The organism is Microcoleus sp. BR0-C5 (assembly GCF_036705045.1).
In the GTDB taxonomy this organism is placed as follows: domain Bacteria; phylum Cyanobacteriota; class Cyanobacteriia; order Cyanobacteriales; family Microcoleaceae; genus Microcoleus.
This window is the reverse complement of the sequence record NZ_JAUBTR010000060.1, coordinates 1-44,463: the sequence shown is the minus strand read 5'-3', so window position 1 is coordinate 44,463 and position 44,463 is coordinate 1. Positions and strand designations below refer to the sequence as shown.

The following is a 44,463-nucleotide window of genomic DNA, read 5'->3' as shown; positions in this document are numbered from 1 at the left end:
ACTGGTTCGCGGATGCCGTCGATGTCCACTGGTGGGGCTGCGATGAAGGCGATGATGTAGCAGATGGTGGCGCTGAGTAAGGTAGGAATCATCAAGACTCCGAACCAACCGATGTAAATCCGGTTGTCGGTGCTTGTGACCCACTCACAAAAGCGTTCCCAGACGTTGGCGCTTTCGCGCTGCTGTAAGGTTGTTGTCATTTGTTTATGATTGCTTTATTTGGTTTTCAATGTTCGTGACGGCTTTGTGTTCCGCCATGTAAATAAACATAAACCTTTTATTTCAGTTTGTAAAGGCCTTTTAAGCACAGTTTTTCTTATAGGTGTCATAAAATATGCTTGTTAAAAGCCAGAAGGCTTGCTGTATAGGGAGTTGAAAAGCAGAATGCGGAATTTGTGGACGATCGCCCACAAATGAACAATACTCATAATCTACCTGGGCAACGAGATTCCGGACTTGCGTCAGTGTTAAGATAGATGAAGGGTTGCGATCGCCAACCCCAAAACTCGCACTGCACAGATATATGTTGTTGCGTAAGTCCGATCGATAAAAATCCCAAGGAATGTCCCGCACCGTCACCTACAGCCCTGCTTATACCCTGGTTCCCACTTACGAGTGTTTTAACCGCTGCACCTATTGCAATTTTCGGGCAGAACCGCTGCAAAGTCCTTGGCTGACACTCGCAGAAGCCGAGAAACAGCTCAACTTGCTGCAAACTCAAGGTGTAATTGAAATTCTCATCCTCAGCGGCGAGGTACATCCCCAGAGTCAACGGCGAAAAGCTTGGTTGCAGCGGATTTACGATTTGTGCGAACTGGCACTTGCTCTGGGATTTTTGCCCCATACTAATGTGGGGCCGCTCAGCTTGGAGGAGATGGCACAGTTAAAAGAGGTGAATGTATCGATGGGGCTGATGGTAGAACAGCTTGCCCCACATTTGTTACAAACTGTTCATCGGCACGCACCGAGTAAAGTGCCGGCGTTGCGGCTGCAACAGTTAGAATGGGCTGGGGAATTAAAGATTCCGTTTACAACTGGTTTGCTGCTGGGAATTGGGGAAAGTGAGGCAGATTGGATTGAGACATTAGAGGCGATCGCCCGCATTCATTCGCGTTACAATCACATTCAAGAAGTTATCCTCCAGCCACACAGTCCGGGAAATCAGCAAAGTTGGGACGGTGAAGTTTTTGATGCTACAAAAATGCCCGAAGTAATTGCGATCGCCCGCAGCATTTTACCTGATGAAATCAGGCTGCAAATTCCGCCGAATTTAGTTGCACAGCCCGACATATTACTTGCTTGTTTAGAAGCAGGTGCTAGAGATTTAGGAGGAATCGGGCCGCGGGATGAAGTTAATCCCGATTATCCTCATCTGCAACACCTAACTTTAACAGAAATTTTAGCAGCAGCGGGATGGCAACTCGTGCAGCGTTTGCCTGTTTATCCTCAGTACGATAAGTGGCTACCGCAGACATTGCAAACTGCTGTTAAACAATGGAGAGTTAGTCATTAGAAATTCTTATTTCTTAGTCCGCGCAGGCGGACTTCGTTTGACAAGAAGCGGTTTCAACCGCCGAGTGATAAAAATAAACTATTGAGATGTTAAATCAAAGAACCGCCACCATCAATCCAGACTTCAGTACCTGTGATGAAGCTGGAGGAATGTGATACCAGAAATAACACTAATTGGGCGACTTCTTCGCTAGAACCTGCCGTATTATCCGTCAAAGGAATCATGTCTTGAATGGAATCAGGCGCGACTGGAATGCGATCGAGATGGCGCTTAACTGTGCTTTCCTCAATGGCAGTCAGCACCCCGCCCGGACAGATCACATTGACTCGGATTTGGCAGGCTGCGAGTTCTAGCGCCAGCATTTTTGCAAAGGCTACTTGGGCCGCTTTTGAACAAGCGTAGGCCGTGGCACCAACTTTCCTGAAGCTTCTGGTACCATTAATCGATGATGTAATTACAATTGAACCTCCTTGTTTTTTCAGATGAGGAACAGCATACTTAACAGCCAAAAATGTTCCTCTGAGGTTGGTGTTAATTGTCCGATCCCACTCATCGGGTTCTATCTCCTCTATCGGCGACCATACACCATTAATACCCGCATTTGCAAACACAATATCAATTCTTTGATATTCGTCAAAAATTGTTTGAAACGCTTTTTGCATTTGCCCAGAATCTCCAACATCTGCGGCAATAGCCAGCCCGCAGCCTCCTTCATTGACCAACTGGCGGACGGTTTCTTGCCCCGTTTCCAAAATGTGATCGATAATAGCAACTTTTGCGCCTTCCTTGGCCATTAAAATTGCTGCTGCATGACCAATTCCCGACCCACCGCCGGTAATAACTGCAACTTTTTCTGAAAGTTTCATATTTTTTTAGATAAATATTTTTTTTGGCGATCGCATAGTATAAAAATAATACTAGAGAGAGGACTTGAGTCCTCACTACAAACAACTTTCCGTCATCAAAATCATGAAAGTAAAAAGTGGTTTAATTTACTAATTATAGCGGTAAGGTGTGCAGTGCACACCCTACTTTAGGCAGAGGAGTACCTCAATTTTAATGCTGTTCTTACGGCTGTGGCACCCAGACCGAAACAGAACCGGCGTTACACCGAAAATCAGCCCAACCATCATCATTAGTTGTGATTGGTTCTTGGATGTGTTCGGTGATGTCAATATAAGTTCGATTCGGTTGTCCGACTTCCATAAACTTGGTGCCATCGCCTCCGTTACTGAGTACCACAGCCATGCCGCCCGGATGTTCTTCATCTCCAAGTCGCGTCCAGCCAATAGTGTTGGCGTGGTCGAAGTAATCGTACTGATTGCCGTAGGAATAGGTTTGGCGCGCTAACAAGAATTTATCGAGAATAAACTGATGTTTGTCTAACCAAATCTCGTATTCGTTGCCATCGTTTGCTGTATCCTTATAGTTAGCGCCGTAATAGTCCGGGTAAAAAATGCACGGATATCCTTCGCGCCGCAGCAGAATTAAAGCGTAGGCAAGGGGTTTAAACCAAGCCTCGACAACTGATTCTAGGGATTGTAATGGTTGAGAATCATGGTTGTCAACCAAGGTAACGGCGAGGGCTGGTTGCTGTTGGACGAGGGTGTTATCAAAAATTGTTCGTAAGTCGTAGTTATTGCCGGCTTTGCTAGCAGCGTAGAAGTTGTAGTGGAGGGGGGCGTCAAATAAGGAGACTTTACCGTCCGTTGCTTGGATGAAGTAGTGCAAAGCTTCCACTTCGTAAGACCAATATTCGCCGACTGCAAATAAGTCGCGTTTGACATAGTTACGAACGTGTTCCAACCATTCTTGGAAAAATTCTGCTTTAACGTGTTTGACGGCATCGAAGCGAAAGCCGTCAACGTTTGTTGTATCGACATACCACTCACCCCAGTATTTTAACTCCCCGCTGACTTCTGGGTTGTCCATATCTAAATCGCAACCCATCAGGTAGTCAAAATTACCTTTTTCTAAGTCTACTCCTTGATCAAATTCTTTGCCTTTTAGCAGGTAAACGGCATGGGTTTCTGTGTTGTAAACGTTGTAATCAATGGCGTCAAAATGCCACCAATGCCACTCCAGACTAGAATATTTTTTGTCGCGTCCGGGGAAGGTAAAATGCGTCCAAGCTTTGATTTTTTGATATTCGCCTACGGTGTCATTCCGGTTGTCGGGATGGAAGGGTGTTGCTTCGGCTTCTTCTTCGGCATCTGCACCTAATTTGTGGTTGAAGACAACATCAGCATAAATCCGAATTCCAGCATCTTGTGCAGCTTTAATCGCGGCCAAATACTCATCTTTTGTGCCGTATTTCGTGCGTACCGACCCTTTTTGGTCGAACTCGCCTAAATCGAATAAGTCGTAGACGCCGTAACCCACATCCATACCGCCGCCCGTTCCTTTATAGGCTGGCGGCAACCACAGCGATGTAACGCCTATTTTGGCTAAATCTTTTGCAGATTTCGCTAGCTGATTCCACAGGCTGCCGTCGTCGGGGCTGTACCAGTGGAAATACTGCATCATGACGCCATTGAGTTCAGACATATATTTAGTTTTTGCTATTTTGTAATGTTGCCAGATAGATTTTTGTTCGTAGCTTGCTAGTTTACGTAGGTCTGCTATCTATCGTTAATAAATATCATAATAGATGGGGCTGCTAAAAACAATCTATCTGTTGATGTATTGACAACAAAATGTAAATTTGATAGTAATTGTTTTAGACCTACTAAAAAATATTAAGTTAGTGGCGATTTTGCAGCAACTCGCTCAACTCTGGTGTTCCAAGTACCGTCGATCGCCAATTCAAGCAATCTAAATCCCGGCGGGATTTTGTCAACTATAATCGGATGGCTTTTGGGTAAAAGTTGGAGGCAGGTGCTGGGTGTCCCCAAGTAGGTAACGGAGCCCCGCTGTTGTTGAAATTCTTGGTGAATGTGGCCACAAAGAACGATTTTAATTTGAGGGTATCGATCGACAATTGCGAAAAATTCATCGGCATTGTGCAGCATCATTCCATCCATTATTTCAGAGTCGATCGGCAAAGGATGATGGTGCAAGGCAATCATAACAGGTCGATCGCCCGTTTGTTGCAGTTGAGAGTCGAGCCAATGCAAGCTTTCTGGGGAAAGCCGCCCGCCGTCGCATCCCGCTTCCACACTCGAAAGTAATAGAAATTGCCAATTTCCTAGCATCCATGATTTTTCTGGGGAAAGGGGCGACAGATTTAAGATTTCTGCCATGACTGGGATGTTGTCGTGGTTCCCAGGTATCCAGTAGGCGGGAATTCCGAGGGGGGCGATGAGGGAGACTAGGCGCTGGTAGGATTCGGGTGTTTCGTCTTGGGATAAGTCGCCTGTGAGTAGGAGTAAGTCGGGCGGCGGCTGTATCTGTTGCAAGCGATCGAGAACTGCTTGGAGGGTGCGGGTTGTTGAGAGGCCTTTCCATTCTCGATCGATCTCTGCAAACAAGTGAGTGTCGGTGATTTGGGCGACGAGTAGGGGAGAAACTGGTGTCATGGCTGGTGTTGCGGGCGATCGATGTAGTTCTAGAATAGCCTCGGATGGGTTTTGGAGGTGTGGGAAAAAAGGGCGATTCCCTACGGGATAGCTGCGCTTCACGAAATTTTTGACAGGTATGTTAAAATTTTCGAGATTTGGTGTACTATAAGAAAACGTCAAATTTCAGACGTGACGGCGGCATAGCCAAGTGGTAAGGCAGAGGTCTGCAAAACCTCCACCCCCAGTTCAAATCTGGGTGCCGCCTTTTTTAATTTCTGTTAGATGTGGCTAAAATGCCGTTTGGGCGATCGAGAAGGTTAACAGGATATAGCGAGAGTGCTCAACTCCACTGCGAAAATCTTCTTGAGTTCTAGCTTTATAACAGCAAACAAAGATGAGCCAAGAATCTGAGTCTAAAACCAGAAAACAGAGAATTAATACTAAGCTGAAGTCGCTCAATTGGCAGATTGTCAAATATCGAAATGGGTTGGATACTTCCGCGCTGCAATTCCATGCAGTTGAGGAATATCCTACAGCCAAGGGCCCGGCTGATTATGCCTTGTTTGTCAAAGGACGGCTTTTGGGTGTTGTTGAAGCCAAAAAAGTAGCGGTTGGCGCACAAAATGTATTGGAACAAGCAAAGCGCTACTCGCGGGGGGTGTTTAATGGAATTGGGAATTGGCGAGGCTACCGAGTGCCTTTTCTCTACTCTACGAATGGCGAAAATATTTATTTTCTGGATGTTAGAGGCGAACTGAATATCTTTCGGGAAATTGCCAGTTTTCATACAGCGGATGCCTTAACGGAAATGTTTGAGCATGACCAAGCTGCCAGCTATACTCGGTTGCAGAATAGTCCGATTAAGCAAATTGAGAGGCTTCGCCCCTACCAGGAAAATGCGATCGCGGCCACAGAATCAGCGATCGTCAAAGGCAAACGAGCGATGCTGGTGGCTATGGCAACGGGAACTGGCAAAACCTTTCTCACAGTTGCTCAAATTTATCGGTTGCTAGAGGCGAAGGTAGCCAAGCGGATTCTGTTTTTAGTCGATCGCAGGGCATTAGCAGCACAGGCGGTGAGGACGTTTGCTTCGTTCAATACGCCGAGGGGAAATAAATTTAATCAAGAATATGAGGTCTATAGTCAGCGATTTCAGAAAGAGGATTTTGGCGAGGACGAACAGTTTGACCCCCAAGTTTTGCCAAGTTCCTATCTAACAACACCCCAAGCTAGTCATACCTTTGTTTATGTTTCTACTATCCAAAGGATGAGTATTAATTTGTTTGGAAAAGGCAGCGTTGATGTCGGAACCGATGGTGATATTGATGACGAAAGCGATGCCGAAAAATTCGATATTCCCCTTCATGCTTTTGATTTAATTATTGCCGATGAGTGCCATCGGGGATATACCACTAAAGAGACAAGTGTTTGGCGCAATACTCTCGACTATTTTGATGGGCTCAAGATTGGCTTGACGGCGACTCCGGCGGTGAATACTCTATCCTTATTTAAAGAGGTAGTTTATCGTTATACCACTGAAGAGGCGATCGCAGATGGTTGGTTGGTCGATTATGAGCCAGTTTATATTTATTCAGATATTCGGATCAATGGCGCTTTTTTGCAAGAAGGCGAAGAAGTTGGCGTAATTGATACGGAGACAGGAGAGGAGATTTACGACGAGTTAGAAGATGAGCGGGAGTTTTCGACTGCGGATATTGAACGCAAAATAACTGTCCCCGATAGCAACCGCAAAATCATCGAACAAATTGCCGAATATGCCGAGAAACATCAGGAAGAAACCGGGCGTTTTCCCAGAATTCTGATTTTTGCGGTGAATGATTTGCCTCATCGCTCCCATGCCGATCAAATTGTCGGTATCTGCAAGGAAGTGTTTGGGCGGGGTGATGATTTTGTGCAGAAAATTACAGGTAGTCCTAGTGTAGATCGACCGCTGCAAAAGATTCGGGAGTTTCGCAATCGTCCTCAACCAAAAGTAGCGGTGACTGTGGATATGCTGACTACGGGGGTAGATATTCCCAGTCTAGAATTTATCGTGTTTATGCGTCCGGTGAAATCTCGGATTCTCTGGGTGCAGATGTTAGGTAGGGGGACTCGTCTTTGCGATGAAATTAACAAAACTCACTTTAAGATATTTGATTGTTTTGGGGGTTCTTTAATTGAATATTTTGCTAATACAACTGATTTAAAGATCGACCCACCTGCTAAAGATCCTGTACCAGTTGGGCAGGTTATTCAGAAAATTTATCAAAATATCGATCGAGATTATCATCTTAAATCTTTGGTGAAGCGGTTGCACCGGATTGACAGGGGGATGAATCACGAAGCCAGGGCGCGGTTTGCTGATTATATCCCCGATGGCGATATGGGTAGGTTTGCGGGGGAATTGACAGAAAGGATTGAGCGGGATTTTACGAATACGCTGAATTTGCTGCAAGATGCCGGCTTCCAAGATTTGTTGGAAAACTACCCTAGGGCTAAACAGACTTTTATCATCGCTTACCAGCAGGAAGATACTGTCTCCTCTGAGGTGATGATTAAGGGGCAAAAAGCCGAGGATTATTTAGATAGTTTTTGCCGCTTTGTACGAGACAATCCCGAGCAGATAGAGGCGATCGCCATTTTACTCCAACGCCCGCGAGATTGGAAGACTGCGGCACTCAACGAACTTCGGGAAAAGTTGGGACAAAATCAGTTTCGAGAAGCGGAACTGCAAAGGGCGACTCAGTTGGTGCATAATAAGGCTCTGGCTGATATTATCTCGATCGTCAAACGTGCTGCCCGTGCTGATGAGCCAATTTATACGGCCGTGGAGCGCATCGAAAGAGCGATCGCATCTGTGATGGTTGGTAAGTCGTTTAACGAGGAGCAGCTAAAATGGCTTGGTTACATCCAAGAGCATTTAGTGCAGAATCTCACTATTGAGATGGATGATTTTGAGTATGCGCCGATTTTTGAACGAGTCGGCGGTAAGGGTAAGGCGAAAAAAGTCTTTTCAGGTGGACTAGAAGCGCTGATTGATGAGATTAATGCTGCAATTGCAGCTTAGCTGCTGTGTCATCCTGAGCCAAGCGAAGGATCTCGGAGATTCTTCACTGCGCTACGCTGCGTTCAGAATGACAATTAGTTGATTTGTCATCCTGAGCGAAGCGAAGGATCTCGGAGATACTGAGGGTAGCGAAGCATTTCCCAAATAACCTTTTTACTATGAATACAAGACAATATTACGTGTACATAATGACAAATAAATCGCGAACTCTTTACACGGGTGTTACAAATGATCTGCAACGTAGGGTATACGAACACAAACATAAACTTGTACCGGGATTTACGTCTAAGTACAATATAAATAAGCTGATTTATTTGGAAGAAACTTCACAGGTAACGGATGCGATCGCTCGTGAGAAACAAATAAAAGGCTGGACAAGAGCAAAGAAGATTGCTTTAATAGATTCACAAAATCCAGAGTGGCGCGATCTAAGTGCTGAATGGTTTGGGGAATGACAATGAGGCTGTCATGCTGAGCGTAGCATCTCGAAGATTCTTCACTACGTTCAGAATGACAATTATTTGATTTGTCATGCTGAGGCAACGAAGCATCTCGGAGATTCTTCACTGAGTTCAGAATGACAATGGGGCTGTCATGCTGAGGCAACGAAGCATCTCGGAGTTTCTTCAGTGCGTTCAGAATGACAAGGAGGCTGTCACAATGACACTTAGGCTGTCACAATGACAATCAGGCTTTAGCCGAGCGAAGTATCTCAGAATCACATCTTGAAGCACAGCAATTATGTCTGACGTTGTAAACAAACTCTGGGGCTTTTGCCACACTCTGCGCCATGACGGGATCGATTATGGCGACTACATTGAGCAATTAACTTATCTGCTGTTTCTGAAAATGGCTGATGAAAGGGGTGTTGATGTTCCATTGGGGTGTGAGTGGGAGAGTTTAAAAAAACGATCGGGCACTGATTTAACAGATCATTATCTGGATGTACTTCGCTCACTTCGCGAATCTCCGGGCTTGCTGGGTGATATTTTTGCTCAGTCGATGCCTCGTTTCAATAATCCCGTCAATCTCAAGCGGATCATCGCGATGATTGATGAGGAAGACTGGACAGAAATGGGTGTGGATGTCAAGGCGGCGGCGTTTGAAGGGTTGTTGGAAAAAGCGGCTAGTGAAGGCAAGAAGGGTGCAGGGCAATATTTTACACCCAGGGTGCTGATTAAATCGATCGTCCAAGTGATGAAGCCGAATCCTTTGAGTAGCCCTAATTTTAAGATTTGCGATCCAGCTTGCGGCACCGGGGGTTTTTTGGTAAGTGCTTATCAGTGGTTATTAGACATCACTGGCGGCGCATTCGATCGCCAAGATATCAAGCGGATTAAAACTAAAACTTATTATGGCGAAGATTTAGTCCCGCGCCCTCGCAGACTGGCGCTGATGAATCTGTTTTTGCAAGGGCTGGAACCGACGATTTATCTGGGGGATGCGATTTATGAGGCTGATTCGGGCGATCGCTATGACTGCATTTTAACTAATCCGCCGTTTGGCACGAGGGGCGCGAATCAAGCACCGGATCGGGATGATTTTACTATTGAGACGAGTAACAAGCAATTAAATTTTGTGCAGCACGTGATGAGTATCCTCAAGCCTGGGGGAAGGGCGGCGCTGGTTTTGCCGGATAATTGCTTGTTTGAGGATAAGGCGGGGGAAGTGTTCAAAATCTTGATGCAAGATTGCAATTTACACACGGTTTTGAGGTTGCCTAGAGGCACGTTTACTCCTTATTCTCAAGGGGTAAAGGCAAATGTGGTGTTTTTACAGAAGGGTTTACCTACGGAAAATGTCTGGATTTTTGATGCTCGTTCTAATGTGCCTGGTGTGACTAAAAAGGATCGTCCGTTAACGTCTTTGCATTTTGCGGAGTTTGAGCAATGTTACGGGGATGATCCAAATGGGCAGAGTATCAGAACTGATTTAGGGCTTGAGGGACGGTTTAGAAAGTTCTCGATTAGTGAGGTTAAGCAGCGGGATTATAAGCTTGATATTACTTGGCTGAAAGATGAAAGTTTGGAGGATGGGGACAGTTTACCTGAGCCGCAATTTTTGGCGAGTGAGGCGATTACTGAGTTAGAAGCGGTGGTTGATGATTTAAAAGATATTCTTCAGTTGATTGAGGTTACTGAGGATGAGTAATATGCCGATAAATATAGATACTAGGAACTTACCATCAGGGTGGATTCAGGTAAAATTACCTGTTGTTGCTGACCTCGTAATGGGTCAATCACCTCCCTCATCAACCTACAACCGTCAAGGAAACGGCTTACCTTTTTTTCAAGGAAAAACAGAGTTTGGAAAAGTTTTCCCCTCTCCAGTTAAATACTGTAGTATTCCAAATAAAGTTGCTGAATGTAATGATATTTTAATTTCAGTACGCGCTCCGGTTGGTCCTACTAATCTTTGTAAGGAGCGTTCAGCTATTGGAAGGGGTCTAGCGGCTATTCGCCCATCGGGTAATATTCCATCGCTTTATCTTTTGTTTTATTTGCGAAGTATTGAAGAATGGTTATCTAAACAAGGTACTGGCTCAACATTTACAGCAATTAGTAAATCAGATATTGAAGATATAAATATACTTATTCCACCCCTCAACGAACAACGCCGCATTGTTGCCAAGCTGGAAAAACTACTAGCTAAAGTCGATACCTGCAAAGAGCGACTAGACAAAATCCCCGGCATCCTCAAGCGTTTCCGTCAATCCGTCCTGTCTGCTGCTTGTTCCGGTCGCCTCACCGCCGATTGGCGAGAAAATAATCCTGATGTAGAGCCGGCTGAGGAACTTTTAAAACGGATTCAGGAAAAGCGCCTCTCAAATAGTAAACATCCCTTACTACCATCTACAGAATCCTTATCAGAGATGCCTAAAAACTGGTGTTCAGTAACACTAGATCAATTGAGTATTCTGGTAACGAGTGGCTCGCGTGGATGGGCGCAATATTATGCAGAGAAGGGAGCTATCTTTATTCGCGCACAAGATATTAATACTGACCATTTAAAACTTGAAGAAGTGGCTTATGTGAATCTTCCAGAAGATGTTGAAGGTACTAGATCGAGAGTAAAGTTGGGTGATTTATTAATTACAGCTACAGGAGCTAATGTTGCGAAAACAGCATTAGTTGATAGGGAATTACCAGAAGCTTATGTAAGTCAGCACGTTGCTTTAGTTAGGTTAGTAAGTCTTGAATACTGTCAATTTATTTATCTGTGGGTTATCAGTTACTCTCATGGGCGTTCCCAACTTTTGGATTCTGCTTATGGCGCTGGAAAACCAGGACTTAATTTAGATAATATTCGGGAATTAGTAATTGCTTTGCCTCCTCTTCCCGAACAACAAGAAATCGTCAACCGCGTCCAAACCCTCTTCAAAACCGCTGACCAAATCGAACAACGCTACCAAAAAGCCAGAACCTACATTGACCAACTAACCCAATCCATCCTCGCCAAAGCCTTCCGGGGTGAACTGGTTCCCCAAGACCCCAACGACGAGCCAGCATCCGTGTTATTAGAACGGATTCGCGCCGAAAGGGAAAACAGAGAAAACGTTGCCAAAACTGCTAAAAAGCCTGCGGCTAACAAAAAACAACGCAGCAAGAAAGCGCAACCGCAATTAGAACCAACACCGCAATTAGAACCAACACCGCAATTAGAACCAATTCAGCTAGAATTGCCGCTGTTTGACTAGACATTTCCAACAAATAATCTCAACTTATCATCCTGACAGCCCCTGTTGTCATCCTGACAGCCCCTGTTGTCATCCTGACAGCCTCTGTTGTCATCCTGAGCGTAGCGAAGGATCTCCGAGATTCTTCGCTACGCTCAGAATGACAAACTATGGCTACGCTCAGAATGACAAACGATGGCTACGCTCAGAATGATAGATGTCTATTGACTACGATCGCAAATCGTCGATTTATCATCCTGACAGCCCCTCTTGTCATCCTGAGCGTAGCGAAGGATCTCGGAGATTCTTCGCTACGCTCAGAATGACAAACGATGGCTACGCTCAGAATGATAGATGTCTATTGACTACGATCGCAAATCCTCGATCAGTTTTTCTATAGCCATACTTTTTGTGTTTTCATCCGCTAGAGAATTAAACACTTTCTGCAAAAGTTCTATAGACGCATTTTTAATAAACCAATCTTCACCCGGATTATCCCCAAGATTAAAAAAATACTTTAAACGTTCCTCTATAGCTTCCTTATCTGCTTTATCCAGTTGTCCAACTCGCTTAAGCCAATCCCCTTGCGAATCTTTAAAACAGTTAGCATCAACAGTACATATCTGATGCACTAGAGCGAAGGAATTATAAGAAAGACCATTTGTGCTTGTAGAATTAATCGGATATACAGTTGGCAAACCTTTATAGGTTTCTTGTGAAGTCAACGGAATCAGCGTCAAAGTTTGGATGTATTTAGAGTCATCTTGAAATTGGTCATTTGTCCAAACGATATAAGGATGCTCTCCCCGAAAAACCCGACTCGAATTCATTACCTGAGTGCAAGAAATTGTCTTGCACTCAATCTCCCCTGGTTGATTTATCTCATAAATATGATGATGACCGAGTTTGCAACGAAGAGATACTCTATAGGGATTGATAAAATAAATCCAACCTTGACGCGGTTTTTGTCCAGCCACTCGCTCACCCCAATTCACTCATTAACTTTTCTCTTTCTTTGTACAGATTAAGTCTCACCTGTTCCTCTGGTTCGTGGCTATATTTAACCTCAAGCATGGGAGCAGTGCTATAGACATATTCTAGTAACTGATTCAGTTTATCCTCTCCTGCACCCGCCCATTCTCTCCTGATGTTGTCAAGCATGAGCTTCAGACCTAAAGGTAACTTTAAATCATCCACATTACCAGCTCCCTCACCAAGTCTGATGAATATACTCTCTCCCTGAGATTCTTGAACAATCTCTTTACCATTCATTTGATTTAAAACAGCCTCTATGCCTTCATTCCAAGGCCCATAGTAATAATAACGCCAATCTAAATCAGTAAGCTGCTTGTCTGTCCATTTGACCGCATAAAGATCGGCCAAATACAAAAACTTGATTAACTGCGTTTTTGTAATATAGCCTTTGGTTGCGTAAACAAAGTATTTGATCAGGTTTTCTAGCATGGCTTTCCTTCTTTTTATTTCAAAAAGCTCCCTAATTAATCTTATAACTTGTTCGCTCAATTTAACTTGAGTCTATTATATCATCCAAAGCAAAGCTTGACTATTAAAGCAGATAAAAAATAGCTAAGGGTAACAAATAGAGTGTGTGCGTCCAGGACTATACTCTTCAAAAGTTTAATTGCAGTCTAAGAAATATTTAGCGGGATTGCCGCTCGCTTTAATATTTGTTGAACAACTCCATAATAGTTAGGATTTTCTAACCCTTCTAATTCATGTTCGATATCTTCCCAATCCCCTAGCTTGCTTTTCCACTTACCATCCTCTTCTTGTCGGGCTGCGTGCTGTGGCTGGCCGTTATAGGTGTATATTACTATTTTTTGAAACCCCGGTTCAAGGTCACGATTCTCGCAAGGTTCATATCCAATAGTTTGATAAGCTTGGATAAAAGCTTCCAGCGTTAACTCTCTTAAAACACCATCCGGCCAGTACCCATCTGGGTCTACCGGGTCCCATCTGCATTCCTCTTCTCCAGCAGCAAAAGCAAAACAATTATAATCTACTGTTTCTTCACTTGTTACTTGATATTCAGTAAGCTCTAAGTTAGGAAATCTCAATATTTTTCGGTACTCTAGCTTACCACTCATAACCGTGTTCTTTTCCCCATTGTATCCACGCTTGGGCCATTTGCTTCATCCGGCCGCGCTGTTCGGGTTTTACCGGATTGTCACCAGTAATTGCCCTCAACGCCCAAAACCAATGGTCTGGCTTTTGTTCGAGGTCACGCAAAATCAAGGGGATAACTGGCTGTCCCATGCCGATAATTCTCTGATAAGCCTGGTGCATTGATTTCTGTGTAACTAATGATAGCATCCCCGTCTCGATACGCCATTCTTCGGCGAACTTCTTAAACTCTGCTTCTAGTTCTACCTTGCTTTTAATCGGGAAGTCATCAGCAGGAATTCCTGAAGGCAACAAATATACTTTTAAAAAATTTTTGGCTTTTGATGCCGATTCTAAAAAGCTATTCGGCATCAACAAGTCCTTAAGCTTTTGACAAAATCGCTTTTTTTCTTCTGTTGATAAGTTAGAGACTTCTTCAAATTCATCAACAGCCGCAATAAGCTCATCTGCTAGTTCTTCCACTGTCCAAGCATAAGTTTTCTTTAAAGCGTATATAGGAATAATACTCTCTAGTATATTGACTAAATCATCATGGTTCGTGTTTTCTACCTCTGACTCTACGTTTCTGACTAAATCATCAAGAGGCAACGCAGGGACTGTTTTTCTCAACGCAGTCAAAATAGCCTCAAACACTGAGTTGTCCAAGGCTATAATTTTTTCGATGCCGGATTGATATTGGGGATGTATTTTTAAAGAAGGCATATTAGTTTTCTTGTCTTTCCTAAGAGAAGTTGAATTAAGACTAATTGGCTTACTTATACGTTCATTATAACACCATTTTGAGCATAAATGTGTAGGGACACGGCAGTGCCGTGTCCCTACCCAATAGCTCTACTTCTTACCCAAATCCTCACATTTTGCTGATAATTCTTTGCAGGATTTCCACGCCTGATACTGCTTGCCAGCCAAACAGCCCCAACAGCACAATATTCAGAAAGATGTGAGTGTTTCTCGCCAAATCATTGCCTTTTTGCATCAAAGGAGTCAGCGAGGCTGCGATCGCAATTATTGCCGTCATTCCCAACCCTGCTAGCAAGTGGGGCCCCACAAATAGCTTGCCGTTGTTGATGTAGGTGACTGCCATTCCGCCCACTGCACCCGTTACCATCAACGCTAGCAGCAAAGAACCCATCTGGTGGTGCTTGATGTTGAATTTTCCCTTAATTAACTCTTTTTTGACTTCGCCTTCTGCGCTTCTGGTACGTCGGATTTGCAGGCCGAGATACAAAGCATAAAATGAGATAGCCAGCAATACCCACATTAAAACTGGGTGGAAGAATTGGCTCCAAACTTTCACTGACTGAGGAATTTCGAGATTCATAGTGTTCTGAGGATTAGCAAACATACTTCATAAAACTTAGCATACCAGTCAGGCCGTCTCATGTGATGGTAAAAATATACGGTATGAGAGACTATTATGCCTGCCACTAAACAAGACGCTGTATTGATTCAAGCCGCCAAGACTGGCAACATTATTCACGTCCAAGCTTTACTCGCTAAGAATGTTAACGCTAACGCCAAAGACTCTGAGGGGACGACGGCTTTGATGTTTGCTGCCCAAAAGGGCTATACAGAAATCGTGCGTATTCTACTAAACAATGACGCTAATGTCAACCAGGTGAGCAGGCGTTTTGGGCTGACGGCTTTGATGCTGGCGGCGGCTCACAAACAGGCTGACTCTGTGCGGCTGTTGCTGGCTGCTGGCGCTGATGTTAATGCTAAAAATGATGATGGTAGTACAGCTTTGATGGCGGCTTCTCTCAAAGGAGATATCAATGTTGTGCGGATGTTACTTGATGGTAATGCTGATGTAAATGTCCGAGATAAAGATGGGGATTCTGCTCTGAAAATAGCTGCTTTATCGGGTCACGAAGCGGTTGTGAAAGCTTTGGCAGATGCAGGTGCTGTTGCTGACAATTCTATGTTGTTTTTAGCTGCCCGTCAAGGTAGCGCTGAAATTGTGCGAATTTTGCTCAATTGTGGGGCCGATGCTAATGTTAAAAATCTAGAGAGCAAAACTGCTTTGATGCTGGCTGCGACGGCGGGAAATTTGGCTGTTGTCGAGGCGCTGTTGGCTGCTGGTGCTAATGTCGAAATTCCCGACAAAAACGGAGAAACTGCTTTAACTTTGGCTGCGGATTCCGGCAATACTGATGTGGTGCAAACTTTGCTTGGTGCGGGTGCTAATGCGAATGTGAAAAATGGAGATGGGGGCACGGCTTTGATGGCCGCTGCTGCTGGCGGAAATGCGCCGATCGCCCATATCTTACTCGATGCTGGCGCGGATATCAACGCTAAGGATAAAGATGATGAAACTGCTTTGAATTTTGCGGTGGTTGAAGGCTGCGAAGATGTGGTGGAATTGCTCTTAAACCGAGGTGCTAGTGTCGGTTCTAGAAATCGGTTGGGTGATACGCCTTTACTGGTGGCGGCTGTTCACGGTCATAGCGCGATTATATCAGCTTTGCTGCAAAAAGTAAACTCAAATCGGGCTGAGTTTCTGAATGCTAAAAACTTTGGGGAGACGGCTTTGACGCTGGCTGCGTTTCACGGACATACCGAGACGGTGAAGGCTTTGCTTGACGGCGGTGCTGATCCGAATGTCCCGGCGGATTTGGGGAAAACGGCTTTAATGAAGGCGTGCGATCGGGGTTATATTGCGATCGTCCAATTATTAATCGAAAAAGGTGCCGATGTCAACTTGCTGGATGATTCGGGCGCAACAGCTTTAATGTGGGCAGCACATCGGGGTTATCCTGATGCAGTAAAGATTTTAATTGATGCTGGTTCAGAACTAAACCACAAAAATCCGGGAAATTATACAGCTTTAATGTTGGCTGAGTTTAAGGGTTATTCCAGTGTGGTAAAATTGCTCAAAAGTGCTGGAGCACTGGAGTAAGAATGAAATAGTTTTGAGTAACGTAATTCTGTCATTCTGAGGGTAGGCTTTGGGAAGTGAAGAATCTCAGATATCGGGACTTACGCATTGTAAGGGTGTGGCAATAGTTTGAGATTCTTCGCTTCACTCAGAATGACAAAATTAGGTGAATAGTGCGTCCAGGACGATGAATTATATCAATTTCGGCTGCGCCGCAAGGATATCAAATGCGCGCTTCATCGTCGGGCGTAAAGTCGAATCAAGCTGCCAACAAAAAAATCGCGCAATTTTCATTTTTTGGACTCACAGTCAACAGTCAACAGTCAACAGTCAACCAGCATTCCGGTGCAACCGGAATCGATATTAACCTCAATTTGCTTTGCGTACCCAGCCGTTAATAGTAAACCGGCTATCAGCAAAAGCTTTCGAGGGACAGCTAACTCGCAAAACTTCGTGCATATAGCGACTCAGAAAAAATACGATGCTGTTATTGCGAGGTTCAACGGTTCTGAATGTCTTGTCTGCAACATAAAAATTGTTCTCAATTTTGCTGTCATAAATCTGCAACTCGCCACCTGAAAAAGCCTTGGGTTCTCGATAGAAATAGTAAACGTAAGTAAAAAATCTGCTGGCGGTATCTGGCGAGCCACTGTCGTTGTGAAGTTTGTAAAAGTTGTTGTCATTGTGCATGGTTAACTGAGCTTCTATCTCACCAAGCGGAAATGAGGGAATATTTAATTTTTGCAGCACGTCGGGGAGAATTGCTTTGATGCGATTAACCATCAGTTCGGAAAATTCGGGGAACGAGTGGAGTACCATCGAACGGCGGTAATCTTCGGCATTGGTTGAGGTGCTGGTACTCACAAATTCTGATTCTTTTGCTAAGACATATTTAATGAGTTTGTTCTTTTCGGCAGGGGTCAAAAAGTTGTCTATTTGGGCGTAGCGAGATATTAAGTCGTCATTTACCGGCGGCGCAGGGGCGGGAATTTCTGCGGGAATTTCTACAGGAGTTGCAGGCTGCTGCGGTTGCAGTTGCTGCAAGTAAATTGGGGGTTCTGTGACTAATCCGACTAGGTGTTCGCCGGGAAAAAAAAGGGTGGAACGCCCGTCGTCTATGGGGATTTGAAATAAGGGCGAAAAACCCAGTGTTTGTTGGGTGCGATCGACTAATGTTTTGATCAGGCTGTGCAATAATGGTGTATCAGATTTAAGGGTGACGGTGCACTGATGTCCGCCGGTGAGCAGGATTTTAACTTTTACGTCTTGGGGTTTAATTTGCGGTTGAGTGTAAGTCATAATTTTTGAAGGACGCAAGTAGGAACTTGGTAAGGACATAACAGTGTTGATTCGTGTCAAAAAGCACGTTAAACCGACAGTCCGCCAGGGGTTAAAACCCCTGTCTAATAGCTCAAGTCCTCTAAAGAGGACTGATAATTTCTTTAGTCCTCTTCAGAGGACTTCAGCTTTGAGGCAGGGACTTAAGTCCCTGGCGGACTGAGGTTTTAACGCGCTTTTTGACACCAACAAACACTATTGTATCCCTACAATATGGTACACACTGCAGCATTGGTCGAGGTATTATTCCTAATGCAAAAAGTGCCGAATATCAGTGAAAACCATTGTGATTCCGAGTTGGTTGGCGGCTTGAATGGAATCTTGATCGCGCATACTTCCGCCCGGTTGGACGATCGCAATTATGCCCGCCTCAGCCGCAGTTTTGACTGAATCGTCGAAGGGAAAGAAACCGTCGCTGGCCAAAATCGCTCCTTTGCTCTTTTCTCCTGCTTGTTCCAATGCTAGTTTAACCGAGCCCACGCGATTCATTTGTCCGGCGCCGACACCGATTGTAGTGCGATCGCGCGTCACAACGATCGCATTTGATTTGACGTGTTTCGCGACTTTCCAAGCAAACAGCAATTCTTCCAACTCTGCAGCCGTCGGTTGTTTTTCGGTAACAATCCGCCAGTTGCTAGTTTCTTCTACTATATTATCTGAGTCTTGCACCAGCAAACCGCCTGCAATTACTTTAACAGTTTGTGCAGGTCCTTGAGTCAAATCTGGCAAAATTAACACTCGAACTTTCGCCTTTTTCTTGATGATTTCTTCTGCTTCTGGTTCGCACCCCGGCGCGACGATACATTCTAAAAATGTTTGAGTTAAGGCCGTTGCGGTAGCAGCATCAATCGGGCGGTTGAGGGCAACAATTCCGCCGAAAGCTGAGACTGAATCGGTGTCGAAGGCTTTTTGATACGCTTCAGAAATAGTTGTTCCCAAGGCTGTGCCGCAAGGATTTGTATGCTTCAGAATAGCGGCGGCGGGTGTGTCGGGGAATTCTACGATTAGTCGCCTTGCTGCTTCTAAATCTACTAAATTATTGTAGCTCAATTCTTTGCCTTGCAGGATAGTGCTAGTTGTCCAGCCTGTCGGTGTACTTCCGCTTTGATACCAGGTGGCGGCTTGATGGGGATTTTCGCCGTAGCGGAGAGTTTGCAACTCTTTTCCTGATAAATTAAACTGGTCTGGTAGCGCAGATTCTTCAGCAGCGGATTGGCTGCTGAGATAAGTTGCGATCGCGCGATCGTAGTTGGCTGTATGTTTGAAGGTTTCTAGCGCACACCTTTGCCGAAATTCTAATGATGCTTCTCCGCCATTCTCCCGCAGTTCTTTTAAATAAGTATTGTACTGTTCTGGGTCGCACAAAACTGTCAAATGAGCGTGGTTTTTGGCGGAAGCTCTCAGCATTGCCGGCCCGCCGATATCTATCTGCTCAATTGCGTCTGCTAGAGTAACTCCTGCTTTAGAAATTGTCTCTTCAAATGGATACAGATTCACTACAACTAGATCGATCGCCCGAATTTGATTTGCTGTTAAATCTGCGAGGTCTTCCGGTACATCGCGCCGTGCTAAAATGCCACCGTGGATTCGTGGGTGAAGTGTTTTGACTCGCCCTCCCAAAATTTCTGGAGAACCAGTATATTCCGCAACTTTGGTGACTGGGATGCCTGCTTCTTTGAGGGCCGTTGCTGTCCCGCCACTACTAATTATGTCAAATTCAAATTCTTCTACTAGACTGCGCGCTAAGTCGATTAGTCCGGTTTTATTGGATGTGCTCAGAAGTGCTAGACGTGCCATTGGTTTGAAGTTGCGATCGCAAAAATAGACAGGTTATATTCTATACCAAATCTGGTGGCAGGGAGATGATTTGGTAATGGCTAATTATGATTATTTTTAATATTTTAAAGATGAGTCTGCTTAGCTTGAACCATATTTTTTGTCAAACTTATATAATATTTTATACTGACCAGTGGCTTCTAAATATGTAGAACTTGCGCGTGGAACTGGTTATTTTGTGAGTGCGAGGGGGATTGAAGCCATATCAATACTGCACAATTCGTGTCGCTACGTAAGTATCAGTGTTGTTGAAAATACTTAATAAAACTTAATAGATAATTATAGGGCGATCGCTCTTGAATTTTAACGATCTTTTATGATGAATTATAAAATTCATGTGCTAGCATCGGGTGTAAATTGCGGTCTCCCTAAATTTCCCGGAAAATAGGGCGATCGCAACACTTTAATCTAAACAAGAACTTGGTAGGGTAGAAATATGTTTTTTCAAGAAGCCGATCCAGAAAATAAGCTCAGTAATATGAGCAGGAACCGTAAAAAAACTGCTCAAAGTATGACCAATAGAACAGACTACCAAGAGATGCCCAAAAAAAGAGCCGAGAATTGGGCACAGGCCAACATTTCCGAAGCTTATAGTCTTAGTCTGTGCGAATTGCAGCAGATGGAACGAGCAATGGAACAGCTAAAGCAGGATTTGAAAGCTAGCGAATCTCGGTTTCGGAATGTGATCGAAAAAAATGCCGACGGCATCGCAATCGTTAACAAGCGAGGACTTGTCTGTTTTGCCAACCAGTCAGCAGAAGCGCTATTTAACTGCACGGCAGAAGAACTACTAGGTCAAGCATTTTTTGGCAATTTAGTAGTAGAAGTTTCAGCTTGCGACCTTGAGATGGCGACGGATATTATTCCCCAAGTTGGAAAAACGGAAGCACCAGGAACTCGCGTCGTGCAAACAGAAGTTGAAGCTATTCGCAAGCAAAAAGAAAATGCTGTAGTAGAAATGCGGGTTGTGGAAACGGAATGGGATGGAGAAATGGCTTATTTAGCTACGCTGCGGGATATTACCGATCGCAAGCGCGCAGAAGAAATGCTTTGGTTGTACGATCGAGCTATAGCGGCTACTAGCACCGGCGTTACAATTTCTGACGCCACTGACCCCGAAAATCCAATTATTTATTGCAATCCCGCATTTGAAAGCATGACAGGTTATCGGCGGCAGGAAATTATCGGGAAAAACGGCCGATTTTTGCACGGAAGCGATACCGATCCGGCGGCAGTAGAAATAATTCGCCAAGCCTTGCAAACAGAAAGCGAATGCAAGGTAATATTAAAGAATTACCGCAAAGACGGAACCGCTTTCTGGAATTGTTTCTCCATATCTCCCGTGCGCGATCGCATGGGCAAATTAACTCATTTTATTGGCGTACAGAGAGACATCACAGAGCGCAAACAAGCCGAAGAAGCATTGCATAATTCCGAAGCACAAAGCAGACAACAAGCCGCTCAACTAGCAGCCACACTTGAGCAACTCAAAGCCACTAATTCCCAATTAGTTCAAAGCGAAAAAATGTCTAGTTTGGGATTGCTACTTGCTGGCGTCGCTCACGAAATTAACAACCCAGTCAGCTTTATTTACGGCAATCTCGCTCATCTCACAAATTATACTCAAGACTTGTTTCACCACCTCGAACTTTATCAACAGCACTATCCTAATCCAGTTGCCGAAATTCAAGAGGAAAGAGAAAAAAATGATCTCGATTTTTTAGCTGAAGATTTACCTAAAATACTCTCTTCAATGAGCGTTGGTGTCGAGCGGATTTGCCAGATTGTGCAGTCGCTGCGGAACTTTTCGCGGCATGACGATTCACAGATGAAACCCATTAACATCCACGAAGGTATTGACAGCACGCTGTTAATTCTCAATCACCGTTTGAAAGGGAACGGAGAAAAGCCGCCAATTCAAATTGTAAAACAATACGGAGAATTGCCGACTGTTGAGTGTTTTGCTGGGCCGATCAATCAAGTTTTTATGAATATTCTTAGCAATGCGATCGATGCTTTAGAAGATGCGAACACTAGGCGAACTTGTGAAGAAATGCGAGATAATCCCAGCCAAATTAGGATTTGCACAGAAGTAGGCAGCAATTTTGTAGAAATTAAAATTGCCGACAACGGCCCGGGAATAACTGAGGAAGTCAAACAGCGCATATTCGATACATTTTTTACTACCAAGCCCATTGGCAAAGGCACGGGAATGGGTTTGTCAATTAGCTATCAAATTATTGTAGAAAGACACAAAGGCGAATTATATTGTACTTCGGAATTGGGCAAGGGCACGGAATTTACTATCAAAATGCCGATCGCACCTTAGTGCCGAATGTGCAATCTGCACCTTACCAACTTGATATATAGGCAAACAAGCGAGCGGGACGCTCGCACTCCTAAAAAACGAGAAAAATCGTTTTTTCTCGTTCCCAGACTCTGGCTGGGAACGCATACTTAGAGGCTTTGCCTCCCCATTGTAGAGACAATTATCAGGTGCTTTTCGGCTCACCTTACCCGCATAAATAGCGAATTAAAAAACCTCTGCACCCTCCAACTTCTTAAAAGTTTCAACCTTAGCCCTCGCCGCTTCCCCGCAAGTCTTCGGCGTCGGAAACATTTTCCCAGGATTCGCCAAACCTTTCGGATTAAACACCTGACGAACCCACTGCATCGTCTCCAAATCTACCTCCGAAAACATATCCGGCATAAAACACTTCTTGTCAGCACCTATGCCGTGTTCCCCCGAAAGACTTCCCCCAACTTTCACGCAAAGCCTGAGAATTTCTCCGCCCAATTCTTCCACCTTTTCCAGCGCACCTTTTACCGAGTTATCGTACAGAATCAGCGGGTGCAAATTACCGTCTCCCGCGTGAAATACATTGGCAATTCGATAACCATATTTCTCGCTCAAACCCTCAATTTCTTTCAAAACATAAGCCATTTGCGTTCGCGGAATTACGCCGTCTTGCACGTAATAATCCGGGCTGAGATGACCCGCCGCCGCAAAAGCAGCTTTCCGCCCTTTCCAAATTTTTAGGCGCGTTTCCGGGTCATGAGCCGTTGTGATATTTCGCGCTCCATTCTGCTTGCAAATATCAGCAATCCGCTGTTTGTTTGTGGCAACTTCCACTTCTAAACCGTCGATTTCTACGAGCAGAATTGCCGCCGCATCGCGGGGATAACATCCAGTGGCCACCACATCTTCCACAGCATTGATGCTGATGTTATCCATGATTTCCATGCCGCCGGGAATAATGCCAGCGCTGATAATATCGGAAACTGATTCGCCCGCTGCTTCTATACTGGAAAAATCCGCTAGGAGAACGCAAATCGATTCCGGCGCTTTGAGAATTCGCAAAGTAACTTCTGTGGCGATTCCTAAAGTGCCTTCAGAACCGACAAATACACCAGTTAAATCGTAACCGGGCATTTCGGGAATTTCACCGCCGACATCGACAATTGAACCGTCGGGAAGTACCAATTTTAATCCTAAAACGTGATTCGTTGTGACTCCGTATTTGAGGCAGTGAACCCCGCCCGAATTTTCGGCAACGTTGCCGCCAATCGAACAAACAATTTGACTGGAAGGATCGGGCGCGTAGTAGAAACCGGCGCCGCTAACTGCTTGCGTTACCCAGTTATTAATTACTCCCGGCTGCACGACTACTTGCTGATTTTCTAAGTCTACTTTCAGGATTTTTCGCATCAGGGCAGTGACAATTAGCACGCAGTTTTCTACAGGCAAAGCGCCGCCGGAAAGGCCGGTTCCTGCGCCTCTAGCCACCCAGGGAATTGAGTTGCGATCGCATATTTTGACCAGTTGCGCCACTTCCTCCGTAGTTCGAGGCAATACCACCACGGCGGGGCGCTGGCGGTAGCTGGCGAGTCCGTCACACTCGTAGACAATCAATTCTTCGCGGCGCTGCACCACCCCATTTTTGCCAACTACAGCCTCGAATTCTTTAATAACGGGTTTCCAGTTGCGTTCTGTTTCTACGGCTATCATTAGTGATTTTTATTAGGGAACTATCAATAATATTGTTGCAAATTTTACTAAGTTTAGCCAATTATTTTTCTAAGGGTTGCAATATTGACACAGAGAAGGATCGGCAGTCTCTCGACCGTCGGGAAATAGTTTTTCTTTAGTATAACCGCAGTTTTTGCATTTATAGATTGCCGATCGCGCTAGCTGAGTCGGAAAATAGCAAAGTTCGCAGGGCAATCCGATTTTCGTCTCAGCAATATCGAATCCCGGCCAACCGCACTCCGGGCAGAATTGCTTGAATTTTTTAACTAAATCGAGAGTTGCATTTTCGATGTTTTTCATCCGAGTGGGATTGTACATCGCCCGCATATCTGTTTCGATGTGAACTCGGCCGGTTGACGATTTTTTTAAGCCTGCTGTAACAGCGTCCAAAAATTGTTTTTCTGTCCTAATGCCCTTGACAATTTCGCCGTTACCGAGTGCAGCATCGCCAACTATAACCACCAGTGCGTGATCGGGAAATCCAGCTTTTTTAGCAAAATCATCTGCTTCTTCTATACTGGAAACTAACTGGTGACTGTAGTTAGTTTCAACGGAGAAAGAGTCGCCGATTAGTTCTAGATTGTTGGCTCGATCTAATAAAATTACGATTTCTCGGTTAGCTGGCAGATAGGGCATCATTGGGTGAGGGCCGAAAAAACCTTCGCTGGCAAAGGCCAGAGTTTCGCCCGCAATTTCTAGGGCTTTTTGTGCTTTATGGCGAGCCGCTTCTATTTGTGTTCCTAAGCGTTTAACTTCTCTGGTGAAGGTGCCGAATGCGTCAGTGTCAAGCGCCGCAGGTACTAGGATATTTACACCCAATTCTCGTTCCAAAATGGGAGCCATCACCCGTTCTTTTTGGTGCATGGTAGCAATAACTGCGGTGCGAGCGCTCAATAATTGATTGGGATTCACAGGCTCAGAAATATTAGACATACAGCAGCATCATTTTAGGAAAAAAACTCACATACACCCTTTTCACCGCCCCACAACCGATAGAAACCCTGACTTAACTTCCGAGTAAAAATTTTAGACCACAGTTAAATATTCATGATATTCACCTGTGGACTTAATTTAAAATTATTCAATCTTCAATCGTCAATCTAAAATCTAAAATCTAAAATCGTATTAGTTGCCTCCACTCACTCCCCCAGCTTGACCTCTGAGTACAAAAATTACTCCTGTCATAATTAGCCCCACGCCTACCAACCGCAGCGGCGGCAAAGGCTCGTGAAATATAAGTTTGCCGCCTAAAACAGTAAACAGGTAACTAATTGACAGTAAAGGCGAGACTATGCTAAGGTTTGCCCGCGACAAAACTACAATAAAGCCGATCGAAGAAATTGCATACAAAGAAAGACCGCCTACTATCAACGGCTGAGTAGCCATTGCTAGAATTTTTTCTATTAAATTAGCAGCGCCAATGGGCCCTAATATTTTAGCTCCTGCCTTCAGGCTGAATTGACCTGCGACGCCGCACAAGATTGCAGCAAGCAATAACATAAAAACGCTTCTATTCATTAGTTCACCAACTTATACTACAGCGCGAAAGTGGCCGATACAAAAACTACCATTAACAATGGTAATTAAGTTTTATTGAGTTTTGTTCTAGATCAATATTTTAAACATACATACTGGAAATGCAACTATTGTCGATCGCCAGCAACAGTAGAACAAAGATATGGCAGAGCAGACTAACACCAACAGGGAATACACTCTCGAACTCTCGATACTCATGCCCTGCCTCAACGAGGCAGAAACTTTAGGAATCTGCATCGAGAAGGCACAGAAGTCTCTGCGCGAACTTGATATTGCCGGCGAGGTCATCATAGCAGACAACGGCAGCACTGACGGTTCTCAAGATATCGCCACCAGAATGGGGGCCCGAGTCGTACCGGTAGTGGCCAAAGGCTATGGCAGCGCCCTCATGGGAGGCATCCTCGCAGCGCGCGGAGTTTATATTATCATGGGCGACGCTGACGACAGCTACGACTTTTCCAACCTCGGCGCCTTTGTCGAAAAATTGCGGGGAGGCTGCGATTTAGCGATGGGAAACCGCTTTCAAGGCGGCATCAAACCGGGGGCGATGCCACCGCTGCACAAATATTTAGGAAATCCGGTGCTGACATGGGTTGGGCGGCTATTCTTTGCAAGTCCCGTCGGCGATTTTCACTGCGGACTCAGGGGTTTTAGGAGAGACTCAATTTTGAAACTCGACTTGCAAACAACGGGGATGGAATTTGCTAGCGAAATGGTGGTGAAAGCTTCTCTGTACAAGTTGCGGATTGCTGAAGTCCCAACGGTACTTTCTCCCGACGGCCGCTCGCGCCCGCCGCACTTGCGAACTTGGCGAGATGGCTGGCGGCACCTGCGATTTTTGCTGCTTTACAGTCCCCGGTGGCTGTTTCTGTATCCCGGTACTGCGCTGATGATTTTGGGTGTAATTATCGTGGTTTGGCTGTTACCGGGCAGCAGAAAGGTGGGAAGTATCAACTTTGATGTGCACACGCTGCTGTATGGTGCGATCGCAATTATCATCGGTTTTCAAGCAGTAACTTTCGCTTTTTTCACCAAGATTTTTGCCATCAGCGAGAAACTCCTGCCCGAAGACCCCAAAGTCAACAAAATATTTCGCTATGTCACGTTAGAGACAGGATTGATTGTCGGAGTCACGCTGATTTTAATCGGAATAGTTGGCTCGTTCTTGTCATTAACTATCTGGAGCGAAACGGCTTTCGGTACTCTCGACCCTTCTAAAACTCTGCGTTTGGTTATTCCCTCGCTCACTTGCCTGACTGTTGGTTTGCAGATGGTTTTGTCGAGCTTTTTTCTCAGCGTGCTGGGGTTGAAGCGTAGGTGATAACATCAAAGTTACTGCCAATATTCCTCAAAACTAAATCGCAATGCAGGGGAAGCTCAGGGCGATCGCATTTCCCTAGTTCCTAAATTGCTATAATGACAATCGGCCCAAAAATCTCAACATAAAGCCTATGTCTACTTATAGCGAGGTACTGAGTCAGGCTCAAAATATTACTCCTGAAGAGCAACAGCAGCTTTTAGAAGTATTGTCAGCTTTGATGCGCGATCGGGTAACAACCCAGACTCCGGATAGCAGTCAAAGATTGCCCAGGACAAATTTAAAGAGATGGGGAGGTTTTTTGTCTAAACGAGTAGATGCTTTGGAATTACAGTTGCAACTTAGAGCAGAATGGGATGAGTAAGATAGGGAAGAAAAGGGCGAGCCAATAATCCAAGGGCTATAATAGTAAAAATAGATAATACTGGATATTAGCTATGCAACGAATATTCGAGGCTATATTGAAGGGAAACCTTTTAGAATGGGCTAATGAGGTTCCAAGACAAGGCGATCGCCTTGTCAGAGTTTACGTTACTTTACAAGAAGAGCGATCGACTTTAAGTGCGGAGTTTCGCCGTCAGAGAATAGTTGAAATATTGGAAAAAATTGCAGCAAATAATGTCTTTGCTGATATTAGCGATCCAGTGGAATGGCAGCGAGATTTGCGTGAAGACCGTCCACTTCCAGGTAGGGATGAATAATGAATGCTGCTAGACAGTGATATTATTATCTACGCTTCCCAGCCAGAAAACTCGCAGATTAGGCATTTTATTGGCGAAAATGACATAGTTGTATCGGCAATAAGTTACCTTGAAGTCTTGGGTTATCATCGGCTAACTGAAGAGTATAGATTGTACTTGGAGGAATTCTTTGCTGTGGTGGAGATTGTACCAATTTCTAACGCTGTACTCGATCGCGCAGTGCTGTTGCGAGAGATAAGGAGCATGACACTTGGGGATGCTATTATTGCGGCAACAGCTTTGGTATATGACAGAACTTTAGTAACAAGAAATATAGGGGATTTTCAGTGGATTGCTGAACTCACACTGATTAACCCGTTTGAGGCTTAATAAAGACGGGCGATCGTACTTTGGGAAAATAAGGGCGATCGCACTTTGGGAAGAAAAGGGCTATCGTACATTTATTCACTGCTTTTTACATGATGTTCAACATAAGAGCGCAGCACAGCGTTCATTAGAGATTGATAACCTTTTCCTTGGCTTTTAAACCAATCTAATACATCGCTATCCACTCTTAAAGAAATAGCTTGTTTTGTCAGTGGTGTTACGAGTTTTGCTTTTTCCCAAAAATTTGCATCTAATTCAGGAATATCAGAGGTATCGATCGCAGATTCTGGAATATTTTCTAATTCTTCAAGTCGTTTGCGCGAGATAGTCATAGTAGGTGTTTTTTTCTTGACGAGTGGCTTTTCTTGCAGAGATGATGCGGATAGCTCCATTTCTTTCAGTATGCGCTACGGTAACGATAACGACACCTTGTATGGCACCAATACTGATTTCTCGGATTTCTCCGTAGTCGAAACGCTCATCAATGGCATTAAAAACGATTCCGTCAAAGATTTCTTGAGCTTCTTCAAAGCTAATGCCATGTTTTTTGAGGTTTTGGGCGTTTTTATTTTCATCCCATTCAAACTGCATGATAGTGTATATACAAAACGTATCTACTTATAATATAGCATAAAGGTCGATCGCACTTGGGGAAGAAAAGGGCGATCGCACTTCCTTCGAGCCTAAATTGCTATAATGACAATCAGCCAAAAAATTTCCACATAAGGCCTATGTCTACTTACAGCGCGGTACTGACTCAGGTTCTAAGACTTGCACCAGATGAGCAACTGCGACTCATTTCTGAATTATTAGTATATGTTCGTCACCGGGTTCAGGCTAAACCTAGGCGGAGTATTTTAGAATTAGAAGGGTTGGGTGAGGAAATTAGGAATGGGATTGATGCTCAAGAATATGTGAATCAGGAACGAGATTCATGGAATGGATAGCTCAGTTACAGATACAACCGTACTAAAGAAAGTTGCTATTATTTATTGATAATCCCACAGACGAGGAGATTAAGATGCAAGTCAAAGACATGACAGTTGAGCAATTGCGGGACTTAATTCGGCATACCGTGGAACAGTGTTTAGAAGAATATTTGGGCGATCCTGATGCAGGTTTAGAAGTTAAGGAAGAAGTCAAGCAGAAATTGTTAGAGTCAAGGAGGCGCAAACAAGCAGGAGAAAGTAGCGTCGAACCTGGGGAAGTTTATAAAAAACTCGGTCTAAAATCGTAATGAGCTATTCGGTTGAGTTGACAGCAGAAGCTCTGGTTAACCAAGAAAGATTGACTCAGGCTGTGCAGGAGCGTATAGGTAATAAAATCAATTGGTTGGCTGAAAATTTTGAACAAATTACTCCTATGCCGTTGTCGGCTAATCTGGCAGGTTTCTTTAAGTTAAGAGTGGGTGATTATCGGGTAATTTATTCTTTTGATGAGGATTTAAAGGTGATTACTATTCACCAGATTGGACACCGGAGAGAAATTTATGATTAACTGAAGTGCGATCGCACGTTGGGAAAATAAGGGCGATCGTACTTTGGGAATAAAAGGGCGATCGCACTTGGGGAAAATAAGGGCGATCGCATTTTAGGAAAGAAAAGGGCGATCGTACTTTGGGAAGATAAGGGCGATCGTACTTTGGGGAAGAAAAAGGCGATTCCCTACGGGATAGTTGCGATCGCCCGTACTTCTCTAGGTCCTAAATTGCTATAATGACGATAGGCCAAACAATCTTAATGCAGAGTCTATGTTTACTTATAGCAAGGTACTGAATCAAGTTAAAAGCCTCACGCTTGCAGACCAACTGCGGTTATTAGAAGACTTGAAAAAAATGATTCAGTTACGGGAAGAAGTCGCAGAAGATGATGAAGTAATTTCAGCAGAAGAAATAGCAGAGAGTGAAGCTGCTTGGCAAGATTACCAGGCCGGTCGCGATCGGGGGATATCCTCCCAAGAACTCAAAGTGAAGCTATTTGGAGAAAAACATTGACTGACTACATTCTCCTGAAAGCAGCAGAACGCTATTTGTCGCGACTGCAACCGGATGACTAAGTACGAATTGTCAAGGCTTTAGATACTTTAGTAAGTGACGATAGAGGGCTTGACATTAAGCAACTTAAAGGTCGTCCTGAATTAAGGCTGCGAGTGGGTAAATATCGGATACTTTTTGTAGAAGACAGAGAAAATCAAGTATATGTTGTGACTGCGATTAATTCTAGGGGGGATGTTTACAAATAAGGGCGATCGCGCTTGGGGGAAAAAAAGGGCGATCGTACGTTGGGAAAATAAGGGCGATCGTACTTTGGGAAGAAAAGGGCGATCGTACTTGGGGAAGAAAAGGGCAATAGCTGATTAAGTAAAAACTACTGGAATTAGCTTAATCCCCTTCTGAAAAGCCACATAAACTCTGTGTCTTCCACTATAAACTTCGTAAGGGGGTTGACCCTTATGCAGGGCTATAGGATCTGTCTTGGAGTGAAGCAGACTTGAGATAGAGTCAGGAGAATTTTCTATTGACCTTATTTTTCCCTCATTGAGTTCGCTTTTATTAGGGACTCGAATATCTGACATTTGTACAGGTCTAGTTTCCATGTTTTTTTTACCTATTTTACTAACTTTTAATTCATTTGCTAGGCATCTAATTAGCTAGACACTCTATGTATTTCTAAAATTCTTCTTCATATTTTCCCTTGCCCACTGCATTTATTTGTGAAATATAATTGTCCATCGCCACTTTAATTTCCTTGCACTTGGCCCGCATCCTATCTTCAGTAAAAGCTAGACGGTTGAGATCCATTTCGCCCATACTTTTTGCTGTGATACCCCTAGTTAACTCTTTAAAGCTTAGACGAACCTTACTATCAGTGTCTTTCAATGTAAGAAGTAGCTGTTGATCTTGTTGAGACGCCTCCCAATGAAAAATGTTTACGCTCATCAAGCCCATTTTTTTGGCAATTTTTTCCTCTTCTTCAGTCAAAATCAATTGGATATAAGATTCGTAGTAAGGGCCGCCAAAAAAACCTTTTTTCTCTTGACGATCTATGGATAATTTCATACTGACATCCTCCAAAATTACTTATGTAGTTACTAGCAAATAATCTCTTTAGGCAATTAACAGAAATTTTTGCTTTTTTCAGGGAACCAATCGCACCTTCTTAATCCCTCTTCTATCCTTCCCACTACCCCATAGTAGATTAGAAGAAGCGATCGCAACTTTTTTCAATCAATCCTTCCATTTTTTAAGCGTAGTTGCGTAGTAGTCAGCTTTACGCAAAGCCTCACTCTTGGAATCGGCTTTACCAGCAGACTCACTGCCAACATATACTTCGCCAGTACCTTTGTCCCAAAAAACATCGTATGGAGAACCGGATGGCGTTTTAACTTCACCAATTTTATCTGTAGCCATTGTTGACTCCTAGTCAGGTATAATCTACATAATGTGCGAAAATCTAAGCCGTTTCATTCGGAACTGTCGGGACTGATCCCAGACAACCCGGCAAATGCCAGAAATATCGACAAGCCCGGTTGTAGCCCGATCGCCCTCAGTGCAACCAAGCTCTACCCCAAAAATCATACAACGACCCCATTTCCCCATCGCCCACCCACTCACCTTACAAAATGTTAGATAACGTTATCTAAAAAGTTATAAAAAATAAGTTATAATAACTAAAAATTACCCCAGACGCGATCTATGGAGCTTAAGGAAGTCTTAAGATTTGCCGATGAAAAAGTTTTTGCCAAAACAGGGAAACACTTAGAAGACCTGCAAGAGGCGATTTTAAAAGAAACGCTCCAAGGTCGGAAATATGCCGCAAAAGTAGCCAAAGACCGCGATTGTAGTGAAGGTTATGTTAGGGTTGCTGCTTCTGAATTATGGAAGATATTATCAGATGTCTTCGACGAAGAAGTTAGTAAAGTAAATGTTAGAGCGATACTGGAAAGGGCAAAGTTTTATAATTCTCCATCAGCTATTGGTAGAGATCATGTAACAAATAACGTCAACATTTGTCAAGAAAGGGCGAGAAGTCCAACAGAACCGCAAAACCCCCAACAAACTCCCAAACAACTCCACATAGACTTAGGCGACGCACCCGAAATATTCACCTTTTTCGATCGCACTTCCCAACTCTCCACCCTCGAAAACTGGATAACACAGGAACACACTCGCCTCATCGCACTCCTCGGAATCAGCGGCATCGGCAAAACAACCCTCTCCCTAAGCCTGATCGATCGCATCAAAACCCAATTCGATTACGTCATCTATCGCAGCCTCCGCTTTTCCCCAACCCTCGATGCAACCCTCACCAACCTGCTGCAAATCTTTTCCCAACAATCAGAAATTCCCCAAAACATCGAAACCAAAATTTCCCAAATCCTCGATTACCTGCGAAAAAACCGATGTCTGATTGTCCTCGATGACGTACAGATGCTTTTGGGCAGCGGGCAACTAGCGGGACAATATAAAACTGGATATGAAGATTATCAGTTATTTTTTAAACTAATTGCCGAAGTTTGTCATCAAAGTTGTTTGATATTGAATAGTTGGGAAAAACCCAGAGAAATTGCCAGATTATCAAAAGAGTATCATCCCGTGCGATGTTTTGTATTGGGAAGTTTAGGAGTAGCAGCTAAAGAGATTTTGAACTCACAAAAGTTATCCGATGAGGAAACATGGGAAACATTGATTGATATTTATCAAGGCAATCCTCTGTGGTTGGAGTTCACTGCAACACTGATTCAAGAGTTGTTTGGGGGGAGAGTTTCTGAGTTTTTGCAGTGCGAGATGCCGATTTTAGATGAAGGGTTGCAATCTCAGTTATCTCAACCTTTTGGGCGTTTGACTCCGGCAGATTTGGCAGTGATGGTTCACCTGGCCAATCAACCTGAACCCGTTGCTGTGTCGCAAATTTTCAACAAAATACCATTTTCGCCGTCAGAAATAGTCAATGCAGTGCGATCGATCGCAAATCGGTTTTTATTGGAAGCAATAGAAGAGGAAAAGATAACTTTGTTTAGTTTGAATCCTGTGTTGAGACAGTATGTAAAAAGTCGGTATCTTTCTCAAGGTATGTAGTTGCGCTCGCTTTAGCGCTAAAGCGCAACTACATACCTAAATCCGTACCGTAGCGAGTTAATTTAACTTTGCTGCCGATTCTGTAAGTGCGATCGCACCCACTCTCTAAACTCTCTAATTCTCGCATTCTCTCCCTTTTCTGAGTCTAGGTGCATAAACTGTGCGAGTTCTTTGACAGGAAACGAGGCAAATGCCAAACTGGTTTCACACTCGACATAACTCGTATCATTTAAAATGTTAATTATTAGTTTCCCCTTCTTCCAAACCCAAACCTCCGGTACTTTAAGTTCCGCATAAACCGCCATTTTATTGATAGATGAGCTAGTCCAATCAATTTCCACAGCTAAATCAGGCGGCGGGTCAGTTTTGAGGTCAATTTTTAATTTCCCTCGCATTACAGCTTCATTTTGGATGTAAAAACATTCATCAGCTTCTTTGCCAGCTTTCTTAGGTTGCGAACGCCAAGTAGATGATTTTAATCCGATAATCTCTAATCCTAATTCTTCAGAAAGTGCTGCAATTAGTCTCCCAAGAGTCCAGCTATACCTTTCATGTTCTGGCAGAGGCACCATAAGTTCCAAAGTTCCCTTGTAGTAAGTCATGCGCGGCGTGGGACGTTCCGCAAATATTTCTAACAACTGTTCGTAGGTGTCCCAACTGATATCGTGTAAAACCAGGCAAGAACCTGCAAGATATTCTTTAGTATCTGTCAGAGTTTGAAGCATTGAAAATACTCCTGCGAAATCGCCTTAATTTGTTTTGATACTTAACTTTTTTATCTTTTCAATCCGGCATTTATGCAAACAGCAATCTACCTTTGGGTTGAGGGACAATTCGCCCTAATTGCCGAGCAGTCTCAACCCACTCCTGCATAATAATCTCTAGATTTTGCAATGCTTCTTGATAAGTTTCCCCATCCGCAGCACATCCTGGCAATTCTGGTACTTCGGCAATAAATGCCTGGTCTTCATCACTCCAGTAAATGATTACTTCATACTTCATTATCATTTTGGTTAACCAATTTATATTTCAAAATTACTGCACGAACTTGCTTTACTTGATAAGCTTTAGCTTTTGATTTATCTGCTTTTTGGGGTTGGATGTTGAGAATTTCTGCGACTCCCTCCTTGCTGAAAATATGGTGACTACCATTAATTCTTACCTCAAATCCTAAAATCTGGAGTATTTGACATAAATCGCTAAAGGAAAAATTAGCATCGGATGCACCAACCATCAGCTTGGCGAGGAGTTTGTTTATTTGGGTCATTAATTATTTTCATTATAGTCTTTGCTTTAGTAGTCTTAAAACAGTGTCAGGGTAATTTCTTACCCTGACACCATTCTACACTAATTCGGGAACCTTATTCTACCCCCTCAATCCGGTCTTCCACCTCCTGATAAAGTTCACGCAGACGATCCAAATTGTTCTCCGAAGTCTCCCAATAACCCCGGCCATTAACTTCCAACAAAGTGCTGACAATCTTGCGGAACGAATGAGGATTCAGATTCAGCAAACGCTTCTGCATCTCCGCATCTTCGATAAAAGTAGTGTTGACATCCTCATACACCCAATTATCCACAGCGCCCGCCGTCGCACTCCATCCAGTCGTATTCACCAGACGCTTAGAAATCTCCCGCACACCTTCATAGCCGTGCGACAACATCCCCTCGTACCACTTCGGATTCAGCAGCTTTGTGCGCGAATCTAAACGCACGGTTTCTGATAGCGTCCGCACCTGGGCGTTGGCTGTGGTTGTATCAGCAACGAAGGATGTCGGTTTCTTCCCATCTGCGCGCAAACTGCCGATCAATTTAGTCGGATCGGAGTCGAAATAGTGCGACACGTCGGTTAGGGAAATCTCCGCAGAATCCAAGTTTTGGAAAGTGACTTCCGCAGTTTTTAAGGATGATTCAAAAATCTGCCTGTCTTGTTCCATTGTTCCTGGATTGTCGGAAGAAAAGGCGAAGGATTTGCGAGTTAAGTACATTTCCTGCAACTCGGCTTCGCTTTCCCAAGTGCTGTTTTCCACCGCCAAGTTGATGTTAGATGAATAGGAACCAGAAGCATTGGAAAATACCCGGGTTGCTGCTTGTCGCAGGTTGATTCCCATTTCTTCCGCTTGCTTTAATGCGTGTTTGCGGACGAAGTTCATCTCTAACGGTTCGTCGGCTTCCGCTGCCATTTTCACAGCTTTATCTAACAAATTCATTTGGTTGATGAACAAGTCGCGGAATACGCCGGAACAGTTAATTACTACGTCGATCCGAGGGCGTCCCAACTCTTCTAAAGAAAGCAATTCGAGTTTGTTTACCCGGCCCAATGCGTCGGGAACTGGCTTCACTCCCACCATCCACATTACTTGGGCGAGTGATTCGCCGTAAGTCTTGATGTTGTCGGTTCCCCACAACACAACGGCGATGGTTTCTGGGTAATTTCCGCCGTTATCAACGCGCTGTCTTTCTAATAGCCGATCGACTACAAGCTTAGCAGACTTAACCGCCCCCGTTGTAGGGATTGACTGCGGGTCCAAAGCGTGCATATTCTTGCCAGTCGGCAAAACATCCGGGTTGCGAATCGGATCGCCACCGGGGCCGGGCAGAACATACTCGCCTTCTAACGCGCGCAACAAAGCGCCTAATTCGTTGTCGGCACAAACTTGCTGCAAGCAGAATTCCAGATACTCAAACAGCGGTTTAATCGGTTCTGGATCGATTTTTTTGTAACCGGCGGCGTGCAAGGCTTCAACCCAAGGTGTTTTCTTGCCCATGTTGAAGAAATTCAACTTAGAAACAAGGGAAACTCTACCCTCAGCGTCGGTTTGTTCCTTCACTAAAGCGCCAACGGCATCCCGACAGGCCAAGGTGATGTTTTGCAGCAATTCGACATCACTTAAAATGCCTTTGTCGCTGTTAGTGTAAATTTCGCCGATATCGCGTCCCAGACTGTTAGCGATAATCCGCGGCAAGCTGATCAGGTTGTCTTCTTCGCGGTCTAAATTGGCGATATTTACCAAAGTTGCGATCGCCTCCACCGCAGTCGGCGGCTTACCAATAATATGCAAACCACAAGGTAACAACCGCGACTCAATCTCCATCAACTTGCGGTAAACCAAGCCAACTAAATTGTCCCGTTCCTCCGAAGTCATTCCCGCAGCAACCCCTCTTTCTTGTTCGGGAGGTAGCGCAATATCTTTGTCCAAATTCACCAAACGGCATTTTTCGACGATCGCATCAACAATCGGCACACCCCGCCCAGTCTCTTTCAAAGTTTGATAAGAAGCAATTAACTCGCTGAGTTCCTGCAAACCTTTGTACAAACCAGCATTTTCAGCCGGAGGAGTCAGATAGCTGATAGTTTCAGCATAACTGCGGCGCTTGGCAATTGTTGCCTCGCTGGGATTGTTGGCGGCGTAATAATAGAGGTTAGGAATCTTGCCGATCAAACTGTCGGGATAACATTCCCCAGACATTCCCATCTGCTTACCGGGCATGAATTCTAGCGAACCGTGAGTGCCAAAGTGCAGCACCGCATCCGCACCCCAAATGCGCTCCAAATATGTATAGTAAGCAGCAAAACCGTGGTGCGGGCTGGCAGAACGAGAGAATAACAACCGCATCGGATCGCCTTCGTATCCAAAAGTAGGTTGCACTCCGATAAACACATTGCCGAAATGTTTGCCGAAAATCAGCAAATTTTGTCCGTCGCTGTTCAAATGTCCCGGAGGCGGGCCCCAATTTTCTTGCAAGCGTTCCGAGTAAGGAGTGAATTCTTCGTATTCAGCTACCGACATCCGGTAAGCAACATTTAATTCCGGGCTTTGGTATTGGGCTGTTGCGTCGTGGATGACTTCTTGCATCAGCTTTTCGGCGGAATCCGGCAGTTCTGGCAAGTCGTAACCGTTGCCTTTTAAGGCTTTCAATACTTGGTAAATCGAGCCGAAAACGTCCAAATAAGCGGCTGTTCCGACGTTGCCTTTGTCCGGCGGGAAACTGAAAACTGTGATCGCAACTTTTTTATCTAATTTTGGTTTGCGGCGCAGCATTGCCCACTTCATAGCGCGCTGGGAAATTGCTTCGATCCGGTCTTGTAGGGCGATCGCCTTGCCAGTTGCGCCATCACGTCCCGACAATATAATCGGTTCGATCGCGCCATCCAACTCGGGAATGGCAATTTGCAAAGCAACTTGAATCGGGTGCAAGCCTAAATCGCTATTTTCCCACTCTTCCGTCGTTTGGAAAACCAGCGGCAAAGCCACCATGTAAGGGCAGTTTAGCTTTTTCAAAGTCTCGATCGCCTTCGGGTGATCTTGTTTCGCCGGGCCGCCCACCAGCGCAAAACCAGTCAGAGAAACCACCGCATCAACGATCGGCAGCGGCGCAACACCTTTGGTTCCAACTTCCAAGAAAAAAGTTTCGACTGGTTTCGAGAAGTCCAAACCGCCGGCAAAAATCGGCACCACCCGCGCCCCCATTGCCTCCAATTCCTGCACCATTGCTACATAGTGCGCGTCATCTCCGGTGACTAAGTGAGTCCGCTGCAACACCAAGCCGATGCAAGGTGCGAGGGGGTCTTTGAGGTCTGCCGAAATATCTTTGCGGGCGTTGTACCAGGTGAGGTATCCTTTGACATCCTCAAACATGGACGGTGCCAAAGGATGCCAAATTCCCATATCCGGGTAGACAACGGGCTCTTGGAAAGTTAGCTGTTCCTGGCCTTTGAATACATATTTATGTGACAGCATCAGCAAGAAGTTTTCCAAGTTTTCTTGGGAACCTCCCAGCCAATACTGGAAACTCAGCATGAAGTTGCGCGCATCTTGGGCTTTGTCGATGGGCAAATATTTCAGCACTTTCGGCAAAGTTTGCAGCAGTTTCAGCATTCCGTCTTGGAAGGAACTCCCGGATTTTTCCTTCCGTTTTTTCATGAATTCGCCGATCGCACTTTTGCTTTGTCCCAACTGTGCCATCGAGAAACTGCCCATTTTATTGAGTCGCATCACCCCTGGCATCGACGGGAAGACGACGGCGACATCCAAGCTGTCGCGCAGCGGTTCCACCGCCGCTACCACTTTTTCTGCCAAATCTTCGATGAAAATTAGAGAAGCAATAAATACATTGGCATCCGCCACATCCCGCTTGAAGGCTTCGTAATTTTCCGGGCTGCGGAGTTCCTCGATCAGGTAGCCGCTGATTTCTATTGCCAGATTCGGATTTTTGTTATTTATCGCTCGAACCGCTGCAGACAGGGCGCTTTGATACTGCGGTTCCAGTACGACATAGACCACCTTCATGAGCGATCGCCCCTGCAAGTTTTCCGGCACGACGTGGCGAATGGTGGGCTTGACGTGAGTGAACATCCGGTTAGGCTCCTTTAAGATGCTGTTTTCGGGAATCGGGAATTTTTTTATCCCATAAGCATTTTTACCAGAAAACGCTTGCCATTAGGCGATTTGAGCCTGCACATGACACAATTCGACAAATTTAGGTCAACTTTTCGTTACATTTTTTTATAAATTCCTTGAGCAAATACTCCAATTTTTATTTACAAAAGTTTACTTGACATTATACTTTTAATATGTATAGGATTAATTACTAGGATAAAAATAATTAAAAATTAACCAACAATTGAGAAAAAAATCCTGAAAAAAGTGCCACGTTTTGTAGAATAGATCGAACTTGCGATCGCTCAATTAACTGAGGAAAAAAAAGCATAAATTCGGCAGAATCGAGCCTTATATAATTGCTGAGTTCGCAAAATAGATATGTTCCCAGTAATTTAAAACCCTTTCATAACGTCTGTTTTGTGTAAATTCCTGATCGGCGATCGAGTTCATGGAAAGCTAATTGCTATCAACTCTCAAACTCATCAAAACTTTAGGGGGAAAACATGGCTAACTACGCAATTTTCGACGAACAATTCTACCTCGCCTCATATCCTTGGGTCAAACCAGCCATTGACGCAGGAGTCATCTCATCTGGGAGAGAACACTTTGAAAAATTCGGGCGAGAAGGCGGTCTAACTAAAGTATCGCGTTATTTTGACGAAAATGCTTACCTTGCTGGGAATCCAGACCTCGCACCTTTCGTCCGCACCGTCAACCCAAACGCACCTTTTGCTACAGGCCTCGATCACTTTATCCAGTTCGGTTACGATGAAGGACAGCGCCGCACTCAAGTATCACCCGAATACAACGAAAGCTTTTATTTAGCAAACAACTCGGAACTTCAACCGTTTATTCAAAACGGAACTTTCAAATCAGGCTTCGACCATTTCATTCAATTCGGGGCCAAAGAAGGTCGGTTTGGGACTTCATTTTTTGAACCGGAATACTTAAAAGAAAACCCCGACATCGTGCCGTTTGTCAACTCTGGAAACTTGAGAACCGGCAGGGAACACTTCTTCAATTTTGGACAATTTGAGCCTGCCCGCGACGCGACTTTTGTCGGCACCCGTACCAACGATGTTTTAACTGGTGTTGGCGTGGGCGATGTCGAACTTGTGGGAGTGGAAGTAGGTATTGATCGCAACGGCAATCGGCAGTATGAAAGCTTTGGCACCAATGAGTTCGATGTCCTGATTGGCAGTCCGGGAGCTGATATATTCGTACTGGGAGTTCCTGCTACAGCCGGGAATGTCACCCCGACACCGCTGTATCTGGGTAACGGTCAAGCTACGATTCGCAACTTCGACGTAGAAAACGATTTTATCCAACTGCAAGGAACTTCTTTAAACGGCTACAACCTGACTCCGGTTGGCAACAATTTGTCAATCCAGCGTTTTGGAGATGTGCTCGGCGTGATTGAAGGAGGAGCAACCTTGGGTTTGAGTTTCCAAGAATCTAACGGTAACGGTACTTTCTTGATTGGATAGTCATTGGTCATTAGTCATTAGTCATTAGTCATTAGTCATTAGTCATTAGTCATTAGCTAATGCTGATGATTAATGATTTTTTATTGGTGGTGGGCGATGGTTCTGTAAAAAAGATCGGACTTTACTTTAAACAGCAAACTATGAATTACGATATCTTCGACGAACAATACTATCTTTCGCAATATCCGTGGCTGAAACCAGCCATTGATGCAGGCATCATCAAATCTGGAAGAGAACACTTTGAAAAATTTGGTCAAGCCGCCGGCCTCACCAAAATATCGCGGTATTTTGACGAAGAAACTTACCTTGAGGGAAATCCAGAGCTTAAACCCTTTGTCCGCACAGTCAACCCAAACGCGCCTTTTGCTACAGGCTTAGATCACTTTATCCAATACGGTTACGAAGAAGGTCGCACTCGCGTATCACCTGAGTATGACGAAGCGTTTTATGTAGCAACTAACCGAGATTTGCAGCCGTTTATTCAGAATGGAACGTTTAAAAATGGCTACCAGCATTTCATTCAATTCGGGGCCAAAGACGGTCGGTTTGGAACATCTTTCTTTGAACCGGGATACTTATTCAATGTGTTTGAGGCTATCAGCTCTGGAACCTTAAAAACTGGTCGGGAACATTACTTCAAGTTTGGGCAATTCGAGCCAAGCCGCGAGGCAACTTTTGTCGGAACTTCCGGTAATGACATCCTCACTGGTGTAGGGGTAGGGAAGGTCGAATTAATTGGAGTTGAAGTAGGTGTTACCTATCCCGGCCCCCGAAATTATGAAAGTGACGGCAGCAATGAATTCGATACTCTCACTGGCGGTAGCGGCCGCGATAAATTCGTGCTCGGTGACATTGTTGGCTTCAGGGGAGGAACCCTCTCATCCAGACAGTTCTACATCGGCCCAGGTTTTGCTACAATTCGGAATTTTACTCAAGGTCAGGATATTATCCAGATAGGGATTCCCTTAGATCAATTCTTGGTGTTTCCAATCAACAATAATCGAGATTTAGCTATCCAAACGAATGGCTTTCCCGTTGTTGAGAATGGAGTTTTCATAGCCAGTCGCTTTGACACAATCGCTGTTGTTGAAGGTGGCGGCAATCTCAATTTGAATCTATTACCAGGCTCTAGTTTTATTAGAGCTTTACTTGGGTAGAAATATCGAAGCTATTCAGAATTTTCTTTGGGATGCTGTCGCTGCGATCGCACTTTCCTATGCCAACAAATCGCATTCCGCGATCGCACTTTACGTTCTCCAATAAAGAACGATGAATTACGACATCTTTATAGAGCTTAAATGAGATTTGACTGACAGTTGGAAAAAATCACCCGATCAGGTAATTGTCTCAGTTCTGGATTATTGATAAATTGCATAAACAGCTCATTAAAGCCGCAGTAGGAAAACATGGCTAGTTACGCAATTTTTGACGAAAAATACTACCTTGCTCAATATCCTTGGGTGAAACCAGCCATTGATGCAGGAGTTATCCAATCTGGAAAAGAACACTTTGAAAAATTCGGTCAAGCCGGTGGCTTAACTAAAGTATCGCGGTATTTTGACGAAGCTACTTACCTTGCTGGCAACCCAGACATCGCTGCCTTAGTCCGCACTCCCAACAACCCAAATGCACCTTTTGCGACCGGACTAGACCACTTTATCCAATACGGTTACGAAGAAGGTCGCACTCGCGTATCTGCTGAGTATGACGAAGCGTTTTATCTCGCAAATAACCGACAGTTGCAGCCGTTTATTCAGAATGGAACTTTTAAAAACGGCTACCAGCATTTCATTGAATTCGGCATCAAAGACGGTCAGTTTGGGACTTCATTTTTTGAAACAGAATACTTACAAAAAAATCCCGATGTTCGGCCTTTTGTCGAATCGGGAGCATTGAAAACAGGTCGGGAACACTACTTCAATTTTGGCAAAAACGATCCAAGCCGCTCTGCGACTTTTATCGGAACTTCCGGGAATGACATGATTGCCGGTGCTGGAGTGGGAAATACCGAATTAATTGGAGTTGAAGTAGGTTTACGTACAGGTAATGGCTTTGGCGAAGGCCGAGTGTATGAAGGTGACGGCAGCAATGAATTCGATACTCTCACTGGCGGTAGCGGCCGCGATATATTCGTACTCGGAGACCTTATAGAAGGCGGTAAAAGTTCTGCGCCCGGAACCGAAATATTCTATATCGGGCCGGGTTTTGCGACAATCCGGAACTTTACGAAAGGTCAGGATAGCATCATGCTAGGAGATGGCTTTTTACCTTTCTCAGATCAATACTTGATATTGCCCATCAACAACAATCGAGATTTAGCTATCCAATACAAAGCTTCACTCTTGGCTGTTCCCGGAACGGCTCCGTTTGACACGATCGCTGTTATTGAAGGTGGCGGAAATCTCACGTTGAATTTATTACCAGAATCTAGAGTTACTAGATTTTTACTTGGGTAGAAATCTCGAAGCTATTGGGGATTTGCCTGATTGCTGCTGGGGAGCGCGATAATTAATTGTATCATCCAGAAACCGGGTTTCTCGAATAAACCCGGTTTCTAAGTCTTTAATGCCGATCGCGCGCTAGCTTCAAAACCTCAACCGTATCTTTGTGACCTTCCGAAGACGCCCAAATTAACGCAGTCCAAGTATTATTATCCTTAGCTTTGATATCAGCTCCTTTATCGATTAAAAATTCCACAACTTGAGTGCGCCCGCTGCCTGCCGCACTCATCAAAGCCGTCAAACCAAAATTAGTTTTAGCATTCACATCCGCTCCCGCCTCCAGCAAAAGCTGTACAATCTCCGTATGTCCGGCAGCAGCGGCACTCATTAACGGCGTCCACCCGTCATTATCCTGACTGTTGGGACCGGCACCTGCAGCCAGCAATTTTTTGACGATCGCCGAATTGCCAGCCTCAGCCGCAGTCGTCAAAGCCGTCGCACCTTCCTCATCTTTGGCATTGATATCTGCACGCTGTTCGATCGCACTTTCTACAGCCGCAACATCACCCGTCTTGACGGCATTAATTAAATCTGTCATAAAATCTCCCTTGCATCCTCTCAAATCTTAAATCCTATGGCAGTAGATATTTTAATCCTCTCCAACGGCCCCGGAGAATTAGCAACTTGGGTGCGTCCCGCCGTGCAAGCTTTGCGCGAGCAATTGGCAAACGCGGGCACTCAAGCCCGCATCTCTGTGGTGCTGTCCCCCTGTCCGCACGCCACCGGGAAAGAAGCACAAATCGCCTGTTCCTACCCAGAAGTTGACAGAGTGCAAGCACCGGAGCATTTTTTTCCATTCTTATTATCCGGCAAAACTGCTGAAAATTGGGATTGGTATAAAACAGGAGTTGTTTTGTTTTTAGGCGGCGATCAATTTTTTACGGTTGTTATTGGAAAAAGGCTAAAATATCGGACTGTTATTTATGCTGAATGGGACGCGCGGTGGTATCGCTGGATTGATAAATTTGCGGCGATGAAACCAGAAGTTTTTGCTAAAATTCCCCAAAAATATGCTAATAAATTTACAGTTGTTGGAGATTTGATCGCCGAAGTAGGGAACGGGAAATCGGGCAGGGCGAGCACGGGGGCACCGCCCCTACGGAAAATAGAATTAATTGGATTGTTGCCCGGTTCTAAAGCGGCCAAATTAGCTTTAGGTGTACCGTTATGTTTGTCGATCGCCCAATCCATCCACCGCCTCCGCCCTGAAACTCGCTTTGTGATTCCCGTTGCTCCTACCTTAGATGTGCAAACTCTAGCACGTTTTGCCGACCCAAAACAAAATCCTTGCCTGCATTTATTTGAGAACGCCAGCGCCGAACTTCAGTTAACAGAACGGCCATTTTTGCAGACGGCAAATAAGTTGCAAGTAGAACTTTGGACGCAGACGCCCGCCTACGATTTGCTATCAGAATGCAGCCTGTGTTTAACTACTGTGGGAGCGAATACTGCCGAATTGGGTTCGTTAGCTGTACCGATGATTGTTTTGATTCCGACGCAGCAATTGGATGCGATGAAAGCTTGGGACGGATTGCCGGGATTGCTGGCAAATTTGCCGTTAGTCGGTTCAGCTTTTGCTACGGCGATTAATTGGCTAATCTTGCAAGTGGGAAAGGGAAAGCTTTATGCTTGGCCGAATATTTGGGCACAGGAAGAGATTGTGCCGGAGTTAATTGGGAAGCTGGAACCGGAAGTAATTGCTCAATTGGCGATCGACTATTTGAGCCAGCCTGATAAATTAGCACAGATGGGCGATCGTTTGCGTGCGGTTCGAGGAGAATCGGGGGCGGCGAAAAAAATTGCTGAATTGGTTTGTGAAGAAATTGAGGTGCAATAATCAATAAAACCTCGTAGGGGCGGGTTCACCAACAATCTCTGACTGTAATTCATAATCTAAATAAACCCGCCCCCGCCCAACGGTAAATCTCAATCTGCATTATTCCAGTATTTTATAAATAAAGGTTGATACAGGCTATTAGTTGGGTGGGGGCGGGTTTTTGAGATTGTCGGTTTTTGGCAATTATTGCAGGTTTACCCGCCCCTTGTATCTTAAAAGAGTCAGGCGATAGATCGCTACGTCAGTCAGTTGATCGAGCCGTCAATCAGGCGC

General features: G+C 44.6%; 43 protein-coding genes, 1 tRNA gene and 1 pseudogene. 22 read left to right on the top strand and 23 right to left on the bottom strand.

What is annotated here, in order from left to right; all coding sequences use genetic code 11:
- Positions 1–200: pseudogene (locus tag QUB08_RS23745) on the bottom strand (photosystem II q(b) protein); the annotation flags it as partial.
- Between the two features lie 362 nt (positions 201–562).
- Between QUB08_RS23745 and cofG the strand changes: the two are divergent.
- Positions 563–1,513: a 7,8-didemethyl-8-hydroxy-5-deazariboflavin synthase subunit CofG gene (cofG, locus tag QUB08_RS23740; protein WP_333227648.1), complete on the top strand. Its 951-nt coding sequence runs from the start codon at positions 563–565 to the stop codon at positions 1,511–1,513.
- A gap of 89 nt (positions 1,514–1,602) precedes the next feature.
- Here the strand turns inward: cofG and QUB08_RS23735 are convergent, their stop codons facing one another.
- From QUB08_RS23735 to cpdA, 3 genes are all read right to left on the bottom strand, one after another.
- On the bottom strand, positions 1,603–2,379 hold the full coding sequence (locus QUB08_RS23735; RefSeq protein WP_333227646.1) for an SDR family NAD(P)-dependent oxidoreductase: 777 nt from the start codon (positions 2,377–2,379) through the stop codon (positions 1,603–1,605).
- 202 nt (positions 2,380–2,581) lie between these two features.
- Positions 2,582–4,060 (bottom strand): alpha-amylase, encoded by a 1,479-nt coding sequence (locus QUB08_RS23730; protein WP_333227644.1) that lies wholly within the window; start codon positions 4,058–4,060, stop codon positions 2,582–2,584.
- A 191-nt stretch (positions 4,061–4,251) separates the two neighbouring features.
- The gene (gene cpdA / locus QUB08_RS23725) at positions 4,252–5,133 is read right to left on the bottom strand and encodes a 3',5'-cyclic-AMP phosphodiesterase (protein WP_333227642.1); all 882 of its coding nucleotides are present in this window, start codon (positions 5,131–5,133) and stop codon (positions 4,252–4,254) included.
- A 74-nt stretch (positions 5,134–5,207) separates the two neighbouring features.
- On the opposite strand from cpdA, the gene QUB08_RS23720 reads away from it, so the two are divergent.
- The 5 genes from QUB08_RS23720 to QUB08_RS23700 all read left to right on the top strand — a co-directional run bounded on the left by QUB08_RS23720 (position 5,208) and on the right by QUB08_RS23700 (position 11,777).
- Positions 5,208–5,278: transfer RNA gene (locus QUB08_RS23720), tRNA-Cys, on the top strand.
- Positions 5,279–5,407: 129 nt separating this feature from the next.
- Positions 5,408–8,080 carry a type I restriction-modification enzyme R subunit C-terminal domain-containing protein gene (locus tag QUB08_RS23715; RefSeq protein WP_333227640.1) on the top strand — a complete coding sequence of 891 codons (2,673 nt, stop codon included), beginning with the start codon at positions 5,408–5,410 and terminating at the stop codon, positions 8,078–8,080.
- Positions 8,081–8,238: 158 nt separating this feature from the next.
- Positions 8,239–8,535, top strand: coding sequence for a GIY-YIG nuclease family protein (locus tag QUB08_RS23710; protein WP_333227638.1), 297 nt, complete (start codon positions 8,239–8,241; stop codon positions 8,533–8,535).
- Between the two features lie 286 nt (positions 8,536–8,821).
- Positions 8,822–10,231 carry a class I SAM-dependent DNA methyltransferase gene (locus QUB08_RS23705; protein WP_333227636.1) on the top strand — a complete coding sequence of 470 codons (1,410 nt, stop codon included), beginning with the start codon at positions 8,822–8,824 and terminating at the stop codon, positions 10,229–10,231.
- 1 nt (position 10,232) lies between these two features.
- Positions 10,233–11,777 (top strand): restriction endonuclease subunit S, encoded by a 1,545-nt coding sequence (locus QUB08_RS23700; RefSeq protein ID WP_333227633.1) that lies wholly within the window; start codon positions 10,233–10,235, stop codon positions 11,775–11,777.
- A gap of 344 nt (positions 11,778–12,121) precedes the next feature.
- Here QUB08_RS23700 and QUB08_RS23695 read toward each other — a convergent pair whose 3' ends face one another.
- From QUB08_RS23695 to QUB08_RS23675, 5 genes are all read right to left on the bottom strand, one after another.
- Positions 12,122–12,733, bottom strand: a complete 612-nt coding sequence (locus QUB08_RS23695; RefSeq protein ID WP_333227631.1) for a type II toxin-antitoxin system PemK/MazF family toxin — start codon at positions 12,731–12,733, stop codon at positions 12,122–12,124.
- Positions 12,734–12,737: 4 nt separating this feature from the next.
- Positions 12,738–13,280, bottom strand: coding sequence for a type II toxin-antitoxin system antitoxin SocA domain-containing protein (locus QUB08_RS23690; protein ID WP_333227629.1), 543 nt, complete (start codon positions 13,278–13,280; stop codon positions 12,738–12,740).
- A 125-nt stretch (positions 13,281–13,405) separates the two neighbouring features.
- Positions 13,406–13,864, bottom strand: a complete 459-nt coding sequence (locus QUB08_RS23685; protein WP_333227627.1) for a DUF7689 domain-containing protein — start codon at positions 13,862–13,864, stop codon at positions 13,406–13,408.
- Positions 13,854–14,603 carry a hypothetical protein gene (locus QUB08_RS23680; RefSeq protein ID WP_333227625.1) on the bottom strand — a complete coding sequence of 250 codons (750 nt, stop codon included), beginning with the start codon at positions 14,601–14,603 and terminating at the stop codon, positions 13,854–13,856. The genes QUB08_RS23685 and QUB08_RS23680 overlap by 11 nt, the downstream gene beginning before the upstream one ends.
- A 148-nt stretch (positions 14,604–14,751) precedes the next feature.
- A complete protein-coding gene (locus QUB08_RS23675) occupies positions 14,752–15,222 on the bottom strand; it encodes a DUF4079 domain-containing protein (protein WP_333054092.1) in 471 nt (156 codons plus the stop codon).
- 96 nt (positions 15,223–15,318) lie between these two features.
- Between QUB08_RS23675 and QUB08_RS23670 the strand changes: the two genes are divergently transcribed.
- On the top strand, positions 15,319–16,800 hold the full coding sequence (locus tag QUB08_RS23670; protein WP_333227623.1) for an ankyrin repeat domain-containing protein: 1,482 nt from the start codon (positions 15,319–15,321) through the stop codon (positions 16,798–16,800).
- 348 nt (positions 16,801–17,148) lie between these two features.
- Here QUB08_RS23670 and QUB08_RS23665 read toward each other — a convergent pair whose 3' ends face one another.
- The gene (locus QUB08_RS23665; protein WP_333227621.1) at positions 17,149–18,078 is read right to left on the bottom strand and encodes a 2OG-Fe(II) oxygenase; all 930 of its coding nucleotides are present in this window, start codon (positions 18,076–18,078) and stop codon (positions 17,149–17,151) included.
- Between the two features lie 288 nt (positions 18,079–18,366).
- The gene (gene purH / locus QUB08_RS23660) at positions 18,367–19,914 is read right to left on the bottom strand and encodes a bifunctional phosphoribosylaminoimidazolecarboxamide formyltransferase/IMP cyclohydrolase (RefSeq protein ID WP_333227619.1); all 1,548 of its coding nucleotides are present in this window, start codon (positions 19,912–19,914) and stop codon (positions 18,367–18,369) included.
- Positions 19,915–20,464: 550 nt separating this feature from the next.
- Between purH and QUB08_RS23655 the strand changes: the two genes are divergently transcribed.
- Entirely contained in the window at positions 20,465–22,282 is a 1,818-nt protein-coding gene (locus QUB08_RS23655; protein WP_333227617.1) for a PAS domain S-box protein, read from the top strand.
- Between the two features lie 204 nt (positions 22,283–22,486).
- Here the strand turns inward: QUB08_RS23655 and glcD are convergent, their stop codons facing one another.
- The 3 genes from glcD to QUB08_RS23640 all read right to left on the bottom strand — a co-directional run bounded on the left by glcD (position 22,487) and on the right by QUB08_RS23640 (position 25,501).
- On the bottom strand, positions 22,487–23,962 hold the full coding sequence (gene glcD / locus QUB08_RS23650) for a glycolate oxidase subunit GlcD (RefSeq protein ID WP_333227615.1): 1,476 nt from the start codon (positions 23,960–23,962) through the stop codon (positions 22,487–22,489).
- 69 nt (positions 23,963–24,031) lie between these two features.
- Complete coding sequence (locus tag QUB08_RS23645; RefSeq protein WP_333227613.1) at positions 24,032–24,916, bottom strand: DUF6671 family protein; 885 nt, start codon at positions 24,914–24,916, stop codon at positions 24,032–24,034.
- 192 nt (positions 24,917–25,108) lie between these two features.
- Positions 25,109–25,501 (bottom strand): transporter, encoded by a 393-nt coding sequence (locus tag QUB08_RS23640; protein ID WP_333227611.1) that lies wholly within the window; start codon positions 25,499–25,501, stop codon positions 25,109–25,111.
- Positions 25,502–25,661: 160 nt separating this feature from the next.
- Here QUB08_RS23640 and QUB08_RS23635 point away from each other — a divergent pair, with 160 nt between their 5' ends.
- From QUB08_RS23635 to QUB08_RS23620, 4 genes are all read left to right on the top strand, one after another.
- Positions 25,662–26,840, top strand: a complete 1,179-nt coding sequence (locus QUB08_RS23635) for a glycosyltransferase family 2 protein (protein WP_333227609.1) — start codon at positions 25,662–25,664, stop codon at positions 26,838–26,840.
- 130 nt (positions 26,841–26,970) lie between these two features.
- Positions 26,971–27,201: a hypothetical protein gene (locus QUB08_RS23630; RefSeq protein WP_333227608.1), complete on the top strand. Its 231-nt coding sequence runs from the start codon at positions 26,971–26,973 to the stop codon at positions 27,199–27,201.
- Between the two features lie 73 nt (positions 27,202–27,274).
- Positions 27,275–27,538 (top strand): hypothetical protein, encoded by a 264-nt coding sequence (locus QUB08_RS23625; RefSeq protein ID WP_333227606.1) that lies wholly within the window; start codon positions 27,275–27,277, stop codon positions 27,536–27,538.
- A gap of 3 nt (positions 27,539–27,541) precedes the next feature.
- A complete protein-coding gene (locus tag QUB08_RS23620) occupies positions 27,542–27,907 on the top strand; it encodes a type II toxin-antitoxin system VapC family toxin (RefSeq protein WP_333227604.1) in 366 nt (121 codons plus the stop codon).
- A gap of 71 nt (positions 27,908–27,978) precedes the next feature.
- Here the strand turns inward: QUB08_RS23620 and QUB08_RS23615 are convergent, their stop codons facing one another.
- Both QUB08_RS23615 and QUB08_RS23610 read right to left on the bottom strand, forming a co-directional pair.
- The gene (locus tag QUB08_RS23615) at positions 27,979–28,236 is read right to left on the bottom strand and encodes a BrnA antitoxin family protein (RefSeq protein ID WP_333227602.1); all 258 of its coding nucleotides are present in this window, start codon (positions 28,234–28,236) and stop codon (positions 27,979–27,981) included.
- Positions 28,211–28,495: a BrnT family toxin gene (locus tag QUB08_RS23610; protein WP_332945908.1), complete on the bottom strand. Its 285-nt coding sequence runs from the start codon at positions 28,493–28,495 to the stop codon at positions 28,211–28,213. Before QUB08_RS23610 ends, QUB08_RS23615 begins: the two co-directional genes overlap by 26 nt.
- A gap of 140 nt (positions 28,496–28,635) precedes the next feature.
- Between QUB08_RS23610 and QUB08_RS23605 the strand changes: the two genes are divergently transcribed.
- From QUB08_RS23605 to QUB08_RS23585, 5 genes are all read left to right on the top strand, one after another.
- Positions 28,636–28,851 (top strand): hypothetical protein, encoded by a 216-nt coding sequence (locus tag QUB08_RS23605; RefSeq protein ID WP_333227600.1) that lies wholly within the window; start codon positions 28,636–28,638, stop codon positions 28,849–28,851.
- A gap of 74 nt (positions 28,852–28,925) precedes the next feature.
- Positions 28,926–29,141 (top strand): hypothetical protein, encoded by a 216-nt coding sequence (locus QUB08_RS23600; RefSeq protein WP_333227598.1) that lies wholly within the window; start codon positions 28,926–28,928, stop codon positions 29,139–29,141.
- 17 nt (positions 29,142–29,158) lie between these two features.
- Entirely contained in the window at positions 29,159–29,401 is a 243-nt protein-coding gene (locus QUB08_RS23595; RefSeq protein ID WP_333227596.1) for a type II toxin-antitoxin system RelE/ParE family toxin, read from the top strand.
- Positions 29,402–29,654: 253 nt separating this feature from the next.
- Entirely contained in the window at positions 29,655–29,897 is a 243-nt protein-coding gene (locus QUB08_RS23590; protein ID WP_333227594.1) for a hypothetical protein, read from the top strand.
- A gap of 234 nt (positions 29,898–30,131) precedes the next feature.
- Positions 30,132–30,263 carry a hypothetical protein gene (locus tag QUB08_RS23585; RefSeq protein WP_333227592.1) on the top strand — a complete coding sequence of 44 codons (132 nt, stop codon included), beginning with the start codon at positions 30,132–30,134 and terminating at the stop codon, positions 30,261–30,263.
- Between the two features lie 309 nt (positions 30,264–30,572).
- Here QUB08_RS23585 and QUB08_RS23580 read toward each other — a convergent pair whose 3' ends face one another.
- The gene (locus tag QUB08_RS23580) at positions 30,573–30,962 is read right to left on the bottom strand and encodes a hypothetical protein (protein ID WP_333227590.1); all 390 of its coding nucleotides are present in this window, start codon (positions 30,960–30,962) and stop codon (positions 30,573–30,575) included.
- Between the two features lie 168 nt (positions 30,963–31,130).
- Entirely contained in the window at positions 31,131–31,313 is a 183-nt protein-coding gene (locus tag QUB08_RS23575) for a hypothetical protein (RefSeq protein ID WP_333227588.1), read from the bottom strand.
- Between the two features lie 285 nt (positions 31,314–31,598).
- On the opposite strand from QUB08_RS23575, the gene QUB08_RS23570 reads away from it, so the two are divergent.
- The gene (locus tag QUB08_RS23570; RefSeq protein WP_333227586.1) at positions 31,599–32,981 is read left to right on the top strand and encodes an ATP-binding protein; all 1,383 of its coding nucleotides are present in this window, start codon (positions 31,599–31,601) and stop codon (positions 32,979–32,981) included.
- A gap of 62 nt (positions 32,982–33,043) precedes the next feature.
- On the opposite strand, the gene QUB08_RS23565 is transcribed toward QUB08_RS23570, so the two are convergent.
- The 4 genes from QUB08_RS23565 to QUB08_RS23550 form a co-directional block, all read right to left on the bottom strand.
- Complete coding sequence (locus tag QUB08_RS23565; RefSeq protein ID WP_333227585.1) at positions 33,044–33,706, bottom strand: Uma2 family endonuclease; 663 nt, start codon at positions 33,704–33,706, stop codon at positions 33,044–33,046.
- Between the two features lie 70 nt (positions 33,707–33,776).
- On the bottom strand, positions 33,777–33,983 hold the full coding sequence (locus tag QUB08_RS23560) for a type II toxin-antitoxin system HicB family antitoxin (protein ID WP_333227583.1): 207 nt from the start codon (positions 33,981–33,983) through the stop codon (positions 33,777–33,779).
- Positions 33,973–34,248 carry a type II toxin-antitoxin system HicA family toxin gene (locus QUB08_RS23555; protein ID WP_333227581.1) on the bottom strand — a complete coding sequence of 92 codons (276 nt, stop codon included), beginning with the start codon at positions 34,246–34,248 and terminating at the stop codon, positions 33,973–33,975. The genes QUB08_RS23560 and QUB08_RS23555 overlap by 11 nt, the downstream gene beginning before the upstream one ends.
- A 94-nt stretch (positions 34,249–34,342) precedes the next feature.
- Positions 34,343–38,338: a magnesium chelatase subunit H gene (locus QUB08_RS23550; protein WP_333227579.1), complete on the bottom strand. Its 3,996-nt coding sequence runs from the start codon at positions 38,336–38,338 to the stop codon at positions 34,343–34,345.
- 530 nt (positions 38,339–38,868) lie between these two features.
- On the opposite strand from QUB08_RS23550, the gene QUB08_RS23545 reads away from it, so the two are divergent.
- The 3 genes from QUB08_RS23545 to QUB08_RS23535 all read left to right on the top strand — a co-directional run bounded on the left by QUB08_RS23545 (position 38,869) and on the right by QUB08_RS23535 (position 42,308).
- Entirely contained in the window at positions 38,869–39,852 is a 984-nt protein-coding gene (locus tag QUB08_RS23545; protein ID WP_333227577.1) for a calcium-binding protein, read from the top strand.
- A gap of 140 nt (positions 39,853–39,992) precedes the next feature.
- Positions 39,993–41,009: a calcium-binding protein gene (locus tag QUB08_RS23540; protein WP_333227650.1), complete on the top strand. Its 1,017-nt coding sequence runs from the start codon at positions 39,993–39,995 to the stop codon at positions 41,007–41,009.
- 249 nt (positions 41,010–41,258) lie between these two features.
- On the top strand, positions 41,259–42,308 hold the full coding sequence (locus QUB08_RS23535; RefSeq protein ID WP_333227575.1) for a calcium-binding protein: 1,050 nt from the start codon (positions 41,259–41,261) through the stop codon (positions 42,306–42,308).
- A 106-nt stretch (positions 42,309–42,414) separates the two neighbouring features.
- Here QUB08_RS23535 and QUB08_RS23530 read toward each other — a convergent pair whose 3' ends face one another.
- Positions 42,415–42,891, bottom strand: a complete 477-nt coding sequence (locus tag QUB08_RS23530; RefSeq protein WP_333227573.1) for an ankyrin repeat domain-containing protein — start codon at positions 42,889–42,891, stop codon at positions 42,415–42,417.
- A 36-nt stretch (positions 42,892–42,927) separates the two neighbouring features.
- Between QUB08_RS23530 and QUB08_RS23525 the strand changes: the two genes are divergently transcribed.
- On the top strand, positions 42,928–44,190 hold the full coding sequence (locus QUB08_RS23525) for a lipid-A-disaccharide synthase (protein WP_333227570.1): 1,263 nt from the start codon (positions 42,928–42,930) through the stop codon (positions 44,188–44,190).
- Positions 44,191–44,463: the final 273 nt, after the last annotated feature.

Bases quoted from the DNA above. Each gene is read 5' to 3' on its own strand.
- cofG (WP_333227648.1), top strand. From the start codon at position 563: ATGTCCCGCACCGTCACCTACAGCCCTGCTTATACCCTGGTTCCCACT.
- QUB08_RS23735 (WP_333227646.1), bottom strand. From the start codon at position 2,379: ATGAAACTTTCAGAAAAAGTTGCAGTTATTACCGGCGGTGGGTCGGGA.
- QUB08_RS23730 (WP_333227644.1), bottom strand. From the start codon at position 4,060: ATGTCTGAACTCAATGGCGTCATGATGCAGTATTTCCACTGGTACAGC.
- QUB08_RS23715 (WP_333227640.1), top strand. From the start codon at position 5,408: ATGAGCCAAGAATCTGAGTCTAAAACCAGAAAACAGAGAATTAATACT.
- QUB08_RS23710 (WP_333227638.1), top strand. From the start codon at position 8,239: ATGAATACAAGACAATATTACGTGTACATAATGACAAATAAATCGCGA.
- QUB08_RS23705 (WP_333227636.1), top strand. From the start codon at position 8,822: ATGTCTGACGTTGTAAACAAACTCTGGGGCTTTTGCCACACTCTGCGC.
- QUB08_RS23700 (WP_333227633.1), top strand. From the start codon at position 10,233: ATGCCGATAAATATAGATACTAGGAACTTACCATCAGGGTGGATTCAG.
- QUB08_RS23685 (WP_333227627.1), bottom strand. From the start codon at position 13,864: ATGAGTGGTAAGCTAGAGTACCGAAAAATATTGAGATTTCCTAACTTA.
- QUB08_RS23680 (WP_333227625.1), bottom strand. From the start codon at position 14,603: ATGCCTTCTTTAAAAATACATCCCCAATATCAATCCGGCATCGAAAAA.
- QUB08_RS23675 (WP_333054092.1), bottom strand. From the start codon at position 15,222: ATGAATCTCGAAATTCCTCAGTCAGTGAAAGTTTGGAGCCAATTCTTC.
- QUB08_RS23670 (WP_333227623.1), top strand. From the start codon at position 15,319: ATGCCTGCCACTAAACAAGACGCTGTATTGATTCAAGCCGCCAAGACT.
- QUB08_RS23665 (WP_333227621.1), bottom strand. From the start codon at position 18,078: ATGACTTACACTCAACCGCAAATTAAACCCCAAGACGTAAAAGTTAAA.
- purH (WP_333227619.1), bottom strand. From the start codon at position 19,914: ATGGCACGTCTAGCACTTCTGAGCACATCCAATAAAACCGGACTAATC.
- QUB08_RS23655 (WP_333227617.1), top strand. From the start codon at position 20,465: ATGACCAATAGAACAGACTACCAAGAGATGCCCAAAAAAAGAGCCGAG.
- glcD (WP_333227615.1), bottom strand. From the start codon at position 23,962: ATGATAGCCGTAGAAACAGAACGCAACTGGAAACCCGTTATTAAAGAA.
- QUB08_RS23645 (WP_333227613.1), bottom strand. From the start codon at position 24,916: ATGTCTAATATTTCTGAGCCTGTGAATCCCAATCAATTATTGAGCGCT.
- QUB08_RS23640 (WP_333227611.1), bottom strand. From the start codon at position 25,501: ATGAATAGAAGCGTTTTTATGTTATTGCTTGCTGCAATCTTGTGCGGC.
- QUB08_RS23635 (WP_333227609.1), top strand. From the start codon at position 25,662: ATGGCAGAGCAGACTAACACCAACAGGGAATACACTCTCGAACTCTCG.
- QUB08_RS23630 (WP_333227608.1), top strand. From the start codon at position 26,971: ATGTCTACTTATAGCGAGGTACTGAGTCAGGCTCAAAATATTACTCCT.
- QUB08_RS23625 (WP_333227606.1), top strand. From the start codon at position 27,275: ATGCAACGAATATTCGAGGCTATATTGAAGGGAAACCTTTTAGAATGG.
- QUB08_RS23620 (WP_333227604.1), top strand. From the start codon at position 27,542: ATGCTGCTAGACAGTGATATTATTATCTACGCTTCCCAGCCAGAAAAC.
- QUB08_RS23615 (WP_333227602.1), bottom strand. From the start codon at position 28,236: ATGACTATCTCGCGCAAACGACTTGAAGAATTAGAAAATATTCCAGAA.
- QUB08_RS23610 (WP_332945908.1), bottom strand. From the start codon at position 28,495: ATGCAGTTTGAATGGGATGAAAATAAAAACGCCCAAAACCTCAAAAAA.
- QUB08_RS23605 (WP_333227600.1), top strand. From the start codon at position 28,636: ATGTCTACTTACAGCGCGGTACTGACTCAGGTTCTAAGACTTGCACCA.
- QUB08_RS23600 (WP_333227598.1), top strand. From the start codon at position 28,926: ATGCAAGTCAAAGACATGACAGTTGAGCAATTGCGGGACTTAATTCGG.
- QUB08_RS23590 (WP_333227594.1), top strand. From the start codon at position 29,655: ATGTTTACTTATAGCAAGGTACTGAATCAAGTTAAAAGCCTCACGCTT.
- QUB08_RS23585 (WP_333227592.1), top strand. From the start codon at position 30,132: ATGTTTACAAATAAGGGCGATCGCGCTTGGGGGAAAAAAAGGGCGATC.
- QUB08_RS23580 (WP_333227590.1), bottom strand. From the start codon at position 30,962: ATGAAATTATCCATAGATCGTCAAGAGAAAAAAGGTTTTTTTGGCGGC.
- QUB08_RS23575 (WP_333227588.1), bottom strand. From the start codon at position 31,313: ATGGCTACAGATAAAATTGGTGAAGTTAAAACGCCATCCGGTTCTCCA.
- QUB08_RS23570 (WP_333227586.1), top strand. From the start codon at position 31,599: ATGGAGCTTAAGGAAGTCTTAAGATTTGCCGATGAAAAAGTTTTTGCC.
- QUB08_RS23565 (WP_333227585.1), bottom strand. From the start codon at position 33,706: ATGCTTCAAACTCTGACAGATACTAAAGAATATCTTGCAGGTTCTTGC.
- QUB08_RS23560 (WP_333227583.1), bottom strand. From the start codon at position 33,983: ATGAAGTATGAAGTAATCATTTACTGGAGTGATGAAGACCAGGCATTT.
- QUB08_RS23555 (WP_333227581.1), bottom strand. From the start codon at position 34,248: ATGACCCAAATAAACAAACTCCTCGCCAAGCTGATGGTTGGTGCATCC.
- QUB08_RS23550 (WP_333227579.1), bottom strand. From the start codon at position 38,338: ATGTTCACTCACGTCAAGCCCACCATTCGCCACGTCGTGCCGGAAAAC.
- QUB08_RS23545 (WP_333227577.1), top strand. From the start codon at position 38,869: ATGGCTAACTACGCAATTTTCGACGAACAATTCTACCTCGCCTCATAT.
- QUB08_RS23540 (WP_333227650.1), top strand. From the start codon at position 39,993: ATGAATTACGATATCTTCGACGAACAATACTATCTTTCGCAATATCCG.
- QUB08_RS23535 (WP_333227575.1), top strand. From the start codon at position 41,259: ATGGCTAGTTACGCAATTTTTGACGAAAAATACTACCTTGCTCAATAT.
- QUB08_RS23530 (WP_333227573.1), bottom strand. From the start codon at position 42,891: ATGACAGATTTAATTAATGCCGTCAAGACGGGTGATGTTGCGGCTGTA.
- QUB08_RS23525 (WP_333227570.1), top strand. From the start codon at position 42,928: ATGGCAGTAGATATTTTAATCCTCTCCAACGGCCCCGGAGAATTAGCA.